This window comes from Micromonospora sp. CA-244673 (genome assembly GCF_050948395.1).
Lineage (GTDB): Bacteria > Actinomycetota > Actinomycetes > Mycobacteriales > Micromonosporaceae > Micromonospora.
This window is the reverse complement of sequence record NZ_CP192019.1, coordinates 224,236-278,505: the sequence shown is the minus strand read 5'-3', so window position 1 is coordinate 278,505 and position 54,270 is coordinate 224,236. Positions and strand designations below refer to the sequence as shown.

Here is a 54,270-nt window from a genome sequence, read left to right as displayed (position 1 = left end):
CGACGTGCTCGGCCGCCGGCAGGAGCCCCCGGCCGCACGCTGACCCCATAGCCGATCGGCCCCCGTGGGAATCCCGCGGGGGCCGACGCGTGTCGAACACATGTTCGATAGAGTCCGGGCATGGAGCAGCGCAGGCACTGGTGGAACGGGAAATGGGGGCGGCTGGCCCGGCGGGACGTCTTCCTCCGGGTCGACGGCGACCGCTGGCATGTCGAGCAGCGCGCCGGCGGCGCCGAGGGGGTCTCCCAGTTCTACGAGTACGCCAGCGTCGAGGAGGCCGAGGAGACGGTCCGGGCGCTGCTGGAGGGGCCGGACACCTGGCGCGAGCTGTCCCCGCGCCCGCCGAGCGGCTGGGCCCCGCCCGTTTAGCGCCCGCGCGCCTCGGGAACCGCGCCTGTATGAGCCAGCAGCAGGACAGCGTCTCCCGGGTCACGACCGGCATGCGGGTGGTCGACTCCACCGGCGTCGAGGTGGGCACCGTGGATCTCGTCCAGCGCGGCGACCCGGCCGCCGTGACCGTGCAGGCGCCCGCTCCCGTCGACCCGGGCAGCAGCCTGGACGAGCTGATCGGGTCGGCGGCCGCCGAGGAGCCGGACGTCCCGGCCGACCTGGCCGCCCGGCTGCTGCGCGAGGGCTACCTCAAGGTCTCCACCGAACTGGCCCGCACCGGCGCGGTCTACGTGCTGGCCGACCGGATCGCGGCGGTCACCGACGACGGCGTACGCCTCACCGTCCCCGCCGGTGAGCTCCCCCCGGAGGAGTGACTCCCCGCCTAGGGTGGGCGGCATGTGGATGGTGATCGGGGAGCAGGGCGGCACGCCGACCGACGCGGCGGCACGGGCCGCCCAGTTCGCGCACATGGCCGAGGTGACCCGGCAGAGCCCGGGCTTCGTCCGGGGCTGGTGGGGCGCGGACGAGGACGAGTCCGGCCTCGGCCACGCGCTGGTCGTGCTCGACACGCTGGAGCACGCGCGGGCGCTGAAGCGGATGGTCGAGGAGAACGTCACCGGCGTGCGCCTGCGGATCATGGAGATCGGCGCCGAGGCGGAGGGCGCCGCCTGATCAGCCCACCCGGACCGGGACGGCCGGCTCGGGTTCCGGCTCGGGCACCGACGCGGTGGTGGCGCGACGGCGGCGGAACAGCAGGAGCATCAGCCAGCCGGCGACGAGCCCCCAGAACGCGCCGCCCACGCCGAGCAGGCTCACCCCGGAGGCGGTGACCACGAGGGTGACCACGGCGGCCTCCCGGGCGTCCGGCTCGGCGACCGCCGCCGCGACCGCGCCGGCCAGCGCACCGAGCAGCGCGAGCCCGGCCACCGCCTCGACCAGGACCGGCGGGGAGAGCAGCACGAGGGCGGTCGCCACGCCGGCCCCCAGGCCGAGCAGCGCCAGGCCGATCCCCGCGGTGACCGAGGCGATCCAGCGCCGCTCCGGGTCGGGGTGGGCGTCCGGGCCGGCCGCCAGCGCGGCGGTGATCGCGGCCAGGTTCACCGCGTGCCCGCCGGCCGCCGCGCCGAGCGCGGTGGCGAGCCCGGTCACGCGGAGCGCGGAGCCCAGCGGGGCCCGGTAGCCGTAGCCGGCCAGCACGGCCGTGCCCGGCACGTTCTGCGCGGCCATGGTGACCAGGAACAGCGGCAGCGCCAGCCCGACGATCGCGGGCAGCGTCCAGGCGGGCGCGGTCAGCGCGACGGCGGGGGCGGCGTCGATCCGGGCCGGCCCGGACGCGGTCAGCGCGATCGCCACGACGGCCACGGCGAGCGCGCCGGGCACCGCCCAGCGGCGGGCGAACCGGTGCAGCAGGAGCCAGGCGAGCACCACCGGCCCGGCCAGCCGGGGCACCTCGACCAGGGCCCGGACGGGCGCGGTGCAGAGCGGCAGCAGCACCCCGGCGAGCATGGCGCTGGCGATCGGCGCGGGGATCGCGGCTACGGCCCGGCCGAGCGCGGGAATGAGCCCGGCCGCGACGATCAGGAGGCCGGTGAGCAGGAAGGCGCCGACCGCCGCCGGCCACCCGCCGGGCACCGGCCCGGTGGCGACGAGCAGGGCGGCGCCCGGGGTGGACCAGGCGATGGCCAGCGGCAGCCGGTGCCGCAGGCCGAGCCAGACGGCGCAGCAGCCGCTGGCGACACAGAGGGCGAGCAGCCCGGAGGCGGCCTGCGCCTGGTCCGCGCCCACCGCGCGCAGCCCGGCGAGCACGACAGTGAACGAGCTGACGAAGCCGACCAGTGCGGTCACGACGCCGGCCAGGACGGGTTGCAGTCGACCGGCCATGCTCTCCCCCTCACCGCCGTTCCGTTTACGGAACGGACCGATGTAGCACGATAGCCCCATGGCAGCTGCCCCACCAGCCGGTGACCGGACCGCCGAAGCCGTCGGCCGGCGGATCCGCGCTCTCCGCGAGGAGCGGGAGATGTCCCTGTCCACGCTCGCCCGGCTGGCCGGCGTCGGGAAGGCCACCCTCTCCGGGCTGGAGAACGGCACCCGCAACCCCACCCTGGAGACCCTGTACGCGATCACCGCGCAGCTCGGCGTGCCGCTCACCGCCGTACTCTCCGGCCCGGCGGAGACACCGACCGTCCGCGGCGCCGCCGTGGGGGCCACCCTGCTGGAGGTCTTCAGCGACACCGACGCGACCTACGAGCTCTACCGGATGCGGGTCAGCCCGGGCCCGGCGCAGCTCTCCCCCGCGCACCAGGCCGGCGTCACCGAACACGTCACCGTCTTCTCCGGCGTGCTCCGCGCCGGCCCGGTCGGCGCCCCGCAGACCGCCGGCCCCGGGGAATACCTCCGCTGGGTCTCCGACGTGCCGCACAGCTACGCCGCGGTCGGCGACGAGGAGGTCCGGGCGAGCCTGCTGCTGCGCTACCCGCGAACGGCCACAATGGATGGTTGATACATACCGGGTGTGCAAGCCGGCGACATTTCTTTCAGCAGACCCAGCAATGCGTAGAGACGCGGAGCCGATGTTCTTGGCAAGCTTGTCCCCATGACGCTGATCCTCCGCTCGGCCATCCTGAACGACGTCGGCCTCGTCCGGACCAACAACGAGGACTCCGCCCTCGCCGGTGACCGCCTCGTGGCGGTGGCCGACGGCATGGGCGGCCTCCCCGCCGGCGAGGTGGCCAGCGAGATCGTCATCCGCATCCTGGACGAGCTGACCCCGCCGACCGCCCCGGACGAGGCCGCCGACGCCCTGCGCGCCGTGGTGAGCACCGCCAACCAGCGCATCCGCGCGGCCATCACGGTCGACCCGGCGCGCGACGGCATGGGTACAACGCTGACCGCCGCCCTGCTCGCCGGAGACACCCTGGTCCTCGCCCAGGTCGGCGACTCCCGCTGCTACCTGCTGCGGGACACCGAGCTGAGCCAGCTCACCCGGGACGACACCTTCGTGCAGGCGCTCGTCGACCAGGGCGCGCTCTCCCCCGACCAGGCCCGCCACCACCCGCAACGCTCGCTCGTCACCCGGGCGGTGCAGGGCTCGGACGCGCCGCCGGCCGTCGGGGTGCTCACCGTGTTCGCCGGCGACCGGCTGCTGCTGTGCAGCGACGGCCTTTCCGACTACGTGGAGGACGCCGCCATCGCCTCGGCGCTGGTCACCTACGGGGACCGGCAGCAGTGCGGCGAGCAGCTCGTGAAGCTCGCCCACCAGGCCGGCGCGCCGGACAACGTCACCGTGGTGGTCTCCGACGTCACCGAGGCCTGAGCCGGCCGCCCGTCGCAGCACGGGCGGCCCGCCACCGCGTCGGCGCGGTTGCGGCGGCGCCGCCACGTCCGGCACCTGCCGGTGACCTGACCGGCTTTCCGGTTGCGGCGGCGGGAGGGACCGGTTGGGATGGGCGGATGCGCATTCGCCGCTTGGCCACCGAGGAACGCCTCACCACCAGCTTCCCGCTCCAGGCGTACGCCTTCGAGACATCCCCGATGGCCGTGTCGCGGACCGAGGAGTTCCGCACGTACCTGCCGTACAACGCGGGCAACCGGACACTCGTCGTCGAGGAGGACCGCGTCACCACGGCCGCCGTCTCGGCGGTCCCGATGCGGCAGAACCTGCGCGGGGCCGTGCTGCCGATGGCCGGCGTCGCCGGGGTGGCCACCCACCCGCTGGCCCGCCGGCGCGGGCACGTGCGCACGCTGCTGCACCAGCTCCTCGACGAGATGCGGGACGAGGGGAACCAGCTGACCGCGCTCTACCCGTTCCGCGCCTCGTTCTACGAGCGCTTCGGCTACGTCGGGCTGCCCCGGCGGCGTACCGCGGTCTTCTCGCCCGCGGACCTGGCCCCGCTGCTCCGCGCCGAGCTGCCCGGCGAGGTGGTGTGGGAGCGGGTCGGCGCCGGCTACGAGCGGTGGCGGGCGTACACCGAACGCTGCCTGCGCGAGCGGCACGGGTTCGCGGTCTTCCCGGACTTCCGGGCGGTCGGGCTGCGCGACCGGGACGACCGCTGGCTGCTCACCGCCGTCCGGGACGGCGAGACGGTCGGCGCGGTCACCTACCGGATCGACGACCACGGCGGCACGCTGATCGCCGACGACCTGCTGGCCAGCGACCCGTACGCCCGGGCGTCGCTGCTCCAGTTCTTCGCCCGCCACGTCGACCAGGTGGAGCGGATCAGCGTCGAGCTGCCCGCCGACGAGCTGCCCGAGCTGTGGCTCACCGACCTCGCCGTGCACGTCGAGGCACGGGTGTCCCGGCCCGGCTCGCCCGCCCCGATGGCCCGGCTGCTCAGCCTGGACGCGCTCGCCGACCAGCCGGTCGGGACCGGCCGGGTCACCGTCGAACTGGTCGGCGACCGCTGGCTGGCCGGCACCCACCTGCTCGACGGCGCCACCGGCACGCTGGAGGTGCTCCCCGGGGACGCCGCCGCCGCGGGCACCGTGCCGGCCGCGCGGCTCACCGCCGCCGGGCTCTCCGCCCTGGCGTACGGGGTGCTCGACCCGGCCGAGGTAGCCGTGCGCGGGCTCGGCGAGGTGCCGGTCGACGCGGCCGCCGAGCTGCGCCGGATCTTCCCGCGGGCGCTGCCGTACCTGTTCGCCGATTTCTGAGTCCGTTTCCGATTCCGGGCCGGGGGTAGGGTCCTGCGGGTGCCGGAGTGGTTGGAAGCGGGATTCTGGGGACTGCTGGCCGGGTCGGCCCTGCTGATCGGGGCGGCCGTCGGGTTCTTCGCACGGGTGCCGCGCCGGGTCATCGCCTCGGTCATGGCGTTCGGCGCGGGCGTGCTGCTCTCCGCCGTCTCGTTCGAGCTGATCGCCGAGGCGCACGAGCAGGGCGGGCTGCAGCCGGTCGTGATCGGCTCGACGGTCGGGGCGCTCGCCTACACGGGCGCGAACATCCTGCTGGCCCGGCGTGGGGCGCGGCACCGCAAGCGCTCCGGGGACGAGCAGCCCACCGAGCAGGAGCAGCCCGGCTCGGGCTCGGCCATCGCGGTCGGGGCGCTGCTGGACGGCGTACCCGAATCGGTGGTGATCGGGGCGAGCCTGCTGGCCGGCGGCCCGGTCAGCCTGGTCACGGTGCTCGCCGTCTTCCTCAGCAACGTGCCCGAGGGCCTGTCCAGCGCGGCCGGCATGCGCCAGGCGGGCCGGACCCGCCGCTACGTGTTCCTGCTCTGGACGGCGATCGCCCTGGTCTCCGGCGTGGCGGCCCTGGCCGGGTACACGCTGCTCGGCGGCGCCCCGCCGGCGGTGCTGGCCGGCATCACGGCGCTCGCGGCCGGCGCGATCCTCGCGATGATCACCGACACCATGGTTCCGGAGGCGTACGAGGACGCCCACCTGCTCGTCGGCCTGATCACGGTCCTCGGCTTCCTGGTCGCGTTCGCCCTGTCCCACGCCTGACGGGAAGCGCCACGGCGGGCGGGTGGCTTAGCGGCGGGTTAAGGATCCCGCGCGGAGTCGTGCGGCGGTGGGCCGCCCTCCTAGCATCGGGCGGTGCGTGTGAAGCCCGCTGTCACCCTCCTCGTCCTCGGTCTCGCCACCGCGACGCTGCCCGCCTGCGGAGGTGACCAGCCGGCGGGTTCGCCGGCGCCGGTCGCCGCCACCGGCACCGCCAAGCCCAGCGCCGCTCCCTCGGCGGCCGCGTTCCGGGCCGGCAACCCGGACGGGCGCGCCGCCGTCCCCGCCGAGGCGCGGGCCGTGGACACGTCCCGCCCGACCCGCACGGTCGGCACCGGCACCCCGGCGAGCTGCACCTCGGCGGCGGTGGTGAAGGCCGTGGCGGCCGGCGGGATCATCACGTTCGACTGCGGCCCGGCCCCGGTGACCATCCGGATGAAGGCGACCGCCAAGGTGGTCAACTCGCACGGCCCGCGGGTCGTGCTGGACGGCGGCGGCAAGGTCACCCTGAGCGGCGGCGGCGAGCGCCGGATCCTCTACCAGAACACCTGCGACCAGGCCCAGGGCTGGACCACCTCGCACTGCCAGAACCAGGACCACCCGCAGCTCACCGTGCAGAACCTGACCTTCGCCGACGGCAACTCCACCGGCGACCGGACCGAGGGCGGCGGGGGCGGTGCGATCTTCGTACGCGGCGGCCGGCTCAAGGTGGTCAACACGCGCTTCGTGGACAACCGCTGCGACCGGACCGGACCGGACCTGGGCGGCGCCGCGCTGCGGGTGCTCAGCCAGCACGACAACAAACCGGTGTACGTGGTGAACAGCACCTTCACCGGCGGGGTCTGCGCGAACGGGGCGGCGACCAGCAGCATCGGCGTCTCCTGGACCGTGCTGAACAGCGTCTTCCGCGACAACCGGGCGGTGGGCAGCGGCGCGAACCCGTCCCGGGCCGGCACCCCCGGCGGCGGCAGCGGCGGCGCCATCTACTGCGACGGCAACGAGTTCACCGTCCGCATCGCCGGCACGATCATCGAGAACAACACGGCGAACGAGGGCGGCGGCGCCGTCTTCTTCGTCAGCAACAACCGCACCGGCACCATGAAGATCGAAAGCTCGACCCTCCGCCGCAACCCAAGCAAGGGCTTCGAAACAAGGGGCTACCCCGGCATCTTCTTCCTGGGCGCCCACCCACCCACGGTGTCCGGCTCCCGCCTCTCCTGACCCGCCTCGCTGGACCCCCCCTGTTGATCATGAGGTTATTGCCACCGTCGTCGGCGTGTCGGGGCAACAACTTCATGGTCACGAGCGGCACCAGTCGGGGCCGTGACCGGCGCGGGCCTGGTCAGTAGGGGTTGGGGTGGCCGGGGAGGCGGGCCTTCAGGAGGGCCTTCGGGCGGCCGGGGAGGGTCGGGTCCGCCGACATCGGCGGTGAGGTGGTGCCGGTGCGACTCGACATGCCGTCGAACAGCTCCTTCAGCGCCGTGACGCTGTCGACCTTCGGGGTCCAGCCGAGTTCCCGCTCGGCGCGCTCGCTGGACATGAGCGGGGCGTTCAACGCCAGGTCGACCCAGCCGGTGTCGACCGGTTGCAACCGCGCCCGCCAGGTCAGCGCCGCCGCCGCGCGCAGCACCGGGGTGGCCACCGGCACCGTCCAGCCGTGGAAGTGCCGGGCCAGCAGCTCCGGGGTCAGCACCGGGTCCGCGGCCACGTTGAAGGCGCCGCGAGCATCACGCAGCACCGCCCGGGCGTACGCGTCGGCCACGTCGTCGGCGTGCACCGCCTGCATGCGCAGCCGCCGGTTCGTCGGGACCAGCGGAATCCGGCCGTACCGGAGCAGCCGGACCGGCGCCAGCGGCCCCATGAAGTAGCGACGGATCTCCGTGCCGGCGTCCCGCTGGAAGGTCAGCCCCGGCCGCAGCCGGACCACCCGCAGCTCCGGCCGCTCCCGCTGGATGCCGTCCAGCAGCGCCTCCACCTCGGCCTTGTCCCGGCTGTACGACGACGTCTCCACCCCGGTCGCCGGCCAGTTCTCGCTCACCGGGTGATCCTTCGGGCCGGGCGCGTAGGCGCCGACCGACGAGGCGTGCACGAGGGCGGGAACGCCGGCCCGGACGGTCGCCTCGAACACGGCACGGCTGCCGCCGACGTTGGTCCGGTGCAGGGTGCGCTGGTCGTGGCTGGGCTGGATCTGCCAGGCCAGATGCACCACGGCCCGCGCCCCGGCGAAGGCCACGGCCAGCGTCTCCACCGCGTCCGGCGCCCCGACGTCGCAGGAATACCACTCCACCCCGTCGTACGGCTCACCGGCGTCCGGCCCCGGCAGCCGGCGCACCACCCCGACCAGTTCCGCCCCGGACTCCCGCCGCAGCCGGCGCAGCAGCGCGGTCCCGACATTTCCGGTGGCCCCCACGATCACGATGCGCATACCGGTGCCCTACCCGCTGAAGCGGACAGCAACCGCTCACGGACGGGGGTTCGTCCGCGCCCAGCTCTTCTCGCCCTCACGCCGGCCCTGCGTGGCGGCCAGGCAGCGGGGGCAGACGTAGCCCTCGGGATCGGCCTCGGTGAGCACGTCCGTGTTCGAGTAGTCGAAGGGCACGTGGGGGAAGCGGCGCAGGCGGGTACGGCTGAGCTGGAGCCCGCAGACCGTCTGGTTCTGGCCCGGCAACCAGGCGTGGACCTCGCCACCGGGCCGGCGTACCCCGTCGTCCCCGGCCACCTCGCTGGACGCCGCCACCGCGGCCGCGCTCACCCTCATGCCTATCCCGGTTCCCCAGGCGGGCGTCGCCATGCCCCGCCGGCCACCGCGGAGTCTGAAGATCGACAGGTGGGGAAGGCGGAAGGCCCGCGCGGACGGGTTCCGGTAGCCTGGTCGGACGGGCCGCTAGCTCAATGGCAGAGCTGTGGACTTTTAATCCATAGGTTCAGGGTTCGAGTCCCTGGCGGCCCACTCCTCCGCAGGTCAGCGGTCCCGTCCGGGGCCGCCGTTGCCATGATCGGGGCCGGTACAGCAGCGGACCAACCGCCAGCCTGACTTCCGTGTCGGGGATGCGCTCCGAAGCGGCGGCGGACCGAACAGCTGGAGGGCGGACGATGACGAACGGACCGCCCGTGCGCAATTCGCGGCTGCTCGGCCTGTTCGTCGAGATCGTCCAAGGGCCCGAAGGGACCCTGCGGTTCTTTCGTCGGCTTGCTGGTTGCCCAACGGCTGCGCCTTGCCGGCCAAAGTACGGAGACGGGGTGGCGTGAAGCCGGAGACAGCAGGCGACCGGCCCACCTAGACGGTGGGCCGGCGCTGCGGTGCTGACCGGGCGTTCAGCAGTTGGTGTAGCTGCCGCTGCTGCCCCAGGAGCAGGAGTCGATCGAGCTGCCGGCGGAGTTGCGCAGGTAGGCGGCGTCGCCGGTGTTGTTCCAGATGTACGCGCCCGAGCCCCAGTAGAGGTTGCTGCTGGTGTTGGTGCCCTTGCCGGTGTGGATCACGACGCTGGCGCCGGCCTTGAGGTACCAGTTGATGGTGAACTTGTAGACGTGGTTGGACTTGTCGCGCAGAGTCCAGTACTTGAGGTTGATGGTGGAGCTGCGCTTGTTGGTCAGCCGGACGTACTCGGCGTTCAGGCTGGTGTTCGACCCGGTGTCGCTGCCCGGCGAGTTGTAGTAGGCCTTCGTGATCATGACGGCCGGGGTGGCGGCCTGCGCCGGGGCGGCGGCGGCCAGCGACCCGCCGACGGCGATGGCGAGCGCCGAGACGAACCCGATAAGCCTGTTCTTCAAGTGGTCCCCCTGGACTTGAACGTGGCCGGTGACATGAGCACCGGTGAGCTGCCTTGATCGCAGCACATGCGCGCGAGATCGTAACGACACTGAGCGACCGGTTCGGGGGCGGCAACGCCGACCTGCCTAAGTCCTGGCCGAACGGTAGGCAGTTGCTGTTCCTTCGGTCCTGGCCGCGATGGGCGCACCGGCGACCACGGCGCCTACTTGTCGGCGCTACCTAGACGACTGGTTGAGCATGTGGAGCCGTCCCTGGCGCAGAAGATCAACGCCGCCCCCGCCGGGCCTCGGAGCGCGGTGATCACGGCGCGATTCGGGCCGCCACCGGCAGGTGGTCGCTGCCGGTGGCCGGCAGCACCCACGAGCTCTCCGGCTTCATGCCTCTCACCAGGATCTGGTCGATCCGCACCACCGGGAACTGCGCCGGCCAGGTGAAGCCGAAGCCGTTCCCGGCCTCATCCTGGGCCGAGCGCAGCTCCGAGGTGATGCCGGCGAACGCGCGGTCGTCCATGGCGCCGTTCAGGTCACCGAGCAGCACCACCCGCTCGTTCCCCTCGGCGGCGATGGCCTCGCCGAGCGCCTGCGCGTTCCTGTCCCGGTGGGTCGTCCAGAAGCCCGCACGGGGGTTCACCCGCGCGGATCCCAGGTGGGCTACATACACCGCGACCGGGCCCTGGCTCGTGGTCACCGTGGTGCGCAGCGCCCGGTTGTAGGCCATCTTGACGTCGAGCGGCTTGGTGTCCGCGAGCGGCCCGTAGTCCATCTTGGTGTCGACCGGCTGGGTCTCCGACAGCGGCAGCTTGCTCCACAGCCCGACCGTGCCCTCCACCGCGTGGTACGGGTACGCCTTCGCCAGCTCGTTCTCGTAGGTGCCCCGGGCCTGCTCGGTCACCTCCACCAGGGCCAGCACGTCGGCCCCGGAGGCGGCCAGGTCGCGAGCGGTGCGGGCCGGGTCGGGATTGCCGGCGCCGACATTGTGCTCGGCCACGGTGAGGCCGCTGCCCGGCTGGGACTTGTCGCCGAGCAGCCCGCCGAAGAGGTTCAGCCACACCAGGACCGGCAACAGCAGCGCGACCACCGCGGAGGCGGAGCGGCGCCACAGCGCCCCGACCAGCAGTACGGGGATGAACAGGCCGAACCACGGCAGGAAGGTCTCCACCAGGCTGCCGAGGTTCCCGATCCGGTTCGGGACCTCGGCGTGCAGCAGCATGAGCAGCCCGAGCAGCAGCGCCAGCGCCGCGAGCACCCGGCCGCGCTTCCAGGGGCCTGGCCGGGAGGCGGCGGTCAGCGCCCTGCGGATGCGCGCGCGCCAGGTCCGGGCGTCGGTGTCCCGGCGGCCGGCGCCGCCCTGTCCGGTCTCCGCCGTGCCCACCGGCGTCATCGTCTGTCCTCGCTCACTGCCGGTCACTGCGGCATCCTCGGGTCCTGGACGGGGTCGGCATACATTCTCGGGCAGATCGCACTCGCACCTGGGCGATGTCGTCAGGAACCGTCCCTGAGTTGGGCCAGCAGACCGGCTCGATCGATCTGGATCCAGTACTCGGTGATCAGTCCGTCCTCGACGTGATAGACGACCGAGTTGATCTGGCGGACGGTTCGGCCGGTCGGTGCAAGGCCATCCAGCGGCGCGAGGTGACGGCCCACCTGGGCCAGCCGGACATGCGCTCGCGCACCGTCAACCAGGAATTCTTCGATCGTGAGGTCGAACGCGCCCCAGGTGGCGGTCATCTCCCGGACGTGCTCGGCGTAGTCGTCCGGGTTCCGTTCAACCGTGGACAGGTCCTCGGACTGCACCTGGTGGGCACGCACCGTCGATGCCATGAACTCCGCCGCTCGCTGCGGCTCTTGGCCGGAGCGTACGTACCGGAGGAAGTCGCCCACGACGCGGCGCGTCACCGCACTGTCAATCATGACGTCACCCTGGCAGCCGGGAACCGGGACGGAAAGCCTGCTGGCGGGTGGGCTCACTCACCTCCGGGGGGAGAGAAAGCCGCTACCGGGAAGCCGGTTCAGGCGCAGCTGTCGCGGGCGGCGCCGACGAAGGTGTCCCGCGACATGATCTTCATCGTGTCGTGGTCGGTCGGCGCCAGCACCTTGTCCGAGGTGATCCGTGCGAAGTCCGAAACGGTGAAGGGTACGGAGATCGCGCTGTGGTGGCTCGATCCGGAGAGGCTGTACCTGACTCCAGGCTTCAGCTCGGTGAGCGGTTCGGTCTTCACGGCGACGCCTGCCTCCGAGGCAGGGAGGTCGCGGCTCTCGCGCACCTTCCAACCCTCGGGCGGCTGGCCGAGAAGGTGGACCTCGACGATTTCGCTCGTCGGCGTGCCATCGACCGCCCAGCTGATCAGCGTGTGGTCGCCCTGGTCGTTCCCGGCATCGTTTTCGAATACACTGAGCTGGGAGAACGAGTCACCGTCGCAGGTGACGAGGACACCGACCGGCTGACCATCCTGGACAGCCAGGGCGACGATCGGCTCGTCAGGTGGGGTGCAGGCCGCCAGGAGCCCCAGCAGCGGAATCAGAATCATCCACGGAGCTGACTGTCTGCGCATGGCCGCATCGTGCCAGGGCGACATCACGCGACGGTCCCTCAACGGTCACGATCGGCCGACCCGCGGGCCAACGGCGTCACGCTGGTAGGTTGACGCGTCTTCCGCGAGGTGGAGTCTGCCCGGTGCTCAGGATGGTGCGGCGTGGGTCAGCCGCTGTGGTGGCCGTCTGCATGGTGACCGCGTGCGGTCCTTCAACGTCACAACGCCGACCGATCGGCGGGCGAAACGATCCCCTCCACGGCGCGGGCGACGGGCTCGGCCACCGCCACGAAGCCAGCATCCCCGGAGGTTCCGGCGACCGGCGGAGCCGGCTACTCGGCGGCGCTGTCCGCACGCCTGCTGGCCGCGGACTCGGTGCCGCCCGGATTCGCTGTGGATATCGCGACCGTGATGGCGGCGGATGCTGGGGATCGGCGCTCAGATGCCGGCATGTCCTGTTCGGACAGCATGATTCCGCTCCTGTCGGCCGCGCGGCTGACCGGGACGCCGTCAGCGATGGCCGCGGCCACCATCAGCTATGACGCGGATCCCGATGGCTGGGGGTGGGTGGGTACCGAGGTCCTCAGGACCTATGCCGATGACGGTGCACGGCGAGCAATGACCGACCTGCGAACCCTCATCGGCCGTTGCCCCACCGTCGTCGTGTCGTCCGGGGCCGGCGTCGGCGACAGGTACCGCTTCGCGGTGGCGCCAGGGCCGCGGTTGGGCGATGACAGTGTCCACGTCAGCTGCAGGACGTTCGGGTCCGAGCCGTTGGAGTGGGACAGCATCCTCATCCGGACCGGAACCACGTTGGTGGCCGTCAAGGAGCAGGGCAACCAACCCGGCGGCGACAGATACCTCACCCAGCTCGCTGAAGCCGCACTCCGCAGGTTCCAGGCCACCGGCTCCTGAGCGTCCTACGGCTGACGATCAACGGTTGTCGCGGCGACCGTCGTGGTGACGACGTTCGGCCTTCCAGCGACACACCGCCCGTCGTGTCCGTGATCCGGTTGTCGGCGCCGTTCACCTGGTACGACGGTGGGACCAGCCGAGCCGAGGAGGTACCGATGACCAGTGGACGGGAGACCGTGGAGGTCGACCCGGTGGTGTTCCGCGCCGTCTACGACTCACCCGCCTCGCTGCCCGGCCGGCACCGCTGGACCACGCCGGAGTCGGACGTGCGCCGGCTGGAGAAGCTGCTGAACATGCCGGCGCGGAGCATCGGCGCCCCGCTGTGGGTGAGCGGCGACGAGCCGGACTGCCCGAAGTGCGGTCGTCGGGTCAACTGGTACGACATCGTCTCCTCCGCGCTGCACGGGGTGCACGATCGCGGGATGATCGCGCGGGTCATCCTCGGCGAACGCAAGTACGTCAACACCGAGGTGCCGGAGGCCATCCCGGGCGTGCACTGCGCCGACTGCCGCACCCCGATCGAGGGGCTGCGCAGCTTCAAGTGCCACAACTGGGCGTACGCCTTCGAGGAGCTGGAGGAGATCGTCGGGCGGATGTCGGGCGTGCCGAGTCAGCCGGCGCCGCCCACCTCCGCCTGAGCGCGGCGGGCCGGCCGGCGGCCGGGTGGTGACGGCGGCTCGGGCCCGGGGTCCGGCACGGGCGGCATGGGCCGGGTCGCCGGTGCCGCCCCGGTCACCCGGAGCCGTTCGCCGGCGTGCCACAGCTCGACCGCGTCGGCCGGGCCACCGTCGGGCAGCTCGTAGCGGGCCGTGTCCGGGGTCAGCGTGATCCGCAGCCGGTGCCCATGCCAGCGCAGGTGGAAGGCGAGCCGGGTGATCCGGCGCGGCAGCCGCGGGTCGAACGCGAGCACGCCCCGGTCGTCACGCAGGCCGCCGAAGCCCTGCGCCACCACCAGCCAGGCGCCGGCCAGCGAGGCCAGGTGCAGCCCGTCGGCGGTCTTGTCGCCGAGGTCCTCGAGATCCTGCAACGCGGTCTCGGCGAACAGGTCGTACGCCAGGTCCAGGTGGCCGACCTCGGCGGCGAGGATCGCCTGCACGGACGCCGACAGCGACGAATCCCGGACGGTCCGGGCCTCGTAGTACGCGAAGTTGCGGGCCTTCTCCTCGGCGGTGAACTCGCCGGGGCAGCACAGCATGGCCAGCACGAGGTCGGCCTGCTTGACCACCTGCCGGCGGTACAGCTCCAGGTAGGGGAAGTGCAGCAGCAGCGGGTAGTCGTCCGCGCGGGTGTTCGCGAAGTCCCACTCGGGCTGCTCGGTGAAGCCGGCCGACTGCTGGTGCACTCCCCGCTTGCCGTCGTAGGGGACGTGCATCGCGTCGGCGGCGGCCCGCCAGCCGGCCACCTCGGCCGGGTACACGCCGAGCCGGGCGGCCGCCTCGGGGAAGCGCTCGGCGGCGTCGGCCGCACCGCGCAGGTTGCGCCGGACCATCAGGTTGGTGAAGAGGTTGTCGTCGACCAGCGCGGAGTACTCGTCGGGGCCGGTGAGCCCGGTCAGGTGGAAGGTGCCGGTGTCGGACCAGTGGCCGTACCCGTGCCAGAGCCGGGCGGTCTCCACCAGCAGCTCGACGCCGCACTCGGCGAGGAACTCCGCGTCTCCGGTGGCCGCGACGTAGCGCTGCACCGCGTCGGCGATGTCGGCGTTGACGTGCAGCCCGGCGGTGCCGGCCGGCCAGTAGCCGGAGCATTCCCGGCCGCCGAGGGTCCGCCACGGGAAGGTGGCCCCGGCCAGGCGCAGCTCGGCCGCGCGGTCCCGGGCCTCAGGCAGGTGCGCGTGCCGCCAGCGCAGCGCCGAGCGGGCCAGCCCGGGCGCCAGGTACGTGAGCGCCGGCAGCACGTAGCCCTCGGTGTCCCAGAGCACGTGGCCGTCGTAGCCGTTGCCGGTCAGCCCCTTCGCCGGGACGGTCCGGTCGCCGTCGGCGCGGCCGGACTGGAGCAGGTGGAACACGGCGAACCGGACGGCCTGCCGGAGTTCCGGATCGCCGTCGAGCTCGACGTCGCCGGTGGCCCAGGCGGCGTCGAGGGCGGCCCGCTGCGCGTCGAGCAGGGCGGCGAACCCCTCGGCCCGGGCCGCTTCGGCCTCCGCGACGACCAGGTCGGCCAGCTCGTCGGCCGGGGTGCCGTCGACGTGCGCGCACTCGTACGCGGCGAACTTCGTGACCCGGATCCGCTCGCCGGGCCGCAGCGGGCCGGTGACCGCCAGCCGGAACCGGTCGGCGGTCAGTTCGCTGTCGGTCCCGACGGTTCCCGGCGCGTCGACCAGGTGGGCGACCGCGACGGCGACCCGCTGGGCGCTGCGCTCGGTGCGGTGCACCAGCACCCCGTCGGTGCCGTCGTGCCGGCCGGTCTCGGGGATGAGCGGGTCGTGGATCACCGAGGCGGCGCGCGGGTCGTCGGCGCGTTCCGGCACCCGCTCGTTGGCGAGCAGGTCGGCGTCGACCCGCACGTCGGCCGGCCCGTCCAGCGGCTCGACCTGGTAGTCGACCGCGGCGACCGGCCGGCGGGGCAGCGAGACCAGCCGGGTGCTGCGGACCCGTACGCCCCGACCGCCCGGCGAGATCCACTCGGTCTCCCGGCGGACCACCCCGGCGCGCAGGTCGAGGACCCGCTCGTGCCGCCGGACCGTGCCGGTCCGCAGGTCCAGCGGCTCGTCGGCGACCCAGAGCCGGACCAGGCCGGCGTTCGGGGCGCTGATCACGGTGTCGCTGTGCTGGGGGAAGGCGTACCCGCTCTCGGGGTAGTTCACCTCGCGCTGCTCGTGGAACCCGTTGAGGTAGGTGCCCGGCATCTCGTACGGCTCACCCTCGTCGAGCGTGCCGCGCCAGCCCACCCAGCCGTTGCCCAGCGCGAAGATCGACTCGGTCTCGCCGAGCCGGTCCAGGTCCGCCGCGGTGCGGCGGATCCGCCAGCTCTCGTCGCCCTGGGGGCTGTGCGGCACGGGTCCTCCCGAGGTCGGTACGTCGTGGCCACCCGATCAGACCCGGCTGAGAGGCGGCTGAGACTTCGGTGCCCCGACTGTCATTCCCCCGCCACCCTCAAGGTGAACGGAGTATGAACGGTTGGAGAGGTGATTCATGACCGAGGCCCTGGTGACAGACGTTCCCGAGGTGAGTGCCGACTGGTACCACGACATCGTCGAGTTCGCCGACCGCACACCGGAACCGGTGCACTGGTTCGCGCTGCACTTCACCGAGGGGGCGATCGTCCTGCTCGGGGTCCTGCTGGTGCTGGCCGCGCTGGCCCGGCTGGTCGGCGGCGACCTCCGGGGCCGGGCGCTGGCCCTGGCCGCCCCGGTCGCGGTGGTCTGCGCGTACGCCTCCAGCGAGGGGTTGAAGACCCTGATCGCCGAGGACCGGCCCTGTCGTAGCCCGGCCGACCTGGTCATCGTGGCCGGGCACTGCCCGCCCGCCGGCGACTGGTCGTTCCCGAGCAACCACGCCACGATCGCGGGCGCGCTGGCCGCCGCGACGCTGCTGCTGCACCGCCGGATCGGCCTGGTGGCCGTCCCGCTCGCCGTGCTGGCCGCGTTCTCCCGCACCTTCGTGGGCGTGCACTACCCGCACGACGTGGCCGCCGGGCTGCTGCTCGGCGTCCTGGTCGGCACGCTGCTCACGCCGGTGCTGGCCCGCCCGGTGGCCGAGGTCCTGCGCCGGCGGGTCCGCCGCGCCGCCGCCCGCCCGGCGGTCCGGCCCGCCCGGCGCTGACCCGCTCGCCGCCGCCGGCGCTCACGTCGTCAGCACGAGGGTGACGGCGGTGCCGAGGATGAGGAACGGGCCGAACGGCAGGTGGCTGGACCAGCGGACCCGGCGGGCCGCCAGCAGCGCCAGGCCGGCCCCCGCCGACAGCATGACCGCGAGCACCAGCCCGGCCACCAGCGGCGGCCAGCCGTACCAGCCGAGCAGCGCCCCGGCGCCCAGCGCCAGCTTCGCGTCGCCGAGACCGAACCCGCGCCGGCCCAGCAGCAGGGTGGTCGCGGCGAAGCCCGCGCCGACGGCGAGCCCGGCCGCGGTGGCCCGCAGCCAGGGCGCCGGGCCGGGCCCGGCCAGCGCGGCCACCCCGAGCAGCACCCACGCCCCGGCCGCCGCCGGCCAGGTCAGCCGGTCCGGCAGCCGGTGCACCGCCGCGTCGACCAGGGCCAGCGGCACGGCCCAGGCGAGCCACCAGGCGACAGCCGCCCGCGCGCCGGCCGGCCCGCCGGTGAGCGCCACCGCCGCCATCACCGCGACCAGGACCACCTCCACCACCGCCGGCGCCGCGCCCACCCGCGCCCGGCAGGACGCGCAGCGGGCCGCCGGGCCGAGCGCCGGCAGCGGCCGGTCCAGGCCGATCGGCGCGCCGCAGCCGTCGCACCCCACCCGGTCGGGCGACCCCGGGGGTACGGCGTACCGCGCGACCGCCAGCCGCAGCAGCGGTACGACCGCCAGGGTGGCCAGCAGCCGGACGCCCGGCCGACGGGCGGGGGCCGTCGGTGCGGTGGCGCGGACCCGTTCGGCGGTCACGCCGGCTCCCCCGAACGGTCGCGCGTAGTTCCAATCTGGAGCACGCAGAGTGAATCCGGGCCCATCGCCGTGTCACGGATGGCGCGGAAAACGGCGTACCGCCGGCGGGTGACCGGGGCCGCGTGGGCGGCTGCCGGCGGCCGGCGGGCGGCCCGGAGGCCGGGGGGACGGATCGGACCAGAGGGACGCTTGCCCCCCATTCCACCGCCCGGTGAGCCGTGCCCGGGACACCGGGTGTGGCGTGCGGGTGAACGCACTCCTGCCACCGGCCGACCGGGCCGGAGGCCGTTCGTCGTCGTCCGGACACCCACCTGTCGCCACCACCTGTCATCACGCAGAGTGTTCGAATGAATTGCCTCTGTTGCATCGGCGGACGTCAGCCTATGCTCGCCCCTTGGGTACGACGCAACCCCCGAACAATTGGCGTCGGAGGCCGACCGGAGACATCAGGTTTCGAATTCGTTAAAGATCCGTACAGGTAAATGCAGCGGTAGCAGTAGTGGCCCGGCCGCACACATCCGGGCGCGCTTCCGCATGCCCGGAGTGCGTTGACGCGACCGCTCCGGGTCGCCACCGAGGAGGGCCCGGCGTTGCGCACACGGCAATCCCGCCGATGGGAAATCTGCCTGCTCAGCCTTGCTCTAATCGCCGCGACCGCCGGTTGCGGCGGCGAGCCCGAGGCGACGGCCCGACCGTTGAGTCCGGGCGCGGCGGCACCGGCGGCGCATTCCACCGCGGATGAGGAGGCGGCCGGAAAAGCCGCTCTCGCCGCCTATTCCGGCTATCTCGACGCGTCCCGAGCGGCGAGCGCACGCAGCGATCCCGGGCATCCCGCACTGGCCCGATTCGTGGCGGATCCGCTGCTGACCCGGGTGCGGGTGGCAATTCGTGACGCGAAGGAGCACGGCGCGATGCGTACCGGAAAACTGGTTTCCGACCCGACCGTGGTCGCGGTCGACCTGGCCGCCGATCCGCCCAGCGTGGAGATCCAGGACTGCCTGGACGCCACCGGCTACCGGCTCGTCTACGCCAAGGACCGTCGGGTCGTGCCCGGCACCCGCGGCGGGCGCTACCTGGCGACCGCCACGGCCACCCGCTACCCGGACGGCCGGTGGCTGATCAGCGCCGGCGCCGGACACCAGGACCAGCCGTGTTGACCTGGGGAGGAAGGGGTGTCCCGGCCCGCCCGACCCGGGCCGGGACACCCCGGCGACTGCTGCTCACCGCCGGCCTGGCGCTGCTGCTCGCGCTGACCGGCGCGCCCGCGCTGCTGCTGACCGGCGCGCCGGCCCGGGCCGGCGACCCCGGTGGCGAATGCCCGCCCGGGCAGAACGACTGCAACGTCTGGGACGACGAGCCCGGCACACCGGGCGGGCCGGGCGGTGGCGGCAACCCCGGCGGTGGCGGCGGGGACGGCGGCGGGGCCGCTGCGAAGTGCCAGTGGAACGGCCGGGTCATCCCCTGCTACGACGACCTGCTCGGCTGGTTCAACAACGGCGACGGCTGCTACTACAAGCTGGCCGAACCCCAGCCCACGGCACCCGAGGGCAAGCAGTGGTACGTGCAGACCTGCAACGGCGGTGACCTGGGCGCGCAGACCGTGGTGCTGCGCGACGGGCCGCCACCCGGTTACGGCGCGCCGCCCGACCCGGAGGAACTGGCCCGCCGCGCGCTGGCCTCGATCTCGCTGCTGCCGCCCCGGGTCGCGGTGGCGCCCCGGCGCAGCAAGGGCCCCGGCCTGGTGGGGCTGCCGGTCTGGATGTGGGCGAGCGGCGGGGCCTCCTACTTCGGGCCGCTGCACGCCTCCGCCTCGGACCGCGGGCTGACCGTCCGCATCACCGCGAGGGTGACCCGGATCGTCTGGGACATGGGCGACGGCACGAAGGTCACCTGCACGGGGCCGGGCACGCCCTACACGGCCGACGGCCCGCGGGCCGGCGGGACCTCGCCCGACTGCGGCCTCGACACCGGCTACGCCCGGGCCGCCACCTACCGGGTCGGCGCCACGACCTTCTGGAACGTCCACTGGGTCGCCGGCGACGACGGTCCGAGCGGCGACATCGCCCAGAGCCGGGTCAGCGGCACCGTTCCGGTCCAGATCAACGAACTTCAGGTGGTGACGCGATGAGTGTGGCTACGCGGAACGGGACTCCCCTGGACGCGCCGGTGGCGCCGCCCAAGGTGGTCCGGCAGCGGCGGATCCGCCCCGGCCTGCTCGGCCTGGCGGTGCTGCTGATCGCCCTGGGCGGCCTCGGCGCGGCCTTCGCGGTCACCTCGGTCCGGTCCACGGGCAGCTACCTCGCGGTGGCCCGGCCGGTCGAGGTCGGCCGGCAGCTCACCGCCGACGACCTGGTCCCGGTGCGGGTGTCCGGCGGGCGCGAACTCCAGCCGGTACGGGCCGACCGGATCAAGGAGGTGCTGGGCCTGCGGGCGGCCGTCCGGCTCACCCCGGGCACGCTGCTGACCCCCGCCCAGCTCACCGACGCGCCGCTGCTCGGCCCCGGGCAGCAGCAGCTCGCGCTGGGGCTGGAGCCGAGCCAGGTGCCCGCCCGCAGGCTGCACCCCGGCGACCGGGTGCTCCTGGTCAGCACCCCGGACAGCAGCGCCGGCAGCAGCAGCGCGACGCGCGGCGGCGGCACCCGGTTCGAGGCCACGGTGATCGACACCGCCGCGCCGGAGAACGACGACGTGGTCGTCTACCTGGCGCTGTCCGTCCGGGACGTGCCGGCCGTGGTGGCGCTGGCCGCGGACGACCGGATCGCGCTCGTGCTCACCGGGGCGGCCTGATGGCGGTCATCGCCCTGGTCTCGGCGAAGGGCTCGCCCGGCGTCACCACGGCCGCGCTGGCCGCCGCGCTGAGCTGGCACCGGCGGCTCGTGCTGGCCGAGTGCGACCCGGCGGGCGGCTCGGTCCTGGCCGGCTACCTGGGCGGGGCGCTCGACGGCCCGCGCGGCCTCGGCGAGCTGGCCGTCGGGGAGCTGCGGGACGGCAACCTGGAGGGCGCGTTCTGGTCCCAGCTCGTCGACCTGGACGCGCCGAAGCGGGAACGGCTGCTGCTGCCCGGCGTGGTCGACCCGGCCCAGGCGGGCAGCGTCACCCCGCTCTGGCAGCGCTTCGCGGACTTCTTCACGACCCTGGAGCGGGGCGTCCCGCCGTACGACGTGCTGGTCGACTGTGGCCGGTTGCAGGTCGGCGGTCCACCCTGGCCGGCGCTGCGGGCCGCCGCCGTGGTGCTGCTGGTGACCCGGGCGCACCTGCCCGACCTGTCCGCCACCCGCGCCACGGTCAAGGCCATCGAGCGGGACTTCGCCGAGCACCGGGTCCCCCCGGGCACCCTGCGCCTGCTGGTGATCGGGGACGGGCACGGCAGCAGCGAGATCAGCAAGGCGCTGCGGCTGCCGGTGATCGCCCGGCTGCCGCTCGACCCGCGTACCGCCGCGGTGCTCGGGCACGGCGGCACGGTACGCGCCAACCGGCCCCTCATGCGCGCGGCCGGCCAGCTGGAGGTGCCGGTCCGGGCGCTGCTGGACCGGCGGCGGGCCCGGCTGGCCTGGCCGGGCGCACCGGCCCCGCACGCGGTGACCGCGCCGAGCACGCCGGGGGTGTCCGGTGCGGTTTGAGCCGGTCTCCCACGACCCGCGCGGGCAGCAGCCCGGCGCTACGTCGACGGTGCCGCCGCTGGTCCCGCCGAACGGGCGGCACCACGTGCCCCCGCCGCCCGCCGCGCCGGCCGCGCCGGCGCCTCCGCCGCCCCGACCCCGGGTCGACTTCGCGGTGGTCCGCGAGCTGCGCCGGGAACTCAGCGAGCGGCTCACCCTCTGGCAGCGCGGGCGGGAGTTCGACGCCGACGCCGAGGAGGTCGAGCGGGCCCGGCTGGCCGTCGCGGTGGTCTCCGCGTACGCGGACTCGGTGCGCCGGGCCGGCACGCCGATGGCCGCCGACGAGGAGCGGCTGCTGCTCGACCAGGTGACCGCCGAGCTGGTCGGTCTGGGCCGGCTCCAGACGCTGCTGGTCGACGACACCATCGAGGAGGTGCACATCCTCGGCTGCGACCAGGTGCGCATCACCCGGCACGGCGGCGGCGTCGACTGGGCCGAGCCGATCGCCGACAGCGACGACGAACTGGTCGAGATCCTCCAGGCGGCGGCCCGCCGGGCCGGGGCGACCGAGCGCTCGCTCTCCACCTCGAAGCCGACGCTCGACCTGCAACTGCCCGACGGCAGCCGGCTCGCCGCGGTCTTCCTGGTCAGCCACCGCCCGTACGCGGTGATCCGCAAGCACAACACGCTCGCGGTGAGCCTGGAGGACATCGCCGGTGGCCGGCCCGACCTGGACGAGATGATCGACCCGCTGCTGCGCGACTTCCTCCGCGCCGCCATGCGGGCCGGGCTGAACATCATGGTCGCCGGGCTCGCCGGGGCCGGGAAGACCACGGTCATCCGGGCCCTGATGGACGAGATCCCGGCCGACGAGCCGTACGTGCTGCTGGAGGAGAGCCGGGAGCTGTTGCCGACCCGCCGCGCGCACAAGCACCGGGCGGTGATGAGCTTCGAGTCCCGGGAGGGGCACGGCGAGCGCGGGCTGGACGGTCGCCCGGCCGGTGAGGTGAGCATCGCCGACCTGATCCCGGTGTCGCTGCGGATGGGCGTGCTGCGGATCATCGTCGGCGAGGTGCGGTCCCGGGAGATCGTGCCGATGCTCCAGGCGATGACCACCAGCCGCGGGTCGATGTGCACGATCCACGCGCGTACCCCGGCCGGTGTGGGCGAACGGATCATCGAGCTGGCGCTGGCCCACGGCCGGGAGATGACGGTCGACCAGGCCCGCCGGATGGCCGGCAACGCGCTGGACCTGATCGTCTACGTCACGGTCGAGGACGAGACCGCGATCGGCGGCCGCAAGCACCGCTTCGTGTCGCACGTCGAGGAGGTCATCGGCGTGGGCGAGGGCAACCGCATCACCACCACGAGCGTCTTCGGCCCGGGACCGGACGGCCGGGCGGTGCCCCGCCACCTCCCCGAGCGGATCCGCGACCAGCTGCTGCGGGTCGGCTACGACGCCCGGCTGCTCACCCGGTTCATCGAGGCCGGCACGGGCGCCTGGCGGCGTCCCCGGCACACCCGGCTCGGACGGCGGTGAACCCGTGGCGACGATCGAGCTGATCGCGCTGGTCTCCGGGGCGGCGTGCGTGGCCGGGCTGGTGCTCGCGGTGGTCGCGCTGGTCGGCACCCGCCGGCCGGCCGGATCGGGCCCGGGCGCCGGGCCGGGGCTGAGCCGCCTCTGGACCGGCTCCGGGGCCAGCCGCCGGGAGCAGCACCGCTACCAGCTGCTGCTCGGCGCGGCCGTGGTGGTCGGCGCGCTGGCCTTCCTGCTCACCGGGCTGCCGGTGGTCGGCCTGCTGGTGGCGCTCGCGGTGCCCGGGGTGCCGTGGCTGTTCGCGGTGGGCCGGGCCGAGCAGCGGGCCATCGCCCGCATCGAGGCCGTCGGCGAGTGGACCCGGCGGCTCAAGGACATCTCCGGCACCGGGCAGGGCCTCCAGCAGGCCATCATCGGCACCATCACCACCGCGCCGGAGGAGATCCAGGAGGAGGTACGCACCCTGGCGGCCCGCCTCCAGGCCGGCTGGCTGGCGAGGTCCGCCCTGCTCGCGTTCGCCGACGAGATCGCCGACCCGGTCTGCGACCAGGTGGTGGCGGCGCTGATCCTGCACCTCACCGACCGGGGCGAACGCCTCGGCGACGTGCTCGGTTCGATCGCCACCGCCGCCTCGGCCGAGGTGTCCACCCGGCGGGAGGTCGAGGCGAAGCGGACGCAGCCCCGGTTCGCGGTCCGCTTCCTCACCGGGATGACCCTGGCCACGCTCGCGTACGGGCTGGTCAACAGCGACTACGTGCGGCCGTACGGGACGGTCTTCGGGCAACTGATCATGGCGGTGCTCGGGGCGGCCTTCGTCGGGCTGCTGGTCTGGGTGCGGTCGATGAGCCAGCCGCCCCGCCCGGCGCGCTTCCTGCCGGCGCCCGACCCGGAGGAGGCGATCGCGTGAGCGCGAGGAGTGCGCTTGCGAGCCCCGCAGTCGCGAACGGAGGGCGGGCGCGATGATGGTGAACTGGCAGCTGGCCGTCGCTGTGCTGGGCGGGGCGGCGGTCGGGCTGGGCCTGTTCCTGGTGGTCCGCGAGGCGCTGCCGGCCACCCCGGCGCTCGGTCCGGCGCTGCGCCGGCTGCACCAGCCACCCGGCCAGGCTCCGGTGGCCGGGAGCGGGCCGGACTGGCTCGGCGGTGTCTCCCGCTGGCTGCGGCCGCCGCACCGGCAGCTCGCCCTGCTCGACCGGACCCCCGAGCAGTACGCCCTGTCCGTGCTGCTCTCCGCGCTGGTCGGGTTCGCCACCCCGACGGTCGCCTCGGCCGTCCTCCTCCTGGGCGGGGTGGCGCTGCCGCTGGTCGTACCGGTGCTCGGAAGCCTGGGTCTGGCGCTGGTCGCCGGCCTGCTCGCGCACCGGGCGGTGCTGGCCCGGGCGGACGCCGCGCGGGACGAGTTCCGTCAAGCGGTCTGCACCTACCTGGACCTGGTGGCATTGCAGCTCTCCGCCGCGCACGGCCCGGTGCAGTCGTTGGAACGCGCGGCGGCGGTCTGCGACGGCTGGGTCTTCGACCGCATCCGGGAAGCGCTGCGGATCGCCCAGCTCCAGATGCACTCCCCCTGGGACGAGCTCCAGGAGCTGGCCGACCGGATCGGCATCCCGGAGCTGGGCGACGTGGGGGCCATCATGCGCTCCTCCGGCAGCGAGGGCGCCCAGGTCCACGAGACCCTGCGCAGCCGCGCCGACTCGCTGCGCGACCAGATCCGCACCGACAACCTGGCCCGGGCCGAGGGGGTGACCAGCCGGCTGGACATCCCCGGCTCGCTGCTGGTCTTCGTCCTGCTCGGCTTCGCCGTCTACCCGTTCCTCGCCCGCCTGTGAACCCACCCCGAGAAGGAGAAGCCCATGCACCTCTACACCTATCTCTACGCCGCGGTGAGCAGCCGCCTGGCCGAGCTGCGGCGCGACGGCGAGCGGGGCGACAGCCCGGTGCCGACCGCGGTGATCATCTTCGGCCTGGTCGCGGTGGCCATGGCGGTCACCGGGCTCGCCCTGGCCAAGGCCAACAACTGGATGAACGCCATTCCCAACAACACGGCGCCGAAGGCCCCGTGATGCCCCGCCCCGCCCGTACGGACCGGAGCCGGCCGGCGCCCGCCGGCCGGCTCACCGGCCGGTGCGGCCCGGGGCGGATCACCACCGTCCTGCGAGGACGCCTCGCCGCGGGCGGGTCCGAGCGGGGCGCCAACCCGGTCGAGCTGGCGGTGGTGATGCCGGCGATCCTGGTGCTGCTTTTCGCCTCGATCCAGCTCGCCGTCTGGTTCGTCGCCCGGTCCACCGCCCTCAACGCGGCGCAGACCGGGGTGAACGCCCAGCGGGCGCTCCAGGCCCCGCCGGACGCGGGACGGGACCGGGCCACGAACTTCCTGCATGCCGCCGGGGACTGGCTGGTCGGCTGGCAGAACCCGGGACCCGCCTGCGAGGTGATCGCCACCGGGGGCACCCCCACCGAGGTCACCTGCACGGTCAGCGGGCGCTCCCTGTCGGTGATCCCGGGGGTCCACTTCCCGGTGCGGCAGACCGCGCACGGCACCGCCGAACGCTGGACGACGGGGTGAGGGGGATGGCGCGGGACCGCGGTTCCGTCTCGATCGAGGTGGCGGTGCTCGCCCCCGCCTTCATCGGGTTGATGGTGCTGGCCGGGGTGGCCGGCCGGACGGCCGTCGCCGACGAGGCGGTCGAATCGGCCGCGCACGACGCGGCCCGCGCCGCCTCGATCGCCCGGGACGCCCGGACCGGCCGGACCGCCGCCACGGACGCCGCGCGGCGCCAGCTCGACTGGTCGGGGCTGCACTGCACGGCCCCGCCGGCGTTGACCTTCCAGGGCTCGGTGGGAGGCGAGGAGACCAGCTTCCGGAACGCGTACCGCGGCGCGCCCGGGGTGCCGGCGACCGTCACGGTCACGGTGACCTGCACGGTCTCCTTCGACGACCTGCGGGCCCGCGGGCTGCCCCTGACGCTGGACGGCAAGACCGTCTCGGCGAGCTTCACCTCCCCGCTGGACACCTACCGGAGCCGCGGATGACCGGGCGGCGGGCGGCGGAGAGCGGCCGGGTGAGCCTCTTCCTGGCCGTGGCGATGACCGGCGTACTCGTGATCATCAGCCTGGCGTACGACGGCGCCGGGCAGCTCCTTTCCTTGCAGCGCGCGGACAACCTGGCCGCCGAGGCGGCCCGCAGCGGCGGCCAGATGATCGACCGGGCGCGCGCCATCGAGGGCGGCCCCAAGCAGATCGACGAGGTGGCCGCCCGGAAGGCCGTCGCGGACTACCTGAGCGCGGCGGGCGGGGTCCGCGACCACGCCGTCAGCTTCCCGGTGGTCGCCGGCGAGCGGCAGATCCAGGTCCGCGTCCGCATCACCTACCGCCGGGACCTGCTCGGTCTCTTCGGCTTCCAGAACACCGCCACCGTCACCGGTGAGGCCACCGCGCGGGCGCTCACCGGACCCCCGTAGGAAGGGAAGGCAGCCATGGGTGCATCGCAACGCTCGGCCGTCCGGCGGACCGGCCAGGTCCTCACCGGGTTCGGCGCCCTCGTCGTGCTCTGCGCGGTGCTGGCCGGTGGGCCCGTCGCGCTCCTGGCCTTCGCCGGCAACCCCCTCCCCGACCACCTGCCCACCCTGGCCGAGGTGGGCACGGCGTTGACCAGCCGCGACGACGGGCAGCTCTTTTCGCGGGCGCTGGCCGTGGTGGGCTGGTTCGGCTGGGCGACGTTCGCCTTCTCCGTACTCGTGGAACTCCTCGCGGCGACGCTGCGCCGGCCGGCGCCTCGGCTGCCCGGGATGCGCCGCCAGCAGCGGGCCGCGGCCGCGCTGGTCGGCTCGGTGGCGCTGATCCTGGCGGCCAGCCCGGCCGCGGCGAGCGCCGCAGCCGTGGCCGCGCCGCAGCCGGTCGCCGCCGCGCCGGCGTTGGTCGCCCCGCAGGCCGGCCCCACCCGCGCCGCCCCGCCTGTCCGGGCCGCCTCGGTGACCACCGACCCGGCGGTGTACCGGGTGGCGAAGGGCGACTACCTGGGCGAGGTGGCCGAACGTTACCTGGACGACTTCGACCGGTACCGCGAGGTGGCCCGACTCAACCGGCTCGCCGACCCGGACCGGATCCGCCCGGGGCAGCTGCTCAAGCTGCCCGAGGGATCGGTGGACGCGGGCGCCCGCCGGCACGCGACCGGCCGGCTCGTGGTCACCTCGACCAGCCCGTCCCGGACGGCTCCCGGCACGGCGGCGACGCCGGGCGGCGGCGGCTCGTCCGCCACGACACCGAAGGGCAGGCCCTCCCCGCACCCGACCGGACGGGACACCACGCCCACGGTCGAGGCGCCGACCGGGCAACCGCCGGCGATGTCGGCGGGCGCCTCCCGGGCCACCCCGGAGGACGGGATCAACCGGCCGCTGGCCATCTCGGCGGTGCTCGCGGTGGCCGCCATAGTCGGCGCACAGATCGGCGCGGTCCTCGGCCTGCGGCGACGGCCGCCGGGCCGGGCCGGCGTCCGGGCCCTCGTGACAGGCCGCCACCGCCGGGACTGACCGGGGCGATCGTGGACGGCAGCGGCCCCCGGAGGGGCCGCTGCCGTCGAAGATCCGACCGCCGGTCAGGGGAGGCGGGCCTCCAGGCGGCCGTTGACCACCCGGGTGGGGAGGACGACCTGGTCGTTGCCGGACGGGCCGTGCACGACCTCCCCGCCGTTGAGGCGGAAGGTGCTGCCGTGCCACGGACAGACCACGCAGGCGTGGCCGTCGATCTCCTGCACCTCACCCTCACCGAGCGGGCCGCTCTGGTGCGGGCAGCGCTCCAGCATCACGGTGACGTCGTCGCCGTGCCGGTAGAGGATCACCGAGACGTCGTCGATCTCCCGGGTGAGGAGCTGCCGCTGCGGCAGGCTCGACATGTCGCCGAGCGGGTGCCAGCCCTCGCTGACCAGGTGCAGCTCGGAGATGCTCTGGCTGACCTGCGCGCCCTGCTTGTACGCGAGGTGCCCACCCAGGTAAGCGCCGGCGCTCGCCGCCGACAGCCCCAGGTAGGCCAGCGCCCGGCCCATGTTGTGCCGCCCGTTGAGCCGGGCCGCCAGCGAGCTGGCGTAGAGGGCCACGCCGATGGTGTTCGCGGCGGCGTGCACGAGGCCGATCCGCCGCTGGTCCCGGGACAGGGCCGCCCAGTCGTTGAGCCCGGCCACGGCCGCCGGCAGCGCGCTGACCGTACCGACGCCGACGAGCGCGGTCGCCGCCCGGCGCTGACCGGGCATCAGGTCCACGACGGCGGCCGAGATCCAGGCGCCGACCGGCACCTGCACCATCGCCGGATGCAGCGGATGCCCCAGCCAGACGCCGTGCAGGAAGTCCCGGATCCGCTGCGGGCGCAGGGTGCCCTGAACGGCGCGCTGCAACCGGTCGCCCACCCGGTCGAGCGCCGAGTTCTGTTCGATCTTCGTCAGTAGTTCGCGCACGTGGTCCGACTTCCCGGCAGGAGAGGTCCCAAACCGGGCGCCGACGGTGGATCACCCCATCGGGTGGTTCTCGTCCGCCCGCCAGCGGTCGGCGTGCAGGGCGGCGGCGAGTGGCCGGGGCGTACGCCAGCCGTGCCGCACCAGGTCGGGGACGGTCTGCAGGCGGCTCACCGGGCCCACGCAGAGCCACGCCACCGGCCGGATGCCGGGCGGGATGCCGAGCAGGTCGGCCAGGAACGGCTCCCGGTAGAAGGAGACCCAGCCGACGCCGAGCCCCTCGGCGGTGGCGGCCAGCCAGAGGTTCTGGATGGCCAGGCAGACCGAGTAGAGGCCGGCGTCGGCGATGGCGTGCCGGCCGAGCACCGCCCGCCCACCCCGCTGCGGGTCGTACGTGACCACGACCGACAGCGTCGACTCCAACACCCCGTCGATCTTGATGCGGGCGAACCGCTCGGCCGCCGCACCGTCCAGCGTGGCGGCGAAGGTGTCCCGCTCGACCTGGACGTGCGCGTGGAACCGGCGCCGGGTCTCGCGGTCACGCACCAGGACGAAGTCCCAGGGCTGCGAGTTCCCGACGCTCGGGGCGGCGTGCGCGGCGGTGAGGATCCGCTCCAGGACGTCGTCCGGCACCGGTTCCCCGGTGAACTCGGCGCGCACGTCGCGGCGGCGGTGGATGGCGTCGTACAGGTCCACAGGCAGGCTCCCGCTGCACTCGGCCCACGGTCAGGTGGGCGACTGAACGCGAGGCCGGTCTTCGGACTCCCGGATCGACGCCTGACCGTCCGCCTTCCCGGCCGTACGGCCAGTGGCTGCGCGTGACGCGCGTGGACGGGGACTCCCCGGTCACCGCGGCGGGCCCGTGCCGGATTTCCACCGGCTTCCCGATTCTCCCCGCACACGCGGGGCACCTCGCCCGATCGTTGCCGCTGCCGATGCTATCGACGGTGGGAGCCGTCAGCGTGAGGGGTGGCCCGGGTCAGGCGGGCGGGGCGAGGGCGCGCAGCACCTCGCTGAGCCGGTCGATGCGGGACTGGGCCTCGGTGCGTAGTCGCCCGGCGAGCGCATCCCAGTCCTCCGAGGTCGGCGCCTGCCCCGGTGGCAGCGCCGCGAGCGCCCGGCCCACCTCGGCCAGGGTGAGGCCGACCCGCTGGCACGCTTCGATCATCGCCAGGCGGCACATCACGTCGGCGTGGTAGCGGCGCTGGTTGCCGGCCGTGCGGTCGCTGCTGATCAGGCCCTGCGCCTCGTAGAACCGGATCGCCGACGCGGCGACGCCGCTGCGTTGCGCCACCTGACCGATGGTCAGGCCGGGCTCGTGCCAGTCGAAGGACGTGTCCTGCTTCACGCCCCGAGTATGCCCATCGGACGTTGACCTCAACAATTGTTGAGGTTCTACGGTCGGCTCCATCGAGTTCCCGAGAAATCTCCTGGAGGCGACGATGATCCTGGTGACCGGTGCGACGGGCAACGTCGGGCGGCGCGTGGTCGAGCGGCTGGCCGCCGCGGGTCACGGCGTACGGGCCGTCACCCGCGACCCGAGCCGCGCGAACCTGCCGGCGGGTGTGGAGGTGGTGGCCGCCGACCTGGCCGATCCGGAGACGGTGCGCCCGCACCTGGACGGTGTCCGGGCCGTGTTCCTGATCTGGCCGTTCGTCGACCCGGCCGCGACGGCGCAGCTCGCCCCGCGCGTCGCCGCCGCGCTCGCCGGTGCCGGGTCGCCCCGGGTGGTGTACGTGTCCGCCGCCTCCGCCGAGGCCGACCCCGGCTCGTTCTGGGCCCTGGTGGAACGCGCCATCGTCGCGTCCGGCCTGCCCTGGACGATGCTGCGTCCCACCGGCATCGCCACGAACACGCTGGGATGGGCGGAGCCGATCCGCGCCGAGGGCGTGGTGCGCTGGCCGTACGGCGCGGCGGCCCGTTCGATGGTCCACGAGGACGACATCGCGGCGGTGGCGGTCGAGGCGCTGACCACCGACCGGCACGACCGGCGGACCTACGTGCTCACCGGCCCGCGGACGGTCACGCAGGCCGAGCAGGTGCGCATCATCGGTGAGGCGATCGGCCGCGAGGTGCGGTGGGAGGACGTGCCCGCCGAGGCGGTGCGCCCCATGCTGGCCGCGGCGATGGGCAGCGCCGCGTTCGCGGATGCGGCGCTGGCCGGCTGGGCGGCCATGGCGGAGACCCCGGAGCAGGTGACCGGCGACGTGGCGGCGGTACTGGGCCGTCCCGCCCGGACATTCGCCGACTGGGCCGCCGACCACGCGGCCGACTTCGCCTGACCCGCCCGGAAGCGAGCCGGTGCGGCACGCCCGGCAAAGAGATCTTGGTAGGAAATGGCCCCCGTGGGGGCCGCTTCCTACCAAGATCTTCTACGTCACGCGGGCCGCGCCGATAGCTGGCGCGGCGGGCGTCGTCGAGGGCATGCTGACCCGATGGGGGTACGCGTCGAGCACGCCGGACCGGTGACCACGGTGATCCTGGACCGGCCGGAGGCCCGCAACGCCGTCGACGGGCCGACCGCCCGGGCCCTGGCCGACGCGTTCCGCGCCTTCGAGGCGGACCCGGACGCGGCGGTCGCCGTGCTGTGGGGCGCGGGCGGCACGTTCTGCGCAGGCGCCGACCTGAAGGCCATCGGCACCCCGCGCGGCAACCGGGTCGAACCCGAGGGCGACGGCCCGATGGGCCCGACCCGGATGCGCCTGTCCAAGCCGGTGCTCGCCGCGATCTCCGGGTACGCAGTGGCCGGCGGCCTGGAGCTGGCGCTCTGGTGCGACCTGCGGATCGCCGAGTCCGACGCGACGCTCGGGGTGTTCTGCCGGCGCTGGGGCGTGCCGCTGATCGACGGCGGGACGGTGCGGCTGCCCCGGCTGATCGGCGAGAGCCGCGCCATGGACCTGATCCTCACCGGCCGCCCGGTCCCGGCCGACGAGGCGTACGCGATGGGTCTGGTCAACCGGGTGGTCGCGCCGGGTGCGGCCCGGGCGGAGGCCGAGCGGCTGGCCGCCGAGATCGCCCGGCACCCGCAGACCTGCCTGCGCAACGACCGGGCCGCGCTGCTGGCGGGCGCCGGGCTGCCCGAGCCCGAGGCGCTGGCCACCGAGCTGGCCTTCGGCATTGAGTCCCTGGTCACCGACGCCATGAAGGGCGCGGCCCGGTTCACGGCCGGCGCTGGCCGCCATGGGAGCGCTGATGATTAGACCAGCGTTGTGAAGGACTGGCATATCACTACCGCAAGCACAATAGGTCGGTCAACTAGGCGACAGTAGGCTAATGATGGGACCTTCGTCGCCTTCGAGATCTATTAGAGTCGCATCGTGCCTGGTGACCCCGCCGCTCTCGCCATTATTAACTCTTGGGGACCGCCCGTACTGGCATTGTTCGCGGCTGCCGCCTTTGCCGTTTCAATCAATCGCCGGATTAGCGAAGAGCGGAAGCCGCGATTCATACGCACTAACCCGATCAGCGACGATCAGGCAGACCAACTGGAGCAGATCCTTAGACTTGCCGCGAGCATGAATAGCTACAGCGTTCATGCAAGAAACGATCCCCGGATACGCCTCCAGGCCCCACACGAGGTGACTTGCAAGGACTTCGAATCTGCGGCCCGCGAGGCATCTGATGCACTGCGATCAGGCAACGTCGTATCAGTAGACATACGATCATTACCCCAGGCCGACGCCATACATTTGGTGAATTTCTGCAATGGAATGGCGTCCGTCTCATCGGGTTGGATTTTTCGAGTAACAAGCGACGTCATCGTCATCACGCCACGCTCATAGCCAGGTCGACCACAAAGCAAAGAAGGCGTCTTGTCCACCACAAGGGAACAGCTACTCACACTCAATCATCAAGTGCGCGAGACCGAGCACGAACTGAGCATTGCGCGGCGTCGGCATAGGTGGTCGAATCTGTCCCTAGTATTCGGCCCCCTCTTGGCTCTGCTCTTGTACTCCCTAGCGTGGATTCCCGTGATCAGCGACGAACTCCTCCTTGCGATCTTTATCCCTGCCGTGCCCGTTGCAATTGCCTTTTGCGTAGCCTCCTTCAGACTTAAGCGGCATCGCGGCGGGCCAGTGAAGGATGGAAAGAGACTGACCGAGGGCGAGTTGGAGCTGCAGCTAGCGCGACTTCGCGAGGTCAGGAAGGATCTCTTGGCGAGGGCCGACGTTCCCGCCAAAGTTCGCCGCATCACCTACAAAGAAGATGCCTACGCCGATATCGATCAACTGAGGTCCGAGAGCAATCATTACCGACGAATCAACAATTTTCTTCAAGGCTTCCTGATTATCGGCTCACTGGCAGCAACGGGCGCCTCGGGGGTTGCTACCGAGATCACTGAAGTTCGTTGGCTAATCCTCGTAATTACCTTCTCGGTGGGCATATCGAGCGGATTTATGGGATATTTCAAGTACAAGGAGCGCAGCTTCTACCTTCAGCAGACTGCCGACGCGATCGAGCACGAATGGGAGGCGGTAGAGATCGGAGTGGGACGCTACAAGCGAATTGGCGATGAGGACGAGGCCCTTGCCGAGTTTGTGGAGGAGGTTCACCGGCTCAAGTCCGAGCAAAAGAAGCGCCAGCAGAACCTTGAACAGCCGCCCGAATCGCGCGGCCCTGCCGAGTAGCGTCGATGTCAAGTTCCGGACAAGCGCTAAATTGAGCTTTTGTTACTTCAGGTTGCGCAGGGCGTCCTCGATGGCGCGGTGGAAGGTCGGGTACGCGTAGATCATGTGCCGGAGCTGGCTGACCGGAACGGCCGCGTGCACCGCCACGACCAGCGCGGAGAGCACCTCGCCGCCGGTCGGGCCGACCGAGGTCGCGCCGATCAGCACGCCCTGGTCGGCGTCGGCGACAAGCTTGATGAAGCCCGCGTTGCCGGCCTTGTGGATCCACCCGCGGGTGGACGAGGTGAGGTCGGTGTAGCCGACCTGGACGTTGACGCCGCGGTCGCGGGCCTGCTGCTCGGTGAGGCCGACCGCGCCCACCTCGGGGTCGGTGAAGGTGACCCGGGGCAGCGCGCGGTAGTCGGCGACCGGCACGCTGCCCGGCGCGGCGGCCGAGCCGCCCGTGCTCATGGCCCCGCCGACCGCGCTGACCACGCCGGCCGCGCCGCCGACCACGCTGGCGGTGCCGCTGGCGTCCGGCCCGCCCCGGGTGCGCCGCATGTGGTCGAGCACGTCGGCGACGACGATGCCCGCCTGGTACATGGCGATGTGCGTGAACGCGCCCTCGCCGGTGAGGTCGCCGACCGCCCAGATCCCGTCGGTCACGTGCATCCGCTCGTTCACCGGCAGGTAGCGCTGCGCGGCGTCCACCTGCACGGTCTCCAGGCCCAGCTCGTCGAGGTGCGCCCGGCGGCCGGTCACCACCAGCAGCTTCTCGCCGTCGAACGCGCGGTCTCCGGCGTGGACGGTGAAGCTCGCGCCGTCGTGCGTGACCCGCTCGGCCCGGACGCCGGTGTGGATCTCCACTCCATCGGCGCGCAGCGCACCGGCGACGATTTCGGAGGCCTCCGGCTCCTCGAGGGCGAGCACCCGGTCGGCCGCCTCGACCACGGTCACCCGGACCCCGAACCGGGCGAAGACCTGGGCCAGCTCCAGGCCGATCGCGCCACCGCCCAGCACCAGCAGCGACCCCGGCAGCTCCTCGACCTCGATGGCCTGGTGGTTGGTCCAGTACGGCGTGTCGGCCAGGCCGTCGATCGGCGGGACCGACGGGCGGGTGCCGGTGCCGAGGACGACTCCGTACTGGGCCTCGAACACCTGGTCGCCGACGCGGACCCGGTTCGGGCCGTCGAGCCGGCCACTGCCCCGGACGAACCGGCCGCCCTTGCCGGTGAACCGGTCCACCGCGACCTTGTCGTCCCAGGTGTCGGTGGCCTCCTCGCGGATGCGCTTCGCGACCGGCGCCCAGTCGGGTCGCACCTCGGCGCTGCCGGCCAGCTCGTTGACCCGGCGCGCCTCGGCGAGGGCGTTGGCCGCCCGGATCATCATCTTGCTCGGGATGCAGCCCCAGTAGGGGCACTCGCCGCCGACCAGGTCGCGCTCGATCCCGACCACGGTGAGGCCGGCCTCGGCGAGTCGCCCGGCCACCTCCTCGCCGCCGACGCCCAGCCCGACCACGACCACGTCCACCAGTTCCGGCTCCGCCACCCCGCCAGCATTCCGCACCGCCGGGCCACCGGCCACCGCGTCGGGTCGGAATTCCCGCGCAGGTGATCATCCCCACCGCCTACCGTGGCCGGATGCAGGCACGCTTCGCCCCCGTCCGGGACTGCTTCCACGACCTGTTCGCGACCGGCCGGGAGACCGGCGCGGCGCTGGCCGTCTGGTACGACGGCGCGCCGGTGCTCGACCTGGTCGGCGGCACCCGCGCGGCAGTCCGGCCCGGCGTGACCGTCCCGGCCGTCGGGGCCGGGGCGGCGTGGCGGCCGGACACCCTGGTGAACGTCTACTCGGTGGGCAAGCCGGTGGTCGCGCTCTGCCTCCTGCTCCTCGTCGACCGGGGCCGGGTCGACCTCGACGCGCCGGTGTCCGCCTACTGGCCGGAGTTCCGCGCCCCGGCAACGGTGCGGCAGGTGCTCGCCCACACCGCCGGGCTGCCCGCGTTCCCGGTGCCCCGGCCCGCCGCGGCGATACCCGACTGGGGGCTGCTCTGCGCCGACCTGGCCGCCGCCGACCCCGAGTGGCCGCCGGGCAGCGTCGCGGGCGAGCACGCCTGGACGTACGGGCACCTGGTCGGCGAGCTGGTCCGCCGGGTGGACGGGCGGCCGGTGGGGCGGTTCCTGGCCGAGGAGATCGCCGGGCCGTGGCGCCTCGACCTGGCCTTCGGGCTCGACGCGGCGGACCAGCGGCGCTGCGCCGACCTGTCGTACGCCGACTCCGGCTGGCCGGTGCGGATGCTGGGCGAGCCGGGGTCGCTCCGCGCCCGGGCGTTGGGGAACCCGGCCGGCGGCCTGGACGTGGCGGTGGTGAACGGCCCGCTCTGGCGCGGCACGGAGTTCCCCGCGGTCAACCTGCACGCCACCGCGTCCGCCCTGGCCCGCCTCTACGCCGGCCTCCTGGCCGGCGGCACCCTCGACGGAGTACGCCGGTTCAGCCCCGAGCTGGTGGCCGAGGCGACCCGCGTGCAGTACGACGGGCCGGACCTGGTGCTGGACCGGCGGGCGTCCTGGACGTTGGGCATGCAGTGGGAGCCGGACGGGAGCTGGGGCATGGGCGGGATCGGCGGCAGCAGCGCCTGGGCCGATCCGGAACGCGGCTACACCTTCGCGTACGCGACCGCGCGGCTGGCCGACCACGACCGGGTGGAGGACCTGGTCGAGGCGTTGCACTCCTGCCTCTGACGGGAAGCGGACTGCTCGACACGCGTGGCGACCCTGTCACGCTGTGTCATGCGCCGCTACGCTCCGGTCCTCGTGGAGAACGAAGCACCCGCGCCGGCCACCCGGCTGAAGGAGCACTCCGGGGTGGCGGCCAACGTGGTCTCCGCCGTGGCCGGGCTCGTCGCCCTGGTGCAGGCCATCCGCTCCGACCCGCTGTGGATCGTGCTGGGCCTGGTCGCGCTGGCCGCGCTGGTGGCGTACCAGAGCTGGCGCCGGCGCTGGCGGGCGGCCGGGCTGGCCGCCGTGGCGCTGCTGGTGCTCGGCGTCGCCGGTTGGGGGCTGCACCAGGACGGGCGGCAGGCTACGCCGGCCGCCGGCCCCACCACACCGGCCGGCACGACGACCACGCTGCCCGCCCCGGCCACGACCGCCGCCGCCACGCCGGCCGGCGCTCCGAACGGCTCGACCCCGGGCGGTGGCACCGGCGCGCCCACGGGTACACCCGCGGCCGTGGTCTTCAGCGACGTCGTGCAACTCGACCAGAAGACCGGGGTGGACGTGGACGAGGGCCGGGCCGTGAAGCGGTACGCGCAGGACGCGACGGTCGACCTCTACCTGGACTGGGGCTACATCCTCTATTCGAGCGCCCGGCACAGCGCCCTGTACGACGACACCTACGCCGGCCCGGAGGAGGGCGCCGAGGCCCGCTGCGCGACCTACCGGGAGGCGCGCCGGACGAGCGCGCCGCACCACTACGTCGGCAGCGGCCAGCAGTTCTGCTTCACCACCTCCGACGGGCACCCCGGCTGGTTGCAGGTGGTCAACCAGGCGGGCGACGGCGGCGCCGTGATCAAGCTGACCGTCTGGCGGGACTGAGCCCGCACCGGGCCCGGTCTGGCCTCACGCGGCCAGGGCCGGCCGGCGCGCCGGGCCGGGGACCCGCACCGGCACGCCGGGCGGGGTGACCAGCGCCTGCGCGGCCACCGCCATCCGCCGCCGCCGGGGTACGCGGGCCCGCCGGGTGAACACGTCGAAGTCCTGGGCGGCCACCTCGTCGAGGATGCCGCCGTAGAGCGCGTACGCGGTGCGCATGCAGGCCTGCGACGCCGGGGCGAGCAGCGGGATGCCCGGCGCGGCGGCCGCGTAGTGGGCCTGTGCGCGGGTCACCTCGTACTCGATCAGCTCGCGGAGCCGCGGGGTGGTGCGGCCGGCGGCCCGGGCGGCGAGGAGGTCCTCCCGGGTGACGTCGAACGCGGCCAGGTCCTCGTCGGGCAGGTAGGTGCGCCCGCGGTCCAGGTCCTCGGCGACGTCCCGGATGAAGTTGGTGAGCTGGAAGGCGAAGCCGAGCTGGCGGGCCGGCTCCCGGGCGGCGGCCGGGTCGGAGCTGCCCAGGATCGGCAGCATCATGGTGCCGATGACCGCCGCGGACCCGTCCATGTAGTCGAGGAGGTCGTCGTAGGTCGGGTACGACAGCACGGTCAGGTCCATCGTCATGCTGCGCAGGAACGACGCGAAGTCGTCGCGGTCCAGGTCGAAGACGGCGATGGTGTGCAGCACGGCGGGGAGCAGCGGGTCGTCGACGGGCTCGCCGTGCAGGCCGGCGACGAAGCGGTCGGACCACTCCGCGAGCCGGGCCGCGCGCTCGGCCGGCGGCAGTTCCTCGGTGCGGTCGACGATCTCGTCGGCGTAGCGCGTGAAGCCGTACAGGGCGTGCACATGCCGCCGTTTCCAGGCGGGCAGCAGCCGGGTGGCGAGATAGTAGGTACGGCCGTGACGCCGGTGCAGCTCGCGGCAGCGCTCGTAGGCAGCGGTGAGATCCGTGTCCACCGGCCCTCCTCAGATTCGACGCAGCAATCGACGCAACTCGTAACCCTAGGGTACGCTCCCGCGCATGGCCAACGACGCAGTTGCCGGCAGTCCGCCCCGCTTCGTCGCGCCGGCACAGCCCGGGGCGACAGACGATCCGGTCCGCGACGTGCTGGCCGCGTTCACACAGGACCTGGTGACGGGCGTCGACGAGACGCTGACGGCGTTCCTGGCGGCCGAGGTCGACGCGCTCGCCGGGATCGACACGGCGATGGGCGGGTTCGCCGCGACGGCCCGCGACTGCGTGCTGGCCGCCGGCAAGCGGGTCCGGCCGACCTTCGCGTACTGGGGCTGGCGCGGGGTGGTCGGCGGCGACGCGCCGCTGCCCTCGGTGCTGCCGGCCCTCGCCGCGCTCGAACTGCTGCACACCTTCGCGCTGGTGCACGACGACGTGATGGACGCCTCCGACACCCGGCGCGGCCGGCCCACCGCGCACCGGGCGGCCGCCCTGCGGCACCGGGCGGCCGGGCACACCGGCGACCCGGAGCGCTACGGCGAGGCCGTCGCCGTCCTCATCGGCGACCTCTGCCTGGTCTGGGCCGACCGGCTCATGGCACACGCCGCCGTGCCGCCGGCCCGCCTGCTCGACGTGCGCCGCTGCTACGACCAGATGCGGGTGGAGACCGTCGCCGGGCAGTTCCTCGACGTGCTCGGCGAGCACGACGCGGCGAACTGGTCGGTCGACCGGGCGCTGCGGGTGGCCCGCTACAAGACGGCCGGCTACACCGTCCAGCGACCGTTGCTCTTCGGCGCCGCCCTGGCCGGTGCCGAGGCGGACACCCCGCTGATCACCGCCTACACCCGCTACGGGCTGGCCGTCGGCGAGGCGTTCCAGCTCCGCGACGACCTGCTCGGCGTCTACGGTGACCCGACCGCCACCGGCAAGCCGGCCGGGGACGACCTGCGGACCGGCAAGCCGACCGTGCTGCTGATGCTGGCCCGGCAGCTCGGCACGCCGGCCCAGCGCCGCGCCCTGGAGCGGGCCGGCACGGTCACCGGTGCGGGCGAGGTGGCCCGGCTGGCCGACCTGGTCCGCGACACCGGGGCGGTGGCCCGGGTGGAACGGATGATCGCCGACCGGGTGACCGAGGCGCAGGTGGCGCTCGACGGCGCGCCGATCGACGGCACCGCGCGGACCGCGCTGACCGGCCTGGCCACCGCCGCCACCACGCGGCGGGCATGATGGGCAACTTCGCGAGGAGGGGGGCCGGGATGCGCACCGTGAGCGGGCGTACCGACCGGGTGGTGGTCGTCGGCGCCGGGCTGGGCGGGTTGGCCTGCGCGCTGCACCTGGCCGGCAGCGGCCGGCAGGTGACCGTGCTGGAACGGGAGCCGGTGCCGGGCGGGCGCGCCGGCCGGCTCGGCGTCGACGGGTACGAGTTCGACACCGGACCGACCGTGCTCACCATGCCCGACCTGATCGCCGAGGCGCTCGGCGCGGTCGGCGAGGAGCTGACCGACTGGCTCGACCTGACCCCCCTCGACCCGGCCTACCGGGCCTGGTACCCGGACGGCTCGACGCTGGACGTCATCACCGACACCACCCGGATGGCCGCCGAGATCGCCCGGGTCTGCGGGCCCCGCGAGGCGGACGGCTACCTGCGCTTCGTCGACTACGCGCGCGACCTGTGGCGCTGGGAGCGGGCGGACTTCATCGAGCGCAACCTGGACGCGCCGACCGACCTGCTCACCGGCAACCTGCTCCGGCTGCTGGCCAACGGCGCGTTCCGGCGACTCCAGACGAAGATCAACCAGTTCTTCCGGGACCCGCGTACCCAGCGGATCTTCTCCTTCCAGGCCATGTACGCCGGCCTCGCACCGCACGACGCGCTGGCCATCTACGCGGTCATCGCGTACCTCGACTCGGTGGCCGGGGTGTGCTTCCCGCGCGGCGGCATCCACGCGGTCTCCCGCGGGATGGCCGGCGCGGCGGAGAAGCACGGCGTGCAGATCCGGTACGGCACCACGGTGACCCGGGTCGAGACCGCGCACGGCCGCGCCACCGGCGTGGTCACCGCCGACGGCGAGTTCGTCCCCGCGGACGTCGTGGTCCTCAACCCGGACCTGCCGGTCGCCTACCGGGACCTGCTGCCGGCCAGCCGGCAGCGCAAGCTCACCTACTCGCCCTCGTGCGTGGTGCTGCACGTCGGATCGACGCAGGGCTACGGCCGGATCGCCCACCACAACATTCACTTCGGGCGATCCTGGAAGGGCACGTTCGACGAGGTGATCCGGCGCGGCGAGCTGATGACCGACCCGTCGCTGCTGGTGACCAACCCGAGCCGGACCGACCCGTCGGTGGCCCCGGCCGGTAAGCACACCTACTACGTGCTCGCCCCGGTGCCCAACCTCGACCGGGCGCCGCTGCACTGGCCGGGCGACCTGACCCGCCGCTACGCCGATCAGCTCGTGGCGACGCTGGAGGAGCGGGGCTACATCGGCTTCGGCGACGGCATCGAGGTGCTGCGCACGGTGACCCCGGCCGACTGGGCGGCGCAGGGCATGGCCGCCGGCACGCCGTTCGCCGCCGCGCACAGCCTCTTCCAGACCGGCCCGTTCCGCCCGCCGAACCTGCACCGCACGCTGGGCAACGTGGTCTTCGTCGGCTCCGGCACCCAGCCCGGGGTGGGCGTGCCGATGGTCCTCATCAGCGGCAAGCTCGCCGCCTCGCGGATCACCGGGAGGATGTCTTGACGGCTCGGGAGAAGCACCTCGTCGAGCTGGTCGACGACGGCGGGCGCGTGCTCGGCGAGACCACCGTGGCCGCCGCCCACCAGCCACCCGGCCGGCTGCACCGGGCCTTCTCGGTGCTGCTGGTCGACCCGCGGGGGCGGGTCCTGCTCCAGCAGCGCGCCGCCGTCAAGACCCGGTTCCCGCTGCGCTGGGCCAACGCCTGCTGCGGACACCCCCTGCCCGGCCAGTCACTGGTCGAGGCCGCCAACCGCCGGCTCGCCGAGGAACTCGGCGTCGACCCGGTCGACCTCACCGAGGTCGGGGTCTACCTCTACTACGCCGAGGACCCGGCCACCGGTCGGGTCGAGTTCGAGTACGACCACGTGCTGCGCGCCGACGTACCGGCCGACCTGCCGATCCGGCCCGACCCGGACGAGGTGGCCACCCTGCGCTGGGTCGACCCGCGCGAGCTGGAGGCCGACCTGGACGCCGACCCCCGCGCGTACGCGCCCTGGCTGGGCGGGGTGGTGAACCGGCTGCTGCGGCCGGCCCGTCCCGCCGCCGACGTGGCCCGGGCGGGTGCGCCGGCCGACGAGGCAGCGGAGCGGTCGGGTGGCGGATGAGGCGCTGAGCGCGGGAGCCGTCGCGCGGCGGCTGGGGGTCGCCGTCACCACGCTGCGCACCTGGCACCAGCGCTACGGCCTCGGTCCCAGCGAGCACGTGCCGGGGCACCACCGGCGCTACACGCCGGCCGACCTCGCGCGCCTGGAGATCATGCGGCGGCTCACCGCGGAGGGTGTCGCCCCCGCCGAGGCCGCCCGCTGGGCCCGGCAGGCACCGGCCGTCCTCCCGCCCGAGCACCTCGGGCTGAACGGGCGGACCACGGCGGTCCGGGACGGCGGCGGGACGACCATCCCGGTCGGCCGCGCCGGACCGGTGGCCCGCGGCGTGGCCCGCGCCGCCATGCGGCTGGACTCGGTGGCGATCGGCGAGACCATCGCGCACGCCCTCGCCACCGACGGCGTGGTGCACACCTGGGACGGGCTGCTGCGGCCGGTGCTCGCCGGCATCGGCGAACGGCACACCGCCACCGCCGGGCTGATCGAGGTGGAGCACCTGATGTCCCGGTGCGTCTCCGAGGCATTCGCCACCGTGGCCCGGGCGCACCCGGTCGCCGGGCCGGCCCGGATCCTGCTCGCCTGCGCCGATGAGGAACAACACACGCTGCCGCTGGAGGCGCTGGGCGCCGCCCTGACCGAGGTCGGGGTGGGCTACCGGATGCTGGGCGCCCGGGTGCCGGTCGCCGCCCTCGTCGAGGCGGTCGACCGGACCGGGCCGGCGGCCGTGGTGCTCTGGTCGCACACCCGGCTCACGGCCGGTCCGGAGCAGCTCACCGCGCTGCTCGCCGCCCCGCGCCGCCCGCTGCTGGTGCTGGCCGCCGGGCCGGGCTGGCGGGCCGACACGCTCCCGGCCGGGGTGGTGCGGCCGGTGAGCCTCGCCGAGGCGGTCTCGCTGGCGGTGGCCGTACGGGATTCGCTGGACCAGTCGACGACGGGCTGAGGGGCCCCTCCCGATCCGGCGCGACGTCCACTACGGTCGGAAGTCCGCCCGACCCCGACCCCCTCTCGGGAGCGACGATGCGTCCACGCGCCGTGCTGGCGCTCGCCCTCGGCCTGGCCTTCCTCCTGGCCGGCTGCGGCGAGCCCGGCAAGACCCCGACCCGGGCCGGCGCCTCACCGTCCGCCACGGCCGCCCCGACGCCGGCGCCCCCGCCCACCCCACGGCCCAGCCCGAGCCGCACCACCCCGCCGAAGCCGAAGCTGCGCCCACTGCCGAAGAGCCTGCCCGCCGGGCTGCACCGCTCCAGCGGGGACCGGGGCGTCGCCCTCACCTTCGACGACGGTCCGGACCCCCGGTTCACGCCGCAGATCCTCGACCAGCTCCGGGCGGCCCACGTCACGGCGACCTTCTGCCTGGTCGGCAAGCAGGCCAAGCGCTACCCGCAGCTGGTGGCCCGGATCGTCCGCGAGGGGCACCAGATCTGCAACCACAGCTGGCGCCACGACCTCAACCTCGGCCGCCGGCCGCTCGCCGAGATCCGGGCCGACCTGGTCCGCACCAACCAGGCCATCCGGGCGGCCGCGCCGCGCGCCCCGATCACCTGGTTCCGCCAGCCGGGCGGCCGCTGGACCGCGGAGGAGCTCACGGTGGCCCGCCAGCTCGGGCTGCGCCCGCTGCACTGGAGCGTCGACCCGCAGGACTGGGACCACCCGCCGGCGAAGACGATCATCAAGCGGGTGACGGGCGCGACCCACCACGGCTCGATCGTGCTCATGCACGACGCGGGCGGCGACCGGACCCAGACGATCGCCGCCTGCCGGCACCTGATTCCGGACCTCAAGCGGCGGTACGGGATCTCCCGGCTCCGGTGACACCGCCTCTGACCTGCGGTTTCGCCGGTCGCTGCGTCCATGGCCATACCGGTTTGGCCGGCCGAGGAGGCATGGCATATGCTTCTCATGCCTCCGGCGGGGCCGGATGGGAGCAAGTCCGCTTGAAGTTGCGAGTGTGCAATGATGGCGGGGCCGCCCTCATCGTCTAGCGGCCCAGGACGCCGCCCTTTCAAGGCGGTAGCACGGGTTCGAATCCCGTTGGGGGCACGGTCCGGCTCAGGCCGGATGCAACACCAGCTAGGTCCTGTGGAGCAGTTGGAGTGCTCGCCGCCCTGTCAAGGCGGAGGTCGCGGGTTCAAGTCCCGTCAGGACCGCAAGCGCTGACGCCGCGCCCTTCATGCGCGGCGTTCTGCGTATCGGCCTGTGCGGTAGCATGAGCCGAGCAGCACGGCCAGGTAGCTCAGTTGGTACGAGCGTCCGACTGAAAATCGGAAGGTCGGCGGTTCGACCCCGCCCCTGGCCACATAGCCTTTCGCCGGGCTACAGGAGCGCCGACCAGCGGAAACGCCGGTCGGCGTTCTGCTTTTCGCCCCGGGAGTCTGTCTGTCCGGTCCGGCCCTCGTTGACCCCGGAATCCCGCTGCTGGCCGCTCCTTATCGCACGTAGATCGCACGGCCGGACTTCCTGCTGGTAGGGCGTCCGGCGTGGCGACCGGGGGATTATGAGATCAAGTTGCCCGCTCCGACGACCTGGGCACTCCGGGGGGCCTAGCAGCGGAAGCGCCTCTCGACACCTCACACCACTCCCCCGCTGTCCCCCGGCCTCCTGCGGACTGGATGCGGTCCGCTGACCCCCTGATCCATAGCCTCGGCCGAACTGTCCGGCTCGGTGCAAGAGGGTCATCAACTACTGATGGCTGCGCTCTACTCGTCCGTTGCTGCGTCGGTCCGTCCAGCGCCGTTGTCATCCGGCCTGAGGAGGTGCCGGCGTCGTCGCCCGTTTCGGCCGGACGACCCCGCCGAACATCGGCGGATCATGGGTTGACCGGTATCGGGAAGCCTCGCTAGAGTCGGCCGGCTATTGATCATGGAAACGCGCCCACTTCAGGGGTGGGGTACGGGCGAAGACGGAGGCGACCGTGGGTGCCGAGAAGGCAAGACAGCGGCTGATCGCGACGGCGTCGCCGTTCCTGCAGGAGGGCGAGCGTGTCGAGGTGGCCAGTGTGGCGATCGTTGGCTCTGTCTCGACAAAGGACCAGGTCGCCATGGGGGTAGCGACAGCCGTCTTGTCCGGCGGCCTGTTCACGGCGTTCTCTGTCGCGGTGAAGCAGTATGTGCTGTTGACTGATAGGCGTCTGCTGTTCTTTGCAATGAACCAAGTGACTGGCCGACCGACCCAGAACGTGCTCGGTGAGGTGCCGCGTCCTATCCTGCGTGCGTCCGATGTTCGCGGTCGGCTGACCCGTGTTGTCGTCTTGACGGCAGATGGTGAAGCGGCGGATCTCAAGCTGCGCTTTCCGTTGCCTGCACGTCGCGATGCGGAGGCCCTAGCCGCCGCGCTGACGGCGCCCGCGAGCACTGGCGGTGGTCCGGCCACCGGAGACTAGTCTCCGGCTGGTTGCGGGTTCCGAGTGTGCTCAACAATCGCCGCGCCGGTAGTGAAAATGTGTTCGGTGTGGAACCGGATCTCCTCGTCGGGCAGTCTCCAACCGTCCAGCCTCCCCGGACGGGGACCAAGGTGGAGCGTCCAACCGGATGAGCCTCAATGACGCTTGTCAAGCGTCGGCGTGGACGCCGGCGGCGGGAGGGCCTGAGGTTTAGAAGAAGATCGGAGTGGGCTGTTAGGGGAGCCGTTCTCCTGCTCAGCCCGTCCGTCAGTGTCGGATGTCGTCGGCGTTGGCTGGCTGTCTGGGCTGTACGGATGGCTGTACGACACGCGGCTGCTGACCATCTGATCCGTAGATTCCCAAGCGCGCTCCGCAGCCGTTCGGCAACGTCCGCCTCGCCCTGGTCGCCGCGCCCTCGGCAACTGGATCGGTCCGGGCTCGTCCGGCTCCGTTCGCCCCGGTGGCTCCCGGCCATGACTCCCACCGTCAGTAGCCCACCAGCGGCAGGGTGTCCTTCGCAGTTGCTTTACAGGCCGTCGCTTACCAGTCACTATCATCTCGCACCTACTGACCCAGGTCCCCGCCGACCATAACCCTTCACCAACGCCTTCGGTTCTGTCATGGACTGACGGCTTCTGGAGGTAGAGCTTGTTCTTCAAAGCCGTCGTTACGGTGCTGATGATTATTGCGGGGTTGACTGCCATAATCTGGGTGGCCAACTGGCCCTCCAACACCCCCTGGGAGAAGGACCTCACTGCCGAGCAACGTCGTATTCAAGTCGCACACAATCGGCGTCATCATCGGGGTGTGGCGCACATTTTGCTGCCCGGCCTTGCCGTCATCTTCGGAATTGCATCGGTGGAAATTTTGTCAGGCCCGAAAAGTGATCCGTTCGCAGCGGTAGTCATGGGCGTCTGTTCGGTTGTGTGCGTCGGCGTGTTCGGTGCTCTGATCAAGAGGGGGCGCAGGCGGCGCACCTCGACACGGCGATGAACTCTCTGGACGGGACAAGGCGGAGCGCCCTCGCAGAGGGCACGGCGACCGAGGGATTACGAGATCAAACTGCCCGCCCCCTCGACCTGGGCACATGGCGGTCTAGCAGCGGGAACGCCTCCCGACATCTCCCAGCGGTCCCCCGCCGTTTGCCGGCCTCTTGCGGACTGGATGCGGACCGCCGCGCAGGCGCGGTCAGTTCGGGGCGCGCCAAGCACCTTCCGCCCTTGCGCTCCACCGGGCGGGGCCGAACAATCTTGCCGTGCCCGATGGCTTAGGTCCGTTCCTATGCGTCCTGACTCTGCTGGGCGTGTGGTCCAGCGTGATCAGCGCACTGCTCGGCCGCCTGAACTCGTGGGAGGCGGTACCAGGGGCGTCGCCGTGGCGGTTCTGGGGACCGGGCATTCTCGCGTGGTCATGGCCCATTGTCGTGGTCGCATGCTTCCTCCTTGGGTTCATCACCCCTTGGGCCGTCGACCTCCTGGCCCTGGCCCCACTGGCGCTCTTGACCGCAACCGCACTGACTGTGGTGGAGTTCCGACGTCGACATGCTGAGGACCTTGTGGCGGAGACGCCTCGGCGCATCAAGGACTGACATGAGAACCCGCCTCCGCCGAGGCGATGAACGGCGCACCGTCAGCTTGGAAGCGCGTGATCAGCGGGACCCAGTGCCCCGAAATGCCTGTTCGCGATGGCTGCCGTCTGCCCGGTCGTGCCCGCTCGTGACCCAGGGATGACGCTGTTACTGGCCCGTCGATGGCCCACGCAACTGCGACCGGTGCGGTGCCGTCGTACGTCAGTCGTGAGGGTGGAGTTCGACAAGCTGGTCCAGCATCCGGGCTGGCAGGTGCCTGCCACACAGCGGGCAAGCCACGCGACCCCTCGACTCGATCATCACCGAGCCGTCTGCCGGACAGTGCCAACTCCCTCCCCAGCGGAAGAAAGCCGATGGACCAGATGGACCGGCTTCCGACGCGACAAGCTGGACCAGGGCGTCGCGCATGACAGGTGACAGCTCCATGCCTCCAACCGGGCACGTTAGGTAGCCGTCGACCGTCTCCATCGCGTGGCCGCATCGGGGGCAATGCACAGGGGCGACCATAACCCCGAGCCGCCAGTCTGGTCCCGGCTGTTGCCGTGTTCGGTGAATGGGCGTGGCGCTGGAACGGTGGCGGATCTCCTCGTCGGGCAGTCGCCAGACCGTCCAGCCTCCCCGGACGGGGACCAGGTGGAGCGCCCTACCGGACGAACGACCTGGTCCCCGTCCGGGGAGGCTGGTAGCCCTTGTGGTGCCCGGCGAGGTGAGCCGCGGCGGCATCTCTGAGGAGGGTCGGGGTTCGGGGCGGAGCCCCGAGGTCTTCAAAGGCTTGGTCGTCCCAGCGTGGCCGGCCGGCCCGGGCCGATGCCGGCCGGAGGTCGCCAGCAGGCCGGGGCCGGGCCGGCGCGGCCCGCTTTGCGGGCCGCCTTGATCCTTAAGAGGCTAATTCGGCAGTTCGTGGTGTAGAGCCCTTGTCGTGTCCCGGCTGTTGCTTGACCACCGCTATCGGGGCGTGGCAGCGTCCGTCATCCGTGCGGCTGGGCGTGTCGCCGTGTCGGCGTACCGCTGGCCGGAGGTTCCGGCCGTGTCTTTGCCCGCATCGGTGTTCGGAGGTTGGTATGACGGATTGGCAGACCCTGGGCGAGCAGGTGCGGTCGCGGGTGTTGGCCGCCAACGCTGGTACGGCGGTGGCATTCGCCGCTATCACGGCGGAGCGGCTGATCCGTCTGGACCCGCAACGGCTGCCGTTCACGCAGAGCCTGCGACCTCTGCTCGACCTGGTGTGGCGTGCTGCCGCCGGCGATCAGACCGCCTTCAAGCCAATCGCCGTCGCCCTTGGCGAGTTCTATATCAGCGAGTACTGCCACAACGATGGGCAGGACGGCCCGGATGACGCCGACGATGACCCGGCCGCCGCGATTCTCTTCGCGGCGGAGTGCTACCTCCATGCGGAGCCGGCCTTCGCCGTGCACGTCGCAGGCCGGGCCATCGACGCCGTCGACTATCGCATGGAACTGGCGTCCGAGGACTACACCGGCGACGAGGCCATCGATGTTGACCCCGATGACGCGATGGAGGCGGAGGCACGGCAACAACTTGCCGACCTCGACGCCCTCACCTCGTACGCCACCAAACTCTCGCATGCCCGGTTCGGTCTACCTGATGACGAGCGGGAGCGCCTCTTGGCCGCGCTACGCGACATGGTCACCGTGTCGGCTCCCACACCGAGCACTTGCGAGGGCTGACCCGAATTTGCACGCCCAGTTGCACGATGAACCGGCGAAACGGCGCTGACCTGCAAGAATGCGGGTGCCTGAAAATCGGAAGGTCGGCGGTTCGACCCCGCCCCTGGCCACATAGCCTTTCGCCGGGCTACAGGAGCGCCGACCAGCGGAAACGCCGGTCGGCGTTCTGCTTTGTGCCCCGGCGGGCTGCCTGTCCGGTCTGTCCCTGGTTGGCCCCTGAATCCCACTAGTGGCCACTCCTTATCGCACGTGGATCGCACGGACGGAGCTTGCTTCGAGCCCCTTGGCGTGGCCCGGCCGCACACCCGGCATGGCCGCCGTAGCGCCCTTGGCCCGCACCCCGCTCGGGAGCCTCAGTTTGGAAGATCGCGCTCAACGAGCCGCGATGCCACGAAACGCCTGCTGTCGGCGGCAGAGCTCAATGCCGCTCGTGCCCGCTCATGACCGCTGGGCGCCACGGTTACGGGCCGTAGATGGCCGGCGTCGGTACGAGCGGGTTACCTGCCCGTCGGATAACTTGCCCTATGGCCGTCATCGATCTGAGTGCGCCGGCCCGCCCCCCGTCGCCTCGCAGGACGACCAACCCGCGGCTCGTGGCGGCGCTGGCAGTCTTGGGGCTCGGGTGCCTCAGCGGGGAGCCGGTGAACCGGCCGCAGCTTGCCCCTGAGGTGCGGTGCGAGTCATGGCAGGAATCCATCGCGGGTGAGGTTGGCCGGGCCACCGCTCCGGCAGGAGATCCCCCACGAGGGGCAACCGCGAGAGTGCGCGTAGTGGCCGTTGTGGATAGTCGAACCGGATGTGTCGTTTCGGTGGACCGGTGGCGTGAACCGGAGTTGCTGGTCCAGTCCGGGGATCACGGCCTGGTCGCCATCGTCAAGATGGACGGCGAACGCGAACGGGGGCGCTGGACGGTGCTGGTGTCGGGCAATCCGCTGGGCGAGGAACTCGTGCGGTGGGACGGCGACGACCTGGACGCCGGGCTGTCGCGGGTGATGGCCAAGCTTCGGGAGCGGGTTCCGGGACTGCTCGACTGAGCTACGGCCTCGGGCTGGAAGAACATCAGGGGTGGCTGGTCCGGCTTTGCACGCCTGGTCAGCCTGTCCGTCGTTGTCGGCGTTGGTCGGCGTCTGTTCATGGCCTTGGCTGTATGGGCGGCTCTACGGCCGGGCGACCTGGTGTGACGAGACCCTAGGCTGAGGCCCATGTCGCGGAGCACGCAGTGATCGACCTGGACGGGCACAATCACCAGTCCGCGGAGTCGGATACCACCGCCCATGACCGTCTCGTGGTCAGACAGAAAATGACCCTGCGGCTCGTCGCCGCCTTCGTGGTCGGCGTTGTGCTTGGCGGCTTCGGTGTCAGCCAACTGCGAGACTCGCGTGATCAGCGGGAGCGGAACGCCGTGGTCGCATTCGTGGCCTTCCCTCAATCGGCCGACTCTGGAAGCGCGGCCTCCGAGGGAACCGTCCGACTGTCCGGGTATTTGGCGTTGGCCAACGCCGGCCCAGGGCCGATCACCGTTCGTGGGGTTCATGCAAAGAGGCCGGGCGTCGTGATGCACAGCATCGGATCGCCCCGGCTGTTACCCCCTGCCACCACCGGTCAGCTCGCGGTCGAGCTGTGGTTCGAGTGCTCGGTCGCACACCTCCAGCGAGAGCCGCTGCCGCTAGGGTTATCGGTCGAGACCGATGACAAGCAGGGCAGAGAGGTCAGTTACCCCGTCGCTCTCGTAGGAAGCGACTGGGAGCGCGATGCTCTGAGCATGTGCTCACGCATCGGCACGGTGGGCTGACGATTAACAGACCAAGGCCAAGCGCTGATGCGATCACCTCGCCGGGCACCACAAGGGCGTCACGGCAGATGAGTACGGCGAAGCGCTTTCGTCGGCCGGCTCCGGGGGCGGCACTTTCTGGCCGCCCCCGTGCCTGGTCGAATCCTTTCCGATACCGCAGCAGCGACGTCACCCCGGTGCCGGCCACGCCTCGGCTCAAGCCCCAGCCGACGGGTGACGATCTCATCCCTGCAAGACGCGCCGCGGCTTGAACCGGCGAACCTCCTGCGGCCAGCCGCATGCCTCCGCGATTTTGCCGGCCCACATCCGGGCGGTCGCCTCATCCGGCACGTCCACGATGGTCAGGCCACCCAGGAACTCCTTGCTCTCGACATAGGGCCCGTCGGTGACGACCACCGCACCGCTTGTGGCGTCTGCGTTGAAGACTGGGCCGTCCTCCTCCTCCAGGCCCCCAGCGAAGACGAATGCCCCGGCGGCCTTGATCTCATCGACAACCGCCCTGGCGAGCGGACCGCGCCCGCGGAACCACTCCTCGGTGTGGTCACCCACCCACTGCTGATTGAAGTAGATGAGGTACTCAGACATGTCCGCTCCCTCTGATCATCCCCGGACCGACGTCCGTCTCTGCATACGCTACGAACGGCATCCGGCAGATCCGACACTCTCCAGCTTGATTTCTGTCAACCGGTCAACCGTCGGACCCACATCGGCAGAGTCGGACGTTCGGAGACCATGGTCGGACGCGCGCGCCGCGCTGGGTGGCCAAAGTGCATCAGATCAGAGTTCGTCGACCCCACATTCCGGCTTTGGCGGCCTTTCGCGCAGCCCGCATCGTGAACCCACTGCTCCTGGCCGCCGGCCTCGTGACCACTGGATCCGTCGCCGCGACGGACCCAGGGCGCAGCTCCTGGCCAGGACTGGCCTTTGCGCTGTTCGCAGTCCTGGAGCATGTCAACTACTTTCACGTCCAGCTCATGCACGACACGCTCGCGGACCTGCGCCGACTACGGTCAGTCGGCCTGCGGGTCTCCCACCTCGCCCGCGACATCGCGCGGGCCGCGTCCGATACACCTGACGGCGGGCTTCGGCGGCCTCGCGGTTCGACCCCGCCCCTGGCCACATAGCCTTTCGCCGGGCTACAGGAGCGCCGACCAGCGGAAACGCCGTCAGGGGTAGGGGTCAGGGGGGCGGGTCGGGGTCGGGCCGGGGTTGGTCCCGATGGTGTGGGCGTGGGGTCGGGCGAAGACTTGTCGCATGACGAGAGAGCAGCGGGACATCTTCGTGCCCTGGCGGGTCACCTACGGGGCCGAGAGCCGGCGACGGCTCGCCTCGTCCGTGGTCGCCGTGCCTCGGGCGCTCGGCGCGCTGGCCGGGGCGGTGCGCCAGCCGGGTCGGCTGCGGGCGCTGGGCGGGGCTGTGCTCGCCCTGCCGGTCGCGGCCGCCTCCACCGCGCTGACCGCGGTGCTCGCCTTCCTGGTGCTGATCAACGTGCTGGCGTACCCGTTCCGCCCGTGGCTCGGGCTCGGCGAGCAGACCGCCACCAACTGGTACGCCGACGCCTGGGGCGGCCCGACCCTGGCCGGCGCGTGGGCGACCCATGCGGCCCTGGTCCTGCTGCTGGTCGTACCGCCGATCGTCTGGGTCGTCCGAGGGCTCACCGCCCTCCAGGAGCGGCTGACCAGCCAGCGCCCGGCCGTCGCGCCGTCCGCCGCGGTGGGCATCCGACCCACCGTCGTCGCGCCGGCGACCGTCCGGCCGATGCCGCTGATTCCCGCGCCCGCCACGGTGGCCGCCAAGCCCGTGCGGCAGGAGGCCCGGGTGACACGCGGCGGGCGCGGCCGTCGGGTCGGGGCGGTGCTCGGCGCCGTGGGGCTGCTGGTGGCCTGCTCGCTCACCGCGCACGCCAACGGGATCGGGGACAACCTGCTCTGGGCGCCGCGCGACCTGACCAGCGGCGTCGCCCTCGCCGTGACGGTCGCGCCGGTCGTGGGGTTGCTGCTGCTCCGGCGTACGGCCTGGTGGCGGACCCCGGCCCAGCTTTGCTGAGCCTCCGGGCCTACCGCTTTGGTCGGTGCTGGCTCATGCCGCTCTGGATCGCCTCCCAGACGCTCCGGCCGGCCTGCAACAGCGTCTCCCCGGCCTGGCCGGCGAGCTGGGCCGGTCCGGGCGGGCCGCCCTTTCCCTTCTCCGCTTCGTCCGGCTTCCCGGCTGGCTTCCCCGGCTCGGTCCGCTCCCCGGCCCCGGCGCCAGGCGCCTTCGCGGGGCCGGTGGACGGTTGGCCGGCGCCCTTGCCTGACGGGCCGCCCTGGCCGCCGGTCTGGCCGCCCTGGCGGGACTGCCCACCTTCGCGGGATGGGCCGCCCTCGCGACCGGGCTGCCAACCCTCGCGAGACGGGCCGCCACCCTGGCGGGACGGGCCGTCACCCTGGCGGGACGGGCCACCACCCTGACCACCCTCGCGGGACGGGCCACCCTGGCCGCTCGGCGGGCCGCTTTCCCGGGACGCGCCGGCCCTCGCGCCGCCGCCCCCGCCACCGGAGGGCTGCCCGCCACCACCGCCGGCCGGCGGCTTCTGCTGGCCCTGGCCGCCCGTTGGCGGTTTCGCCAGCCCCTGGTCGCCGGTCGGCGGCTCGGGGGCGCGCGCCCCGCTCGGCGTCGCCGCGGACGGCGGTGCGGGCTGGCCGAGGCTCTCCCGGAGGGCGCGGTCGGCCACGGCCCCGACCGTCCCGATGCGCTGCCCGCGCTCGTCCAGGACGGGTGCGCTGGCGAGCTGGTGGGCCGCCCGGTTCTCGTCGTCGCCGCTCGCGGCGGACCGGGCCAGCGCTTCGATCAGGTGCGGGTTCCGATCGATGGTGCTGAGCGCGCGGTCCAGGATCTGCACCAGCTTCTCCAGGCGTACCTTGAGCAGCACCTCGGCGCTGACGCCGGTGACGTCCAGTTCCACGTCGTCCAGGTGCACCCGGACCCCGGCGTCGAGCTGCAGCAGGTTGGCCAGCCGGGCGCGCAGTGACAGGTCGGCGTCGAGCTCTCTGACGGTCAGCCGGATCTGGTCGACCGTCACCTCCGGGATGTCGAGCAGGACGTCCGGCTCGGACTGCTCGCCGCCCTGGCGGGCGGGCCGCCCGCCCGTCGGGTCCGGCTCCCGCTCGGTCGCTCCGCGCTCGCTCATGTCCCCGCTCCCCGCTGGCCCGCCGGCCGGGCCGAATCAGCCGCGGTTACCCGCTTTCCGGCGCGGCATCCCTGGTGGTCCGGTACGCCCTTGAACGGAGGCGGCGAGGCCGGCCCGGCACTGTCGGGAAACGTGTCTCCCGCTGTCCGGAAGCGGGCCGATATGAAAGCTGCACAGCGAGGCATCAGCCGGTATGGTCCGGGCCTATGGGACAGGGGATGGCCGATCCGGATGAGGTCCACCAGGAATTCGACCGATTCTCCCTCCGCAGCACACTCTTCGCCCCCGCCTCCGCCGACCGGGCGTACGCCGTTTTCACCGGGTCGCTGACCGACTGGTGGGTGCGCGAATACACCTGGTCGGGGCCGGAGGCGCTGGCCGAACTGGGCATCGAACCGCGGGCCGGCGGCATGCTCTACGAGATCGGCCCGTACGGCTTCCGCGGTGACTGGGGTCGGGTGCTGACCTGGGATCCGCCCCGGCGGCTGGTCTTCACCTGGCAGCTCGGGCCGGACCGGGTGCCGGTGCCGGATCCGGCGCGGGCCAGCGAGGTCGAGGTCCTCTTCCAGCCCGAGGGGCCGGAGCTGACCCGGGTCGACGTCGAGCACCGCTACTTCGACCGGCACGGCGAGGCCGCCGAGGGCTACCGCAAGGCGCTCACCGCCGGCTGGCACGAGCTCCTCTGCCGCTACCTGGCCACGGTCGCCCGCGCTACCGACTGACCGCGTCCGCCGCTGGACCGGTCAGCCGCCGATGCCTCTCGCCCGGGTCCCGGTCACCCCGGTGCCGCCGAGGTCGGCCCGGCGACCAGCGGCCGCGCCCGGACCGAAGCCGCTGCCCGCCAGCCGGCGGCGCGGGGCCGTGCGCAGCCGCGGGTACACCTCGGCGAGCCGGCGCTGGACCCGGTCGGAGCGGTCGGCCAGCACCAGCGCCACGGAGGGCGCCCCGGACTCGGCGACCGCACCGGCCTCGGCCGTCCGCAGCCGCTCGGCGACCACGTGCGCGAAGCCGGCCAGCCAGGCACGCCGGAAGGCGGCCGGATGCTCCCCGGCCGGCACGGCGGTGCCGGCCAGCCCGTGCGCGGCCTGCACGAGCAGCGAGGTGAAGAGCAGCTCGACCCGTTCCAGGTCACTGGCGAAGCCGAACAGGTGCAGGTCGAATCCACTGCCCTGCCGGCGGCGTACGCAGCGGCAGCGCAGCGGGTCGGCGACCGCCGCGAGCAGGCCGGCCTTGTCCCGGGCGTACGGGGCGACCACCTCGACCACCCGGTCGCCGACCGGGTCGGTTGCCGGCTCGCGGGCGGCGAGCAGCGCCCGGTCGACGCCGTAGCGGGCGATCAGCTCGGTGGCCTTGGCCATGAAGGCGGCCGACTCGGCGGGCGTGCAGGCCGGGTCCTCGGCCTGGGCGAGCAGCTTCCGGACCTTGCTCAGCATCGCCTCGGACATGCACCAGAGCTATCACAGACCGGGCCGGCGAAGGCCACTCAGCCCGCCCGGCTGCGCAGCGTCGCGACCGTCGACCCGGCGAGGGTGAGCAGGCAGTCGGGCAGCAGCCCGTCGGCCGCCGCGGCGCCGAACAGCGCCTCGCCGGTGTCGGCGTCGTCGTTGGCGTACGCGCTGACGAAGCGGGCCACCCACCGCGTGTCGTAGTCGGCCTGGTCGATCCCGGGGAAGTCGAGCGCGGCGCCGCCCGCGGGGGCCTCGTCGCCCAGCATGGTGGCGGCCAGGCACCAGGCCACCCCGTAGGCCCCGGCCAGCCCGGAGCGGTCCACGACGGCGTCGAAGGTGCCCACCACGCCGTCGCCGTCCCCGGCCAGCGCCGAGCGGAGCACGGCGGTCGCATCGTCCAGCGTCTGCTGTGCTTCGTCGCTCACCAGCGGAACAGTAGTTCGGAGGGTCAAGCCGTGACCCCGGAACGGTCCAGCCGTCACTCACAGTGATACCGGCAGTCGGGGTGCCGACGGACGGACCTCCACGGTCCCGCTCTCCGCGCC

60 protein-coding genes, 4 tRNA genes and 1 riboswitch (1 of these 65 only partly in view) are annotated in these 54,270 nt (G+C 72.9%); of the genes, 46 read left to right on the top strand and 18 right to left on the bottom strand.

All coding sequences use genetic code 11. From position 1 onward, the window contains the following. From mscL to ACQP12_RS01410, 4 genes are all read left to right on the top strand, one after another. Window positions 1-43 carry the 3' end of a large conductance mechanosensitive channel protein MscL gene (gene mscL / locus ACQP12_RS01425; protein WP_357949698.1) on the top strand. The gene continues 428 nt to the left of window position 1, outside the view, so only the last 43 of its 471 coding nucleotides appear in the window; the start codon falls outside the window, past its left edge; the stop codon is at window positions 41-43. Between the two features lie 77 nt (window positions 44-120). Then, a complete protein-coding gene (locus ACQP12_RS01420) occupies window positions 121-369 on the top strand; it encodes a hypothetical protein (protein ID WP_091315558.1) in 249 nt (82 codons plus the stop codon). Between the two features lie 29 nt (window positions 370-398). Next, window positions 399-764 (top strand): hypothetical protein, encoded by a 366-nt coding sequence (locus tag ACQP12_RS01415; RefSeq protein ID WP_357949701.1) that lies wholly within the window; start codon window positions 399-401, stop codon window positions 762-764. A 22-nt stretch (window positions 765-786) separates the two neighbouring features. After that, window positions 787-1,062 (top strand): hypothetical protein, encoded by a 276-nt coding sequence (locus tag ACQP12_RS01410; RefSeq protein ID WP_357949704.1) that lies wholly within the window; start codon window positions 787-789, stop codon window positions 1,060-1,062. On the opposite strand, the gene ACQP12_RS01405 is transcribed toward ACQP12_RS01410, so the two are convergent. Further along, a complete protein-coding gene (locus tag ACQP12_RS01405; RefSeq protein WP_433284422.1) occupies window positions 1,063-2,271 on the bottom strand; it encodes a benzoate/H(+) symporter BenE family transporter in 1,209 nt (402 codons plus the stop codon). A 58-nt stretch (window positions 2,272-2,329) separates the two neighbouring features. On the opposite strand from ACQP12_RS01405, the gene ACQP12_RS01400 reads away from it, so the two are divergent. The 5 genes from ACQP12_RS01400 (at window position 2,330) to ACQP12_RS01380 (ending at window position 7,050) form a co-directional block, all read left to right on the top strand. Then, entirely contained in the window at window positions 2,330-2,893 is a 564-nt protein-coding gene (locus tag ACQP12_RS01400) for a helix-turn-helix domain-containing protein (protein ID WP_433284420.1), read from the top strand. 93 nt (window positions 2,894-2,986) lie between these two features. Then, window positions 2,987-3,706 carry a PP2C family protein-serine/threonine phosphatase gene (locus tag ACQP12_RS01395; RefSeq protein ID WP_357949711.1) on the top strand — a complete coding sequence of 240 codons (720 nt, stop codon included), beginning with the start codon at window positions 2,987-2,989 and terminating at the stop codon, window positions 3,704-3,706. Between the two features lie 137 nt (window positions 3,707-3,843). Next, complete coding sequence (locus ACQP12_RS01390) at window positions 3,844-5,043, top strand: GNAT family N-acetyltransferase (protein ID WP_433284417.1); 1,200 nt, start codon at window positions 3,844-3,846, stop codon at window positions 5,041-5,043. Between the two features lie 39 nt (window positions 5,044-5,082). Beyond that, the gene (locus ACQP12_RS01385) at window positions 5,083-5,832 is read left to right on the top strand and encodes a ZIP family metal transporter (RefSeq protein WP_433284415.1); all 750 of its coding nucleotides are present in this window, start codon (window positions 5,083-5,085) and stop codon (window positions 5,830-5,832) included. A 93-nt stretch (window positions 5,833-5,925) separates the two neighbouring features. After that, window positions 5,926-7,050, top strand: a complete 1,125-nt coding sequence (locus tag ACQP12_RS01380) for a hypothetical protein (protein ID WP_433284413.1) — start codon at window positions 5,926-5,928, stop codon at window positions 7,048-7,050. 121 nt (window positions 7,051-7,171) lie between these two features. Here ACQP12_RS01380 and ACQP12_RS01375 read toward each other — a convergent pair whose 3' ends face one another. Beyond that, window positions 7,172-8,254, bottom strand: coding sequence for an NAD-dependent epimerase/dehydratase family protein (locus ACQP12_RS01375; RefSeq protein ID WP_433284411.1), 1,083 nt, complete (start codon window positions 8,252-8,254; stop codon window positions 7,172-7,174). Window positions 8,255-8,290: 36 nt separating this feature from the next. Further along, window positions 8,291-8,587 carry a hypothetical protein gene (locus ACQP12_RS01370; protein ID WP_357949722.1) on the bottom strand — a complete coding sequence of 99 codons (297 nt, stop codon included), beginning with the start codon at window positions 8,585-8,587 and terminating at the stop codon, window positions 8,291-8,293. A 120-nt stretch (window positions 8,588-8,707) separates the two neighbouring features. Here ACQP12_RS01370 and ACQP12_RS01365 point away from each other — a divergent pair. Continuing rightward, window positions 8,708-8,779 (top strand) — tRNA-Lys (locus tag ACQP12_RS01365). 365 nt (window positions 8,780-9,144) lie between these two features. Here ACQP12_RS01365 and ACQP12_RS01360 read toward each other — a convergent pair. From ACQP12_RS01360 to ACQP12_RS01345, 4 genes are all read right to left on the bottom strand, one after another. Then, the gene (locus ACQP12_RS01360) at window positions 9,145-9,600 is read right to left on the bottom strand and encodes a lamin tail domain-containing protein (protein ID WP_433284408.1); all 456 of its coding nucleotides are present in this window, start codon (window positions 9,598-9,600) and stop codon (window positions 9,145-9,147) included. A gap of 301 nt (window positions 9,601-9,901) precedes the next feature. After that, on the bottom strand, window positions 9,902-10,981 hold the full coding sequence (locus tag ACQP12_RS01355) for an endonuclease/exonuclease/phosphatase family protein (RefSeq protein ID WP_433284406.1): 1,080 nt from the start codon (window positions 10,979-10,981) through the stop codon (window positions 9,902-9,904). A 101-nt stretch (window positions 10,982-11,082) separates the two neighbouring features. Beyond that, complete coding sequence (locus ACQP12_RS01350; protein WP_433284404.1) at window positions 11,083-11,511, bottom strand: ester cyclase; 429 nt, start codon at window positions 11,509-11,511, stop codon at window positions 11,083-11,085. Window positions 11,512-11,609: 98 nt separating this feature from the next. Beyond that, window positions 11,610-12,128 carry a hypothetical protein gene (locus ACQP12_RS01345; protein WP_433284402.1) on the bottom strand — a complete coding sequence of 173 codons (519 nt, stop codon included), beginning with the start codon at window positions 12,126-12,128 and terminating at the stop codon, window positions 11,610-11,612. A gap of 396 nt (window positions 12,129-12,524) precedes the next feature. On the opposite strand from ACQP12_RS01345, the gene ACQP12_RS01340 reads away from it, so the two are divergent. Beyond that, the gene (locus tag ACQP12_RS01340) at window positions 12,525-13,046 is read left to right on the top strand and encodes a hypothetical protein (RefSeq protein ID WP_433284400.1); all 522 of its coding nucleotides are present in this window, start codon (window positions 12,525-12,527) and stop codon (window positions 13,044-13,046) included. Between the two features lie 155 nt (window positions 13,047-13,201). Further along, window positions 13,202-13,684, top strand: coding sequence for a hypothetical protein (locus ACQP12_RS01335; protein WP_433284398.1), 483 nt, complete (start codon window positions 13,202-13,204; stop codon window positions 13,682-13,684). On the opposite strand, the gene ACQP12_RS01330 is transcribed toward ACQP12_RS01335, so the two are convergent. Then, window positions 13,657-16,041, bottom strand: a complete 2,385-nt coding sequence (locus ACQP12_RS01330; protein WP_433284396.1) for a glycoside hydrolase family 65 protein — start codon at window positions 16,039-16,041, stop codon at window positions 13,657-13,659. The two genes, ACQP12_RS01335 and ACQP12_RS01330, sit on opposite strands and share 28 nt — an antisense overlap. 136 nt (window positions 16,042-16,177) lie before the next feature. Here ACQP12_RS01330 and ACQP12_RS01325 point away from each other — a divergent pair, with 136 nt between their 5' ends. Continuing rightward, complete coding sequence (locus ACQP12_RS01325) at window positions 16,178-16,807, top strand: phosphatase PAP2 family protein (RefSeq protein ID WP_433284394.1); 630 nt, start codon at window positions 16,178-16,180, stop codon at window positions 16,805-16,807. Between the two features lie 21 nt (window positions 16,808-16,828). Here the strand turns inward: ACQP12_RS01325 and ACQP12_RS01320 are convergent, their stop codons facing one another. After that, complete coding sequence (locus ACQP12_RS01320; protein WP_433284392.1) at window positions 16,829-17,602, bottom strand: prepilin peptidase; 774 nt, start codon at window positions 17,600-17,602, stop codon at window positions 16,829-16,831. 590 nt (window positions 17,603-18,192) lie between these two features. Between ACQP12_RS01320 and ACQP12_RS01315 the strand changes: the two genes are divergently transcribed. Genes ACQP12_RS01315 through ACQP12_RS01260 form a run of 12 tightly spaced genes read left to right on the top strand, consistent with a single transcriptional unit; the run spans window position 18,193 to window position 27,261 of the window. Next, complete coding sequence (locus ACQP12_RS01315; protein WP_433284390.1) at window positions 18,193-18,759, top strand: hypothetical protein; 567 nt, start codon at window positions 18,193-18,195, stop codon at window positions 18,757-18,759. Beyond that, window positions 18,753-19,730: a hypothetical protein gene (locus ACQP12_RS01310; RefSeq protein ID WP_433284388.1), complete on the top strand. Its 978-nt coding sequence runs from the start codon at window positions 18,753-18,755 to the stop codon at window positions 19,728-19,730. The genes ACQP12_RS01315 and ACQP12_RS01310 overlap by 7 nt, the downstream gene beginning before the upstream one ends. Next, window positions 19,727-20,389, top strand: a complete 663-nt coding sequence (locus ACQP12_RS01305; protein WP_433284386.1) for an SAF domain-containing protein — start codon at window positions 19,727-19,729, stop codon at window positions 20,387-20,389. The genes ACQP12_RS01310 and ACQP12_RS01305 overlap by 4 nt, the downstream gene beginning before the upstream one ends. Beyond that, on the top strand, window positions 20,389-21,222 hold the full coding sequence (locus ACQP12_RS01300) for a ParA family protein (protein WP_433284384.1): 834 nt from the start codon (window positions 20,389-20,391) through the stop codon (window positions 21,220-21,222). The genes ACQP12_RS01305 and ACQP12_RS01300 overlap by 1 nt, the downstream gene beginning before the upstream one ends. Beyond that, entirely contained in the window at window positions 21,212-22,741 is a 1,530-nt protein-coding gene (locus ACQP12_RS01295) for a CpaF family protein (RefSeq protein WP_357949773.1), read from the top strand. Before ACQP12_RS01300 ends, ACQP12_RS01295 begins: the two co-directional genes overlap by 11 nt. 4 nt (window positions 22,742-22,745) lie before the next feature. After that, window positions 22,746-23,645, top strand: a complete 900-nt coding sequence (locus tag ACQP12_RS01290) for a type II secretion system F family protein (protein WP_433284382.1) — start codon at window positions 22,746-22,748, stop codon at window positions 23,643-23,645. Window positions 23,646-23,700: 55 nt separating this feature from the next. Next, window positions 23,701-24,561 carry a type II secretion system F family protein gene (locus ACQP12_RS01285; RefSeq protein WP_433289069.1) on the top strand — a complete coding sequence of 287 codons (861 nt, stop codon included), beginning with the start codon at window positions 23,701-23,703 and terminating at the stop codon, window positions 24,559-24,561. 24 nt (window positions 24,562-24,585) lie between these two features. After that, window positions 24,586-24,795 carry a hypothetical protein gene (locus ACQP12_RS01280; protein WP_357949778.1) on the top strand — a complete coding sequence of 70 codons (210 nt, stop codon included), beginning with the start codon at window positions 24,586-24,588 and terminating at the stop codon, window positions 24,793-24,795. After that, window positions 24,795-25,298: a TadE family protein gene (locus ACQP12_RS01275; protein ID WP_433284380.1), complete on the top strand. Its 504-nt coding sequence runs from the start codon at window positions 24,795-24,797 to the stop codon at window positions 25,296-25,298. Before ACQP12_RS01280 ends, ACQP12_RS01275 begins: the two co-directional genes overlap by 1 nt. Before the next feature lie 5 nt (window positions 25,299-25,303). Beyond that, the gene (locus tag ACQP12_RS01270; protein WP_433284378.1) at window positions 25,304-25,765 is read left to right on the top strand and encodes a TadE/TadG family type IV pilus assembly protein; all 462 of its coding nucleotides are present in this window, start codon (window positions 25,304-25,306) and stop codon (window positions 25,763-25,765) included. After that, entirely contained in the window at window positions 25,762-26,193 is a 432-nt protein-coding gene (locus ACQP12_RS01265) for a hypothetical protein (RefSeq protein ID WP_433284376.1), read from the top strand. Before ACQP12_RS01270 ends, ACQP12_RS01265 begins: the two co-directional genes overlap by 4 nt. 15 nt (window positions 26,194-26,208) lie before the next feature. After that, window positions 26,209-27,261: a LysM peptidoglycan-binding domain-containing protein gene (locus ACQP12_RS01260; RefSeq protein ID WP_433284374.1), complete on the top strand. Its 1,053-nt coding sequence runs from the start codon at window positions 26,209-26,211 to the stop codon at window positions 27,259-27,261. A 65-nt stretch (window positions 27,262-27,326) separates the two neighbouring features. Here ACQP12_RS01260 and ACQP12_RS01255 read toward each other — a convergent pair whose 3' ends face one another. From ACQP12_RS01255 to soxR, 3 genes are all read right to left on the bottom strand, one after another. After that, window positions 27,327-28,178: a Rieske 2Fe-2S domain-containing protein gene (locus ACQP12_RS01255; RefSeq protein WP_433284372.1), complete on the bottom strand. Its 852-nt coding sequence runs from the start codon at window positions 28,176-28,178 to the stop codon at window positions 27,327-27,329. Window positions 28,179-28,229: 51 nt separating this feature from the next. After that, a complete protein-coding gene (gene bluB, locus ACQP12_RS01250) occupies window positions 28,230-28,871 on the bottom strand; it encodes a 5,6-dimethylbenzimidazole synthase (protein WP_433284370.1) in 642 nt (213 codons plus the stop codon). A 35-nt stretch (window positions 28,872-28,906) separates the two neighbouring features. Then, window positions 28,907-29,100, bottom strand: a riboswitch (cobalamin riboswitch). A gap of 54 nt (window positions 29,101-29,154) precedes the next feature. Further along, window positions 29,155-29,523, bottom strand: coding sequence for a redox-sensitive transcriptional activator SoxR (soxR, locus tag ACQP12_RS01245; RefSeq protein ID WP_357949796.1), 369 nt, complete (start codon window positions 29,521-29,523; stop codon window positions 29,155-29,157). A gap of 94 nt (window positions 29,524-29,617) precedes the next feature. Here soxR and ACQP12_RS01240 point away from each other — a divergent pair, with 94 nt between their 5' ends. The 4 genes from ACQP12_RS01240 to ACQP12_RS01225 all read left to right on the top strand — a co-directional run bounded on the left by ACQP12_RS01240 (window position 29,618) and on the right by ACQP12_RS01225 (window position 32,803). Then, the gene (locus tag ACQP12_RS01240; protein ID WP_433284367.1) at window positions 29,618-30,457 is read left to right on the top strand and encodes an SDR family oxidoreductase; all 840 of its coding nucleotides are present in this window, start codon (window positions 29,618-29,620) and stop codon (window positions 30,455-30,457) included. A gap of 153 nt (window positions 30,458-30,610) precedes the next feature. Continuing rightward, entirely contained in the window at window positions 30,611-31,375 is a 765-nt protein-coding gene (locus ACQP12_RS01235; protein ID WP_433284365.1) for a crotonase/enoyl-CoA hydratase family protein, read from the top strand. A gap of 315 nt (window positions 31,376-31,690) precedes the next feature. Next, window positions 31,691-31,957: a cell division protein SepF gene (gene sepF, locus ACQP12_RS01230; protein WP_433289067.1), complete on the top strand. Its 267-nt coding sequence runs from the start codon at window positions 31,691-31,693 to the stop codon at window positions 31,955-31,957. A 189-nt stretch (window positions 31,958-32,146) separates the two neighbouring features. Then, window positions 32,147-32,803 carry an SLATT domain-containing protein gene (locus tag ACQP12_RS01225; RefSeq protein WP_433284363.1) on the top strand — a complete coding sequence of 219 codons (657 nt, stop codon included), beginning with the start codon at window positions 32,147-32,149 and terminating at the stop codon, window positions 32,801-32,803. Between the two features lie 42 nt (window positions 32,804-32,845). Here ACQP12_RS01225 and ACQP12_RS01220 read toward each other — a convergent pair whose 3' ends face one another. Next, the gene (locus tag ACQP12_RS01220; protein WP_433284361.1) at window positions 32,846-34,330 is read right to left on the bottom strand and encodes a dihydrolipoyl dehydrogenase family protein; all 1,485 of its coding nucleotides are present in this window, start codon (window positions 34,328-34,330) and stop codon (window positions 32,846-32,848) included. Window positions 34,331-34,422: 92 nt separating this feature from the next. On the opposite strand from ACQP12_RS01220, the gene ACQP12_RS01215 reads away from it, so the two are divergent. After that, window positions 34,423-35,523: a serine hydrolase domain-containing protein gene (locus ACQP12_RS01215; RefSeq protein ID WP_433284359.1), complete on the top strand. Its 1,101-nt coding sequence runs from the start codon at window positions 34,423-34,425 to the stop codon at window positions 35,521-35,523. 72 nt (window positions 35,524-35,595) lie between these two features. Next, window positions 35,596-36,378: a hypothetical protein gene (locus tag ACQP12_RS01210; protein ID WP_433284357.1), complete on the top strand. Its 783-nt coding sequence runs from the start codon at window positions 35,596-35,598 to the stop codon at window positions 36,376-36,378. Between the two features lie 24 nt (window positions 36,379-36,402). Here ACQP12_RS01210 and ACQP12_RS01205 read toward each other — a convergent pair whose 3' ends face one another. After that, window positions 36,403-37,329, bottom strand: a complete 927-nt coding sequence (locus ACQP12_RS01205; protein ID WP_433284355.1) for a phytoene/squalene synthase family protein — start codon at window positions 37,327-37,329, stop codon at window positions 36,403-36,405. Window positions 37,330-37,393: 64 nt separating this feature from the next. Between ACQP12_RS01205 and ACQP12_RS01200 the strand changes: the two genes are divergently transcribed. From ACQP12_RS01200 to ACQP12_RS01140, 13 genes are all read left to right on the top strand, one after another. After that, entirely contained in the window at window positions 37,394-38,551 is a 1,158-nt protein-coding gene (locus ACQP12_RS01200; RefSeq protein WP_357949815.1) for a polyprenyl synthetase family protein, read from the top strand. Between the two features lie 29 nt (window positions 38,552-38,580). Next, a complete protein-coding gene (gene crtI, locus ACQP12_RS01195; protein WP_433284353.1) occupies window positions 38,581-40,062 on the top strand; it encodes a phytoene desaturase family protein in 1,482 nt (493 codons plus the stop codon). Then, window positions 40,059-40,664, top strand: a complete 606-nt coding sequence (idi, locus tag ACQP12_RS01190; RefSeq protein ID WP_433284351.1) for an isopentenyl-diphosphate Delta-isomerase — start codon at window positions 40,059-40,061, stop codon at window positions 40,662-40,664. The genes crtI and idi overlap by 4 nt, the downstream gene beginning before the upstream one ends. Beyond that, the gene (locus tag ACQP12_RS01185; protein ID WP_433284349.1) at window positions 40,654-41,601 is read left to right on the top strand and encodes a MerR family transcriptional regulator; all 948 of its coding nucleotides are present in this window, start codon (window positions 40,654-40,656) and stop codon (window positions 41,599-41,601) included. Before idi ends, ACQP12_RS01185 begins: the two co-directional genes overlap by 11 nt. A gap of 77 nt (window positions 41,602-41,678) precedes the next feature. Next, window positions 41,679-42,473: a polysaccharide deacetylase family protein gene (locus ACQP12_RS01180; protein ID WP_357949823.1), complete on the top strand. Its 795-nt coding sequence runs from the start codon at window positions 41,679-41,681 to the stop codon at window positions 42,471-42,473. Between the two features lie 155 nt (window positions 42,474-42,628). After that, window positions 42,629-42,701 (top strand) — tRNA-Glu (locus ACQP12_RS01175). A gap of 33 nt (window positions 42,702-42,734) precedes the next feature. Further along, window positions 42,735-42,808 (top strand) — tRNA-Asp (locus tag ACQP12_RS01170). A 75-nt stretch (window positions 42,809-42,883) separates the two neighbouring features. Then, a tRNA-Phe gene (locus ACQP12_RS01165) sits at window positions 42,884-42,957 on the top strand. A gap of 615 nt (window positions 42,958-43,572) precedes the next feature. Beyond that, window positions 43,573-44,040: a hypothetical protein gene (locus ACQP12_RS01160; protein ID WP_357949825.1), complete on the top strand. Its 468-nt coding sequence runs from the start codon at window positions 43,573-43,575 to the stop codon at window positions 44,038-44,040. 648 nt (window positions 44,041-44,688) lie between these two features. Continuing rightward, window positions 44,689-45,033 (top strand): hypothetical protein, encoded by a 345-nt coding sequence (locus tag ACQP12_RS01155; protein WP_433284347.1) that lies wholly within the window; start codon window positions 44,689-44,691, stop codon window positions 45,031-45,033. Window positions 45,034-46,689: 1,656 nt separating this feature from the next. Beyond that, on the top strand, window positions 46,690-47,316 hold the full coding sequence (locus ACQP12_RS01150) for a hypothetical protein (RefSeq protein WP_357943755.1): 627 nt from the start codon (window positions 46,690-46,692) through the stop codon (window positions 47,314-47,316). 809 nt (window positions 47,317-48,125) lie between these two features. Continuing rightward, a complete protein-coding gene (locus ACQP12_RS01145; RefSeq protein ID WP_357943757.1) occupies window positions 48,126-48,350 on the top strand; it encodes a hypothetical protein in 225 nt (74 codons plus the stop codon). Window positions 48,351-48,535: 185 nt separating this feature from the next. Beyond that, window positions 48,536-49,108 (top strand): hypothetical protein, encoded by a 573-nt coding sequence (locus ACQP12_RS01140; RefSeq protein ID WP_433284344.1) that lies wholly within the window; start codon window positions 48,536-48,538, stop codon window positions 49,106-49,108. 222 nt (window positions 49,109-49,330) lie between these two features. Here the strand turns inward: ACQP12_RS01140 and ACQP12_RS01135 are convergent, their stop codons facing one another. Next, window positions 49,331-49,693 carry a YciI family protein gene (locus ACQP12_RS01135; RefSeq protein WP_433284342.1) on the bottom strand — a complete coding sequence of 121 codons (363 nt, stop codon included), beginning with the start codon at window positions 49,691-49,693 and terminating at the stop codon, window positions 49,331-49,333. 669 nt (window positions 49,694-50,362) lie between these two features. Between ACQP12_RS01135 and ACQP12_RS01130 the strand changes: the two genes are divergently transcribed. After that, the gene (locus tag ACQP12_RS01130; protein WP_433284340.1) at window positions 50,363-51,154 is read left to right on the top strand and encodes a hypothetical protein; all 792 of its coding nucleotides are present in this window, start codon (window positions 50,363-50,365) and stop codon (window positions 51,152-51,154) included. A gap of 10 nt (window positions 51,155-51,164) precedes the next feature. On the opposite strand, the gene ACQP12_RS01125 is transcribed toward ACQP12_RS01130, so the two are convergent. After that, a complete protein-coding gene (locus ACQP12_RS01125) occupies window positions 51,165-52,277 on the bottom strand; it encodes a hypothetical protein (RefSeq protein ID WP_433284338.1) in 1,113 nt (370 codons plus the stop codon). A 206-nt stretch (window positions 52,278-52,483) separates the two neighbouring features. Between ACQP12_RS01125 and ACQP12_RS01120 the strand changes: the two genes are divergently transcribed. Then, window positions 52,484-52,999, top strand: coding sequence for an SRPBCC family protein (locus tag ACQP12_RS01120; RefSeq protein ID WP_433284336.1), 516 nt, complete (start codon window positions 52,484-52,486; stop codon window positions 52,997-52,999). Between the two features lie 21 nt (window positions 53,000-53,020). Here ACQP12_RS01120 and ACQP12_RS01115 read toward each other — a convergent pair whose 3' ends face one another. Together ACQP12_RS01115 and ACQP12_RS01110 are read right to left on the bottom strand one after the other, a co-directional pair. Then, window positions 53,021-53,722, bottom strand: coding sequence for a DUF2786 domain-containing protein (locus ACQP12_RS01115; RefSeq protein ID WP_433284334.1), 702 nt, complete (start codon window positions 53,720-53,722; stop codon window positions 53,021-53,023). 38 nt (window positions 53,723-53,760) lie between these two features. Beyond that, the gene (locus ACQP12_RS01110; RefSeq protein WP_357943773.1) at window positions 53,761-54,150 is read right to left on the bottom strand and encodes a hypothetical protein; all 390 of its coding nucleotides are present in this window, start codon (window positions 54,148-54,150) and stop codon (window positions 53,761-53,763) included. Window positions 54,151-54,270: the final 120 nt, after the last annotated feature.

Excerpts from the sequence above, each read along its gene's own strand:
- ACQP12_RS01335 (WP_433284398.1), top strand. The coding sequence starts at position 13,202 with ATGACCAGTGGACGGGAGACCGTGGAGGTCGACCCGGTGGTGTTCCGC.
- ACQP12_RS01275 (WP_433284380.1), top strand. The coding sequence starts at position 24,795 with ATGCCCCGCCCCGCCCGTACGGACCGGAGCCGGCCGGCGCCCGCCGGC.
- ACQP12_RS01260 (WP_433284374.1), top strand. The coding sequence starts at position 26,209 with ATGGGTGCATCGCAACGCTCGGCCGTCCGGCGGACCGGCCAGGTCCTC.
- ACQP12_RS01115 (WP_433284334.1), bottom strand. The coding sequence starts at position 53,722 with ATGTCCGAGGCGATGCTGAGCAAGGTCCGGAAGCTGCTCGCCCAGGCC.
- sepF (WP_433289067.1), top strand. The coding sequence starts at position 31,691 with ATGAATAGCTACAGCGTTCATGCAAGAAACGATCCCCGGATACGCCTC.
- ACQP12_RS01270 (WP_433284378.1), top strand. The coding sequence starts at position 25,304 with ATGGCGCGGGACCGCGGTTCCGTCTCGATCGAGGTGGCGGTGCTCGCC.
- ACQP12_RS01130 (WP_433284340.1), top strand. The coding sequence starts at position 50,363 with ATGACGAGAGAGCAGCGGGACATCTTCGTGCCCTGGCGGGTCACCTAC.
- ACQP12_RS01420 (WP_091315558.1), top strand. The coding sequence starts at position 121 with ATGGAGCAGCGCAGGCACTGGTGGAACGGGAAATGGGGGCGGCTGGCC.
- ACQP12_RS01400 (WP_433284420.1), top strand. The coding sequence starts at position 2,330 with ATGGCAGCTGCCCCACCAGCCGGTGACCGGACCGCCGAAGCCGTCGGC.
- ACQP12_RS01235 (WP_433284365.1), top strand. The coding sequence starts at position 30,611 with ATGGGGGTACGCGTCGAGCACGCCGGACCGGTGACCACGGTGATCCTG.
- ACQP12_RS01135 (WP_433284342.1), bottom strand. The coding sequence starts at position 49,693 with ATGTCTGAGTACCTCATCTACTTCAATCAGCAGTGGGTGGGTGACCAC.
- ACQP12_RS01285 (WP_433289069.1), top strand. The coding sequence starts at position 23,701 with ATGGTGAACTGGCAGCTGGCCGTCGCTGTGCTGGGCGGGGCGGCGGTC.
- ACQP12_RS01370 (WP_357949722.1), bottom strand. The coding sequence starts at position 8,587 with ATGAGGGTGAGCGCGGCCGCGGTGGCGGCGTCCAGCGAGGTGGCCGGG.
- ACQP12_RS01350 (WP_433284404.1), bottom strand. The coding sequence starts at position 11,511 with ATGATTGACAGTGCGGTGACGCGCCGCGTCGTGGGCGACTTCCTCCGG.
- ACQP12_RS01265 (WP_433284376.1), top strand. The coding sequence starts at position 25,762 with ATGACCGGGCGGCGGGCGGCGGAGAGCGGCCGGGTGAGCCTCTTCCTG.
- ACQP12_RS01215 (WP_433284359.1), top strand. The coding sequence starts at position 34,423 with ATGCAGGCACGCTTCGCCCCCGTCCGGGACTGCTTCCACGACCTGTTC.
- ACQP12_RS01405 (WP_433284422.1), bottom strand. The coding sequence starts at position 2,271 with ATGGCCGGTCGACTGCAACCCGTCCTGGCCGGCGTCGTGACCGCACTG.
- ACQP12_RS01390 (WP_433284417.1), top strand. The coding sequence starts at position 3,844 with ATGCGCATTCGCCGCTTGGCCACCGAGGAACGCCTCACCACCAGCTTC.
- ACQP12_RS01355 (WP_433284406.1), bottom strand. The coding sequence starts at position 10,981 with ATGACGCCGGTGGGCACGGCGGAGACCGGACAGGGCGGCGCCGGCCGC.
- ACQP12_RS01305 (WP_433284386.1), top strand. The coding sequence starts at position 19,727 with ATGAGTGTGGCTACGCGGAACGGGACTCCCCTGGACGCGCCGGTGGCG.
- ACQP12_RS01300 (WP_433284384.1), top strand. The coding sequence starts at position 20,389 with ATGGCGGTCATCGCCCTGGTCTCGGCGAAGGGCTCGCCCGGCGTCACC.
- ACQP12_RS01375 (WP_433284411.1), bottom strand. The coding sequence starts at position 8,254 with ATGCGCATCGTGATCGTGGGGGCCACCGGAAATGTCGGGACCGCGCTG.
- ACQP12_RS01280 (WP_357949778.1), top strand. The coding sequence starts at position 24,586 with ATGCACCTCTACACCTATCTCTACGCCGCGGTGAGCAGCCGCCTGGCC.
- ACQP12_RS01200 (WP_357949815.1), top strand. The coding sequence starts at position 37,394 with ATGGCCAACGACGCAGTTGCCGGCAGTCCGCCCCGCTTCGTCGCGCCG.
- ACQP12_RS01415 (WP_357949701.1), top strand. The coding sequence starts at position 399 with ATGAGCCAGCAGCAGGACAGCGTCTCCCGGGTCACGACCGGCATGCGG.
- ACQP12_RS01325 (WP_433284394.1), top strand. The coding sequence starts at position 16,178 with ATGACCGAGGCCCTGGTGACAGACGTTCCCGAGGTGAGTGCCGACTGG.
- ACQP12_RS01240 (WP_433284367.1), top strand. The coding sequence starts at position 29,618 with ATGATCCTGGTGACCGGTGCGACGGGCAACGTCGGGCGGCGCGTGGTC.
- ACQP12_RS01395 (WP_357949711.1), top strand. The coding sequence starts at position 2,987 with ATGACGCTGATCCTCCGCTCGGCCATCCTGAACGACGTCGGCCTCGTC.
- ACQP12_RS01150 (WP_357943755.1), top strand. The coding sequence starts at position 46,690 with ATGACGGATTGGCAGACCCTGGGCGAGCAGGTGCGGTCGCGGGTGTTG.
- crtI (WP_433284353.1), top strand. The coding sequence starts at position 38,581 with ATGCGCACCGTGAGCGGGCGTACCGACCGGGTGGTGGTCGTCGGCGCC.
- ACQP12_RS01180 (WP_357949823.1), top strand. The coding sequence starts at position 41,679 with ATGCGTCCACGCGCCGTGCTGGCGCTCGCCCTCGGCCTGGCCTTCCTC.
- ACQP12_RS01125 (WP_433284338.1), bottom strand. The coding sequence starts at position 52,277 with ATGAGCGAGCGCGGAGCGACCGAGCGGGAGCCGGACCCGACGGGCGGG.
- ACQP12_RS01345 (WP_433284402.1), bottom strand. The coding sequence starts at position 12,128 with ATGATTCTGATTCCGCTGCTGGGGCTCCTGGCGGCCTGCACCCCACCT.
- ACQP12_RS01410 (WP_357949704.1), top strand. The coding sequence starts at position 787 with ATGTGGATGGTGATCGGGGAGCAGGGCGGCACGCCGACCGACGCGGCG.
- ACQP12_RS01120 (WP_433284336.1), top strand. The coding sequence starts at position 52,484 with ATGGGACAGGGGATGGCCGATCCGGATGAGGTCCACCAGGAATTCGAC.